Below are 57,671 nucleotides of genomic sequence, written 5' to 3' on the forward strand. Positions count from 1 at the left end.
AGAACAACAGAACAACAGAACAACAGAACAGCAACAGAGCAACTGGGCGGTGATAGCTGGCATTGGTTTCTGTTGCTGGAAGGCAATTGGGTGAGAGGGGGATATGCATGGTAGCGGATACGCCTGCAAAAGCATTAAGAGAAGTGGTCATCGTTGCGGCAGCAAGAACAGCAGTAGGCAAGGGAAAGCGTGGAGCACTGGCTGACACGAGAGCGGAGGATTTGGGACGGACCGTCATTGAGGCGGTGCTGGAGCGAACCCCAGGACAAGAGAAGCATGACATAGATGATGTCATTCTCGGTTGTGCGATGCCGGAGGGGGAGCAGGGGCTGAATGTAGCGAGGACAATCGCGCTTTATGCAGGGCTGCCCCATACGGTTCCTGGGGTCACCATCAATCGATTCTGCTCTTCCGGATTGCAGGCAATTGCCTATGCAGCGGAGCGGATTATGACGGGAGCTGCGGATGTCATCATTGCCGGAGGCGTGGAGAGCATGTCACATGTTCCAATGACAGGCTTCAAGCTGTCTCCTCATCCGGTTATCTCTGAAGAACGTCCTGAGATCTATATCAGTATGGGTCACACAGCGGAACGGGTCGCCAAGCAATTTGGCATAACCCGCGAGATGCAGGATGCATATGCGGTAAGGAGCCATCAACGTGCTGTTCAAGCCTGCACGAACGGGAAATTCAACGATGAAGTGGTGACCGTTCAGGCCAAGCGGACTTGGGAGGAAGCAGGCGGCAAACTGAAGAGTACGACCATCGATTTCCGAATGGATGAATGCATTCGCCCAGAGACAAATGAGGATACGTTGCGCAAGCTGAAGCCGTCTTTTGCCGCACAGGGCTCTGTAACAGCTGGCAATTCCTCACCGTATAGCGATGGAGCGGCCGCGGTCATGGTAATGAGCCGGGAGCGGGCAGAAGAACTAGGGTTGGAACCGCTCGCGGTATACCGTTCGTTTGCCGTTGCGGGCGTCCCGCCTGAAGTGATGGGCATCGGACCAGTTGAAGCTATCCCGAAGGCGCTTCGCCTTGCAGGAATCACGAAGGAAGAGGTAGCGCTCTATGAGGTAAATGAGGCATTTGCCGCACAGTGCCTTGCGGTCATTCAGGAGCTGGGACTTGATGACAGCATTGTGAATGTAAATGGTGGAGCAATTGCGCTTGGTCATCCGCTTGGCTGCACGGGCGCGAAGCTGACCACAAGTCTCATTTATGAGCTGCGCCGCAGAGGTGGTGGTCTTGGTGTTGTGTCCATGTGCATCGGCGGCGGGATGGGGGCTGCAGGCGTATTTGAGGTTCTGCCGCCGCGTGAAGAGAACGGTGAGGATCTTGCAATCGCATCGAAAGATTCAGATGAGGATTAACGGCACATAGACTTGTCTGCATGAATCGTACCAGACGGGAAGATGGCGGGTACAAGAATGAGGATGGATCGGAGGAATGAAGCATGGAAGCTGCGTCTACGACGCGTGTAAGAGGCGGTGGCTTCGTCATTGACGAGCCGAATCTGGAGTGGGTAGTAACACCAGAGGATTTCACTTCGGAGCAGCGATTGTTCGCGGACACGACCCAGGCATTTGTTGAGGGAGATGTGCTGCCGCATGATGAGGATATTGAACATCTTAATTATGAGCTGACTGTTCAATTGATGCGCAAGGCAGGAGAGCTTGGACTGTTAGCGACAGATATCCCAGAAGCCTATGGGGGGCTTGGTCTCGATAAGGTAAGTTCTACGATTGTCAATGAGAACTTGGCCCGTGCATCTTCCTTCGCATTGTCCATTGGCGCTCATGTTGGCATCGGCACTCTGCCGATTGTGTACTTTGGAACGGATCAGCAGAAGCGCACGTATTTGCCTGAATTGGCGACAGGCGCTAAGATCGCTGCCTATTGTCTAACAGAACCAGCATCCGGTTCTGATGCGCTCGGCGCACGAACAACGGCTAAGCTGTCTGATGATGGTACTCATTACATTCTGAGCGGATCGAAGTTGTATATTACGAATGCAGGTTTTGCAGATATTTTCATTGTGTATGCCAAGGTAGATGGTGTGAAATTTACAGCATTTATTGTGGAGCGAAGCATGGAAGGATTTACGGTTGGGCCGGAAGAGAAAAAGATGGGGATCAAGGGCTCATCCACCTGCCCGATTTACTTCGATAATGTCCGTGTTCCGATTGAAAATGTGCTTGGCGAAATCGGCAAGGGGCATCTGATCGCATTTAATATTTTGAACATAGGCAGATTCAAGCTGGGAGCAGGCTGTTTGGGTGCGGCGAAGGAGACGATCCAGTTGGCTTCCGCATATGCGAATGCTCGCACACAGTTCGGCAAGCCAATCAGCAGTTTCCCGCTTATTGGGAAGAAGCTCGCGGAGATGAATACGCTGACCTATGTGTTAGAGAGCATGGTATATCGAACATCAGGATATATTGATGCGATGCTGCAAGGCGTCAATGATGGCTCTTCTAGTACGGGAGCGCAAGATTCAGCCCATGCAGGCGTATCTCCGGCCAAAGCAATCGCGGAGTTCGCGCTTGAATGCTCCATTATTAAGGTATTTGGCAGTGAAGCACTGAACACGATTGCGGATGAGGGCGTGCAAATCCATGGCGGTTATGGCTACATCCAAGAATACAAGGTCGAGCGGATCTATCGTGATGCACGCATTAATCGGATATTCGAGGGCACGAATGAGATTAATCGACTGCTTATTCCTGGCACCTTGCTGAAAAAAGCATTAAAGGGCGAGCTTCCGTTAATGGAGCGCCTAGAGCGGCTGCAGGAAGAGGTACTAGCATTCAGCCCTTCACTTGGCGACGAAGAAGATGGCCCAATGGCTGAACTTTATAAGTTGTTGAACCAAATGAAAACTGCATTTCTCGTTGTGGGCGGTACGGCGGTTCAGAAGTATGGTACGCGCATCGAGCAAGAGCAGGAGGTTCTTTCCGCTCTCGCAGACATGATGATTTATATTTACGCAGCAGAAAGCGCGATTCTACGAACGGATAAGCTGGTTAGCCGCTTAGGTGAAGAGAAGGCTGCGCTTGCTCTGCAAATGACACAGGTGTTCGTTCGTGATGCGCTTCAGGTAATTGAACAGAGAGCCAAAGAAACGCTTCAAGAAGCAGCATCAGGAGATGCCCTTCGCACGCAGTTATCGCTGCTCAAGAAATTCAGCCGCGCCACTCCATTATCCTTGACCTCGCGGAAGCGGGCTATCGCTGCACGCATTATTGCGAACGAGCGTTACACCGTTGTCTAGATTAACAATGAGCAGCAATCAATATGCGCTGATGCATGGTGAAGCGCAACTAGAACGAGGAAGGGGAGTAGCATCATGAATGCCTATTCTGATGAAAGGCCATGGCTGCGCCATTATCCCGAAGAAGTAGCACCGTCGTTCGACTATCCGAAGCATAATGTGGCCCACCTGCTAGAGAAGGCTGCGGCAGAATTCCCCGAGCGCGCAGCTATTGAGTTTATGGGGAAGACGTTTACGTATCGTGAACTACTCGCTTCTGTCTATCAATTTGCTGGAGGCCTGCGCTCACTTGGTGTGAGCGCAGGAGAGCGGGTTGCCATCATGCTGCCGAATTGCCCGCAAATGATCATAGCCTATTACGGCACATTGATGATGGGTGGAATTGCGGTGATGACGAGTCCGCTGTACATGGAGGGAGAATTGGCCCACCAACTGGAGGATTCCGGAGCAACCGCGATCATTACATTGGATTTGCTGTTTGCTCGTGTACTTCATGTGAGGCAGAAGACGAAGCTCAACCACATGATTGTTACTTCTATTCGGGATTATTTGCCGTTCCCCAAAAATTGGTTGTATCCATTGAAGATGAAGAAGGATGGCCAATCGCTCGCAATTCCTGATGTTCCGGGTGTTGTTCGCTATAAGCGATGGCTCGCATCAAGTGCGCCCCTAACGAGCGCGCATTCTGTGGATGCCGAACAGGATGTCGCCATGATTCAATATACAGGAGGCACAACCGGAAGAGCGAAGGGAGTGATGCTGACGCATTATAATTTGATTGCCAATACGGTGCAGACGTCAAATTGGTTCTATCGCGCGCAGCGCGGCAAGGAAACGTTCCTTGCGGCACTCCCATGCTTCCATGTTTTCGGCTTGACGGTACTGCTCAATTTAGGAATTCATCTGGCAAGCAAGCTTATTCTGCTGCCTCGGTTCGATACGATGCAGGTGCTCGAGTGCATTCATAAGGAAAGAGCAACGATCTTCCCAGGAGCTCCGACGATGTACATTGCAATTAACCACCATAAGGAGGTAGCACAGTACGACCTATCGTCTGTGCAGGCGTGCGTGTCTGGCTCTGCACCACTCCCATTGGAGGTGCAAGAGCGGTTCGAAGCCATTACAGGAGGCCGGTTAATTGAAGGTTATGGCTTAACGGAAGCTTCACCGGTTACACATGCGAATCCGCTCTGGGGATATCGGAAGATCGGAACCATTGGCATTCCATTTCCCGATACAGATGCTAAGATCGTCAATCCAGACACTGGAGAGACGATGCCAGTCGGCGCCATTGGCGAACTGGCTGTACGAGGGCCGCAGATCATGAAGGGATACTGGAATCGACCTGAGGAGACGGCAGATGTGTTGAAAGAGGGGTGGCTGCATACTGGCGACATGGCCAAGATGGATGCCGACGGGTTCTTCTCAATCGTCGATCGGATGAAGGAAATGATCAATGCAAGCGGATTTAAAGTGTTCCCGCGCGATGTGGAAGAAGTGCTGTTCGAGCACCCGCAGGTAAAAGAGGCAGCTGTCATCGGTGTGCCGGATCCTTATCGGGGGGAGACAGTCAAGGCCTTCATCGTGCCAGTGGAAGGAGCTGCGATTACAGAGAAGGAACTGGAAGGATGGTGCCGGGCTAAGCTCGCTGCATTCAAGATTCCGCGGCAAATTGAATTCCGATCGGAGCTGCCTAAAACAATGGTTGGCAAGGTGCTAAGGCGCAAGCTAGTGGAGGAAGAGGCCCAGCGCCGGCTGCAGCGCGATGGCCATCGGGATGGGATCGCATCAGATGATACAGACAAGGACAAAGAGTAGATGCTGCGCATTATGCATGCATTGTGATAAGATAGAAGGGGAAGGCCGGTCGTTGATAGAGATCGGCCTTCTCTACTTTCAACATTTTGTTAGTGAAGTAAGGGCATAATGTTAGTATACTATTAGGTAAATAATGGCGGAAGAATCGAGAGGTGGCTAACATGAGCAATGAGCAGAATCTGCAGTGGGATGAATTAGAGGCACGTGCGCAGTCTTCGTTCTGGGGATACTTGGGTTGTGAGCTCGTTCATGCGGATGAGAAGGAAGTGATCCTCCGGCTGGATGCGAAGGCTCACCATTTGAATATGATAGGCATTGTACATGGCGGTGTGTTGTCCTCCCTGCTTGATAATGCGATGGGAATCGCCGCTTCCGAATACAAGCAAGATCCGAATATTGTTACCGGAAGCCTGAATGTGAACTTTCTGCGACCAATGAAGGCAGGCATATTGGAAGTAAGGGCGCATGTCGTTCATGCAACGAAGCGTGTGCTCACGCTTCAAGGCACGGTAGTGAATGAGCACGGGGAGCTTGGCACGATGGCAACGGGGACTTTCCACGTGAGAGGTCAACGCGCGGGAGGTTGACATTTAGCACCGATTTGTCATAATGACGTTAAGCTAACTATCGGATATCAGGTCTCGGAGAGGAGATGGATTCGGAATTGAAGGCATTGATTGTCATAGATTATACGTATGATTTTGTAGTGGGTCGACTTCCATGCGGGGAACCGGCCGTACATATTGAGAATCGTGTTGCGGAGTTGGTAGATTCCTTCGTGAATGCTGGAGATTTCGTGACGATGGCGGTTGATCTGCACGAAGAACAAGATCCCTACCATCCTGAAACGGCTCTGTTCCCGCCGCATAATATTAGGGGCACGGATGGGCGCAATCTATACGGTCAAGTAGCTGAAGTATACGAACGCCATCAATCCGAAGTATACTGGATGGATAAGACCAGATACAGCTCATTCTGCGGCACGGATCTTGATATGAGACTGCGAGCAAGACAGATTGAAGAAGTCCATTTAGTTGGAGTATGTACGGACATCTGCGTGCTTCATACAGCTGTAGATGCTTATAATATGGGATATAAGATTATTGTCCATGAGGATGCTGTCGCCACCTTCAATGAGCATGCGCATGAATGGGCGCTACAGCACTTCCGCAATTCACTCGGTGCTCAGATTATAAGTGGGTACCGCACAGAATAGTTAATGCCGCATACTGTATGACTGGTAAGTGGTAGAAAGAGAGATGACCTGATGAATACATCAATGGCCCTACACACAGATAAATATCAAATTAATATGATGTATGCACACTGGAAAAATGGCACTCACAATCAGCAGACTGTGTTCGAAGCTTTTTTCCGCAAGCTGCCCTTCCATAACGGGTATGCTGTGTTCGCTGGCCTTGAGCGCATCGTTGAATATATTGAACGCTTGCATTTTACAACAGAAGATATTGAGTATCTCGGCATGCAGGAGGAGCAGTACGAGGAAGCATTTCTGGAGGAACTGCGCAACTTCCGCTTTACGGGACAGATCGACGCGGTTCGGGAAGGTACGCTTGTATTTGCGAATGAACCGCTTATTCGCGTTGAAGGACGCGTGTTCGAGACTCAGCTGATTGAGACGGCACTGCTGAACTTCATGAACTTCCAGACACTGATTGCAACGAAGGCATCGCGCATTAAGCATGTTGCTTCCACTGATATTCTGATGGAATTCGGCACACGTCGTGCACAGGAAGCCGACGCAGCTCTATGGGGGGCACGCGCCGCTTACTTGGCAGGCTTTCATGCAACGTCCAACATGCTGGCAGGCCGCAGATTCGGCATTCCGACAAAAGGTACGCATGCACACGCATGGGTGCAGAGCTTCGAGAGCGAGGAGGAGGCATTCCAAGTGTTCGCTGAAGCATTGCCTGATCAGGTGACGCTGCTCGTTGATACGTATGATACGCTGCACAGTGGAATACCGAATGCTATTCAGATTGGTCTGGAGCTGGAGAAGAAAGGGAAGAAGCTGCAAGCCATCCGACTCGATAGCGGCGATATTGCCTATTTGTCGATTCAAGCCCGCAAGTTGTTGGATGATGCTGGGTTGAAGGATGTACAAATATGTGCGTCCAATGATCTGGATGAATATACCATCTCGGACTTGAAATCACAGGGTGCCCGCGTGGATATGTGGGGAGTTGGTACGCAGCTTATTACTGCAGCGGATCAGCCATCTCTTGGCGGAGTGTACAAGCTCGTATCGCGTGAAGTGAACGGCGAGATGAAGCCGACAATCAAGATTTCGGCTAATCCTGAGAAGGTAACGACACCAGGCAAGAAAGATGTATACCGCATTATTCATAAGAAGAAGAAAAAAGCAATTGCGGATTACATTTGTCTCTCTGAAGAAGATGAGGTAAAACGTCGGGCAAAGATTAAGTTGTTCGATCCAATTCATCCATATTTGCACAAGTATGTAGAGCACTATGAAGCAGAACTGCTGCTTCAACCTGTATATCGGGACGGCAAACTAGTCTATGAGCGTCCGAATCTGGAAGAAATCCGTAATTACCATAAGGAGCAGCTTCAGCTGTTCTGGCCGGAATATTTGCGCAAGTCGAATCCGGAGCAGTATCATGTTGACGTAAGCACGAAGGCTTGGGAACTGAAGCGCGACATGATTGAATCACATGTTCAAGAGAAGGAAAAATGGCGTACATTCCAAATGGATGCCGGTGATATGGAAGATCATGATTAATTAGCGGGAACAGTTGTTGGACAAGTTCATTCATCGATTCATTTATACAATCTTTACAAGCTTCTAGAAGTTCGTATTGAGAGTAATGTAGATTCAGGCTAGGAAGCGGGAATAGAATCGCTGTCATGTGCAAGGGCAACTGTGATAGCGATTTGCTTCTGTTCAGTCCTATCACTTGCAAGATCGTTAACGTTGTAAATGATGTACATGCGAATAGGGAGAGTGAGATTGCATGAATCAGACGTTTGATGGATCCGGAATTCAGATGCGAAGCAGTGAGGTATTTACGCCACAGCATGGATTTACACAAGGCATAGAGGGACCTGCTTGCGATAAGGAAGGCAACTTGTATGCTGTCAATTACGAACGGCAGGGCACGATTGGCAAGGTAACGCCAGAAGGCGAATGCTCCGTATTCTTGGAGCTGCCTGAGGGATGCATTGGCAATGGTATACGCTTTACTCGCAATGGAGACATGTGCATTGCGGATTATGCAGGGCATCACGTATTCCGCTATTCCTTCGTGACGAAGGAACTGCACGTTCTGGCACATGATCCAACGATGAATCAACCGAACGATATTGCGATCATGGCAAATGATATTGTGTTTGCCAGCGATCCGAAGTGGGCCGATGATACAGGGCAAATCTGGCGTATTCGCCCAGAAGGAGAAATGACGCTCCTGGAAACAGGGATGGGTACGACCAACGGCATCGAGGTTAGCCCAGATGAACGCTTGCTCTATATCAATGAATCGGTTCAACGACGGATCTGGGTATATGATCTTCAGGAGGATGGCAGCATCTCGAATAAGCGTCTGTTCCATCAGTTCCCTGATTTTGGATTGGATGGCATGCGATGTGATGTTGACGGCAACCTGTATGTCGCACGCTTCGGCAAAGGAACAGTCGCGGTTCTTGCTCCAGACGGAACCGTGACAGAAGAGATCCGCCTCCATGGAAGCAACTGCACGAATGTAACATTCGGCGGCGAAGACGGCTGTACAGTATACGTCACGATCATGGATCAAGGTAATGTCGAGCGATTCCGAGCGAATCGTCCTGGCCGCTGCCGACGTCTATTCGGACTCGTATAATTAATAATAAGAGGAGCCCTAGCAGCGGGCTCCTCTCTCTTCTTGATGAACGGAATGGGGCTTGGGTTATAACTTGTAGATGATAGTTGCGGCTTGGACAGAACTCGAAGAGTACAGCCTATTATTTCTCGGGAAAGCGCAGAATTAGGCATGAATCGGCATGAATGTACAAAGTTCGACGAGTCACCAGCGAGGTACGGGCATCATGTATGTCGTATGATTCCCGCAGCGGCTCGCTTCATGAATCATCGAATCATGAGAATCGGAAATAGCCATCTAACAACGATGACAGAAAAGGGTGCGAATATGCAATCTTCCCATTGGAATATCAAACTCGGTGGCAAGCCTGCTCGCTATCCTGGCGCAATCACGGATGTACCGGGTATTGTTGTCGGGCATGCGCATGATAATGAGGCACATACAGGCTGTACAGTCATTGTAGCTGAACAAGGGGCTGTATGCGGCGTTGATGTCAGGGGTTCAGCGCCTGGCACCCGTGAAACGGAGTTACTGCAGCCAACCGCTCTCGTTCAGCATATTCATGCATTGTGTCTCAGCGGCGGAAGTGCATTTGGACTCGCTGCTGCACAAGGGGTTATGCAGCGATTGCAGGAGCAGGAGATTGGACTTGATGTCGGCGTTGCCAAGGTGCCAATTGTTCCATCAGCTATTTTATTTGACTTGGCGATAGGTAATCCGTCGGTCGTACCAACTGCAGAGATGGGATATGCGGCTGTTGAGAATGCGACATCTGAAGCGGTTGCCGAAGGCAATGTAGGTGCTGGCGCAGGTGCAACGCTTGGCAAGTTCGCGGGAGTGGAACGAGCAATGAAGGGTGGGTTTGGTACGGCTTCTGTACAATTGCCAAATGGTCTTGTCATTGGTGCGGCTGTTGCTGTCAATGCGGTTGGCGAAGTGAGACATCCGAAGCATGGTACGACATTAGCTGGGGCAAGAGCGGATGAGAAAGGACAGTTCATTGATCCGTTGTCTTTCCTAACGCAATTGGCTAATCCCTTCCAAGCGACGATGAAGCCGGGGACAAATACGACAATTGCCGCAGTCGCTTGCAATGGAACATTCACAAAGACCGAAATGACGAAAATTGCACAAATGGCGCATAATGGCTTGGCTCGTACCATTTATCCTGTCCATACGATGTATGACGGAGATACAGTGTTCGCGATGACAACAGGCGGAATAGACGCCTCTGTTGATTTGGCGGGCATGTGGGCAGCTGAGGTGCTTGCTTATGCCGTCCATAATGCCATCATTGCGGCGAATTCCGTTGAGGGCGTGCCTTGCTCACAAGAGTGGCTTGATTGACTGGTTTGATAGAATAGCTTGATGGTCAAGCTTGAAGTGCATAACAGGAATGATTTAATAATGGCATCATGCAATCGAAACGTTGTAGAAGGGAATTACATCACATCATGAAATTCATACGTACATTGATTTGGTTTATTTATTTTTGGCTCTATTTACTTTTCATTATCCCTGGGATGTGGAAGGCCAATCGACTATACAAGCAAGGACGGTATGAAGAGCTGGATGCGTACACGGCCCAGCAGGTCGGAAGATGGGCGCGTTCATTGCTGCGTGTAGCCGGTGCGAAGGTAACAGTTCGAGGATTGGAGCATATCCCAGAAGGCGGAGCCGTCTTTATCTCGAATCATCAAGGGAATTTCGATGTGCCGATCATGCTTGGGCATGTTGGCAAGCCGAAGGCGCTAATGGCCAAGGCAGAGCTGGCGAAGCTGCCGTTCATTCGCGTGTGGATGAAGTACTTGCGCTGTATCTTCGTTGACCGCAGCAACGTACGCCAAGCCATGAACAGTCTGAATGAGGCGGGCAAGCTCGTAGAAAGTGGACATCCGATCGTCATCTTCCCTGAAGGAACACGAAGCAAGAGTGAACACATCGGTGAGTTCAAAAATGGCGGCTTCCGCGTCGCTACGAAGACAGGGATCCCTATTGTGCCTGTTCGGATATCGGGTTCTTACAAGCTGATGGAGGCGAATGGGAATTGGATCAGTCCTGCTCATGTGGAGGTAACCGTTCTTCCTCCAGTATTGACAGCTGGCCTGTCGAAGGAGGAGGCTGCGGAGCTTCCAGAGCAAGTACGTACAATGATTGTGAATGCGTAATTAGGAAGGCGCACCGTCTACGGACAGTGCGCCTTTCGTTTATTCACAATCAACAACCAACCCTATTTCGGGAATACCGATGATATTGCTTGCTTAAGCACGCCTGCGGAATGATGAAGCTTCTGCATCTCGTCTTCAGACAGGTGAAGCTCGTATATATCGCGGATGCCTTGGCGATTTACGACGGCAGGAACGCCGATGTACACATCATCCAGACCATATTGTCCAGTCAGTAAGGCAGAAACGGACAGCACAGAGTTCTCATTCTTCAAAATAGCCTTTGTCAAGCGAGCCAAGCCCATTGCGATTCCGTAGTAGGTAGCCCCTTTACGCTCGATGATGTGATAAGCAGCATCGCGTACATTCAGGAAGATATCATCCAATTCTTCCTGTGTCGGCTCTCCATGTGTCTTGCGATAGTGCTCGAGCGGCTGGCCGCCAATGCTGACATTGCTCCACGCAGGGAGCTCAGTGTCTCCATGTTCGCCCATAATGTAGGCATGGACGTTGCGCGGATCGACGCCGATTTTTTCGCCGAGCAAATAACGCAGACGTGCGGTATCCAAAATTGTACCAGAGCCGATGACGCGATGAGCAGGCAGACCTGAGTATTTCCAGGTTGCATATGTAAGAACATCGACTGGATTTGTTGCGACCAGGAACAATCCATCAAAGCCGCTCTCCATGACGGAAGTAACGATTGATTTGAAGATGTTCGCATTTTTGCCGATTAGATCAAGACGTGTTTCTCCTGGTGCTTGGTTCGCACCTGCTGTAATGACAACGAGGTCAGCGTCCTTGCAATCGCTATAGTCTCCAGCCCATATGCGCATATTGGATGCGAACGGAAGACCGTGATTCAAGTCCATCGCATCTCCTTCTGCTTTTTTGCGGTTAGCGTCGATAATGACTAGCTCAGCGGCCAACCCTTGATTGAACAACGCAAACGCGTAGCTGGAGCCAACAAAGCCCGATCCGATCAACGCGACGCGGGACACTTTTGTCATTTGGGTCATAATAAGTGTGCCTCCTCGAAAGTAGTAACAATAAGTTCGTCTGTTAGACAATGGGCCTGAAGCCAGACTAACACTTAAATTTTAACCATTTTCCGAAGAAATAACCAACCCTAATTTACCACAGCGAGAAATTTGCGTTAGCTGCAAAAGCAAGCTTTCAAAAAAAGGGCTTGCATAGGGTAGGGGGGTATAGTATAGTTAATGCATGAGGTGGTGATACACAAATGTCAAACGAACGTATCGATGAACAAGTAGATGACGTGATGACCGCTGCTTTTGGTACAGAAGATGCTTGCCATGCAAGTGAAGAAGGGTGCGAGCACCACACTCCAGACGGGAAGCGGAAGAGTCATCACTCGGATGAGATGAAGAAGAAGCTGGTTCACCGCTTGAATCGCATTGAAGGTCAGGTGCGAGGCGTGAAATCCATGATTGAAAAAGATACCTACTGTGACGATGTGCTGAATCAGATCGCATCCATCCAGTCTGCACTTCATTCAGTTGGCAAATTGCTGCTCGAGGGGCATATGAAGAGTTGTGTCGTTGAGCGATTGCAAGACGGGGAGCCAGAAGTCATCGACGAGCTGCTAACAACGATTCATAAATTACTAAAATGAGAACATGGCCTGTTCCATTAAGGAATGGACGACAGAGGAGGAAGTAAGATGGTTAATGAAACATGGACAGTAGAAGGTATGACATGCGGGCACTGCAAGCAAGCAGTAGAACGTGCAGTAGAAGGTACGGGTGCAACCGCTCAGGTTGATTTGGCTGCGAAGCAAGTAACCGTATCTTATGATGAGTCCAAAGTAAAGCCGGAACAAATCCGTGAGGCAATTGAGGATCAGGGCTACGACGTCGTTTAATGATTAGGCGCCGATTCTCATATTATGCTGAATACGATGATTGATTACTGCAAAGAACACTCCTTCAGAGGAGTTTTCTTTTGGAATCAGATATAGGGTATAGGGGTATGTTCGAGAAGGATAAGGAGGACATGACAATGGCAGAAAAGCAAGCAACGTTGCCGATTGAAGGAATGACCTGTGCCGCATGTGCAACACGAATTGAAAAAGGCTTGAATCGTATGGACGGCATCGCAGAAGCATCTGTCAATCTTGCTTCAGAACGAGCGGCCGTGCAATATGACGGTGATGCAGTAACCTTGCAGCAAGTCGTTGATAAGATCGAGCATCTCGGATACAAGGTTCCGGTAGAAACGTTGGATTTGCAAATTGAAGGAATGACTTGTGCCGCTTGCTCCACTCGCATTGAGAAGGGGCTGAGCCGTATGCAGGGAGTGCAGACGGCAGCAGTCAATTTAGCAACGGAGACGGCGAAGGTCACCTTTATTGGATTGAAGCAAGAAGATATATTGAATAAGATCTCTCAGCTAGGTTATACGGGGCGGCTGAAGAAGGAAGAAGGCGAGAGTGAACAGGAATCGCCAACACAGCGGAATATACGTCGATTGCGTAATACGTTCCTCGTCTCTGCCCTATTGTCCATTCCACTACTGTGGTCCATGGTGGGTCATTTTTCGTTCACCTTATGGATTTGGGTGCCGGAATGGTTCATGCACCCTTGGGTGCAAATGGTACTGGCAGCGCCGGTTCAATTTATTATAGGGGCACGCTTCTACGTTGGGGCATTTAAGGCACTCCGCAGTGGGAGCGCCAATATGGATGTGCTTGTCGCGCTCGGTACGACCTCAGCCTATGTGTACAGTGTGTACTTGGCGTGGCAATGGCAGATTGGCGAGCTTCATCATCCTGAGATGTATTTTGAGACGAGTGCTGTTCTCATTACGCTCATTCTTCTGGGTAAATGGCTGGAGGCTTCAGCTAAAGGGCGGTCTTCTCAAGCGATCCAAGCTTTGATGGGGCTGCGTGCCAAAACGGCAACCGTTGTGCGCGACGGTGAACAAGTGGAAGTGCCTGTGGAAGATGTGGCAAGTGGGGATCTCGTACTTGTTCGCCCAGGTGAGAAAGTACCGGTAGACGGCATTGTAGTTAGCGGGACATCGACCGTGGATGAATCCATGCTTACCGGTGAAAGCGTCCCTGTTGAGAAGCAAGCTGGCGATAATGTATATGGGGCTACCGTGAATGCGCAGGGGGCATTTACGATGAGAGCGACTCAGGTCGGCTCCGAGACGGCCCTCTCGCAAATTATTAAAATCGTTGAGGAGGCGCAGGGCTCCAAGGCTCCGATTCAGCGGATCGCTGATAAAATATCAGGCATCTTCGTGCCGATAGTCGTTGGGATTGCGGTGCTTGTATTCTTAATTTGGTATTTCGCTGTTGAACCAGGCAACTTCGGTGTAGCCTTGTCTCGAACCATTGCCGTACTCGTAATTGCTTGCCCGTGTGCGCTCGGCTTGGCAACGCCAACGTCGATTATGGCGGGAACCGGACGTGCTGCAGAATATGGTGTACTATTCCGTGGCGGCGAGCATCTGGAAGGCGCCTATCGGGTGCAGACGGTTGTGCTCGACAAGACAGGAACCGTAACAGAAGGGGCTCCTTCGCTTACAGATGTTGTATTGCATGATGGGAATGAAGTCGAGAAGACAGAACTCTTGACCTTACTGGCATCTGCTGAGAAGCAATCCGAGCATCCATTGGCACAGGCGATTGTGAAGGGATTGTCGGAGCAAGGGATCAGTACGGTCGAACCGGATTCATTTCGAGCTGAACCTGGATATGGAATAGCGGCTGAGGTGAATGGGCATCAGATCATTGTCGGCACACGCAGATGGATGGAGAAGAACGGGGTAGCAAGCGCAGGTGCGGAGGAAGCATTGCAAGACATGGAGCAGGCAGGCAAGACGGCAATGCTTATCGCGGTTGATGGCAGCTGGAAAGGCATAGTTGCCGTTGCCGATCAAGTGAAGGCTTCTTCGAAGAAGGCCATCGAGCGGCTGCATCAAATGGGGATACGCGTTGTTATGATGACAGGAGACAACACCCGTACGGCCAGAGCAATCGCGTCACAAGTAGGGATTGATGATGTATTTGCAGAGGTGCTGCCTGAACAGAAGGCACAGCATGTGCGCGAGCTGCAGCAGAGAGGCAGTGTCGTCGCCATGGTAGGCGATGGAATTAATGATGCGCCAGCTCTGGCAGCAGCGGACATTGGGTTCGCGATCGGTACAGGTACGGATGTAGCAATGGAGACGGCAGGCGTAACCTTAATGCGTGGCGACTTGAACGGCATTGCGGATGCGATGGAGATGAGCCGCCGTACCATGCGCAACATTAAGCAGAACTTGTTCTGGGCACTTGTATACAATACGATTGGTATCCCGATTGCAGCAATCGGATTGCTTGCCCCATGGCTTGCAGGAGCGGCTATGGCCTTCAGCTCGGTATCCGTTGTACTGAATGCACTGCGGCTTCAACGCATCAAGCTGTAGCCTGACAGAATTTCACGGTAGAGATCGTGATGTTCCTAAACAGAAGGAAGCATATAATCATATCGCTGAACGTATTATGCGGTAATGATGATGCGGATCATTGACGAACTGTCAACTTTGGTGTTAACAAAAGTGGCGGCCACATGGTATGATCAAATCGGATGAAAGGTATGATTAAGGAGGTCTGAACATGCAATTACGCGTTACAGCGAAGGCAGTCGAGCGTTTTTTGGCTGATTGGGGATTCACAGCAGGAGACTCAGTACGCATATTCGTCCGCTACAGCGGATTCAGTGCTTCAGGACCTTATTCATTCGGCATCATGAAAGACAGTCCGCAATATCCAGCAGTGACGGAAGTTGTGAACGGCATTACGTTCTTTATGGAGCAAAATGATGTATGGTTCTTGGATAATCGTGAATTGACGCTAGATGAGAAAGGCGAAGATATTGTCTTTCTGCATGAAGGAATGGTCATCTAGCGCATCAACCCGTAATCATCAATAGGCGAGCCGAGAGGCTCGCCTATTGTGCATGGATAGACGCCTAGTGAATCGGAGTTTAATGAAGATAAGGTCACAGCTCCGGTATTTGTTTATTTTGGTTAGAGATGAGAAAAAATCCTTGTCATTCGTTCTGGTTAGATATATAATCGTTCTCAATTGGGGGAAGCGTGACTGCGACTTTCAATGCAATTGAATATGAGGAAACAGGTGCTTTGGGTAACGTCGAAGCTTAATAGGGAAGCCGGTTGGAAATCCGGCGCGGTCCCGCCACTGTGACAGTTGAGGTATTGCGAGAGAGCCACTGGTCGTAATCGATCGGGAAGGCTGCAAAGGCCAATGAAGCTGAAGCCAGGAGACCTGCCTGTTTTGACAACACTGTTCGTACCTACGGGAGATAGGGAAGTGTTCGTAAGCATGGATATCGGTTTTCGATTCCTCTTAGCATGAGGGTAGTATGCTAATGAGACGGAAGGATCGATTTATTCCACTATGACTTCATGGACGTTTACGAGACATTTCTGTTGTTGGACAGGAATGTCTTTTTTGCATATTGGGATGCAATGAAAATTTCTGAAGTCTGAGTGATAAAGTCACATATGGTGGGGTAGAGCGTTCAACTGCAATCTTAATTCCGTGTTAAGCGATAGAAATTGTACAACTATATCCCGTACGGCAAATTGACTCATGGAGAGGGGCAGTATGATGACCGTTCATTCAATCAAGACAAGCACAGCAGGTTACCCTCGGATCGGATACGACCGGGAATGGAAGAAGGTATTGGAGCAATATTGGGCTGGGAACAGTTCTGTTCAGCAGCTGGAAGAAGAATTGGCGCGCATCAATGATGTTCGGCTGAAGACGATGCAGGACGCTGGCATTGACCTGATTCCAGTAAATGATTACTCCTGGTATGATCATGTGCTTGATATGACAGCCACATTCGGATTGATACCGTCACGGTTTGCATATGACGGTGGAGAAGTGAACGCAGATTTGCTGTTCGCCTTGGCTCGCGGTACACAGGATGCGGTAGCTTGCGAGATGACGAAGTGGTTTAATACGAACTATCACTACATTGTGCCGGAATGGGAAGGCAAGGCGCCGCAATTGACGGTCAATCGCCCGTTGCAAGCCTATCGCCAAGCGAAGCAGATTCATGGCATTGAAGGTAAGCCAGTCATCATCGGGCCATATACTTATGTCCGCTTTATTAAAGGGATTAAACCGGAAGAGCGCCTGAACGTTCTTCGCCAATTCGTAGGGGTATACGGACAGTTGCTTAGCGAGTTGGAGGGTGAAGGTGTGCAGGCTGTGCAATTGGATGAACCTGCATTCGTGCTGGAAATGCCAAGCGAGCATTGGGCTGCTGTGAAGGAAGTCTATGCCGAATTGCGCAAGGCAGCACCAAGCTTATCATTATGGGTTCAGACCTACTTCGATGCGGTGTCCGACTACGAAGCGTTCGTGTCGCTTCCGGTGGATACGCTCGGATTAGACTTTGTTCATGATAGAGGGAGAAATGAAGCAGCGCTTCGTCAATTCGGATTCCCTGCGCAGAAGCAGCTTGCTGTCGGCATTATTGATGGCCGCAATATTTGGCGTACGGACTTAGCGGCTGCTGCAGTATGGCTGGAGTCTGTGGAAGGGATTGTACCGAAGGAACGCTGGATTATTCAGCCATCATGCAGCCTGCTTCATGTACCACTCACGGCGGCGCGGGAAACTGAGCTGTCAGCACCAGTGCGCGAGGCATTGGCGTTCGCGGATGAGAAGCTGGAGGAGACTGCCCTACTTGCTCGTCACTTCGCAAGCCCGAGTGAAGAGACGCGTGCAGCATTAGCAGAGAGCGGTGCTCGTGTTCAAGCATGGCGGACAGAACCATTAAGACAGCGTCCACAAGTCGTTCAGGCGTTGGAAGAACTGCTTCGTGCAGAAAAGGAAAAAGGAATTGAACGTCTTCCATTCGAGGAACGCAAGGAGCTTCAACGCAAGCGCTGGCCATCGCTGCCGCTCCTGCCGACCACAACGATTGGCAGTATGCCGCAAACTGCGGATATCCGGCGCGCACGCCTTCGCTTCCGCAAGGGAGAATGGGATGCGAAGACGTATGAAACCTATTTGGAAGAAGAAATGACACGCTGGATTTGCATTCAGGAAGAGATCGGCATTGACGTGCTGGTACATGGTGAATTCGAACGCACGGACATGGTCGAATACTTTGGCGAGAAGCTGGACGGGTTCGCGTTCACGAAGTTCGGCTGGGTACAATCCTATGGCTCGCGCTGTGTAAAACCACCGGTTCTGTACGGAGATGTGGCGTTCACAGAGCCGATGACGGTGAAGGAAACGGCATTTGCGCAGTCCTTGACGTCTCAGCCGGTTAAGGGGATGCTTACGGGCCCGGTTACGATCTTGAACTGGTCGTTCGTACGTGACGACATTCCTCGTGAGCAGGCGGCATTCCAGCTGGCGTACGCGCTTCGTCAAGAGATTGCAGCACTGGAGACTGCAGGTATTGGCATGATCCAGGTCGATGAGCCTGCGGTGAAGGAAGGTATGCCGCTTAAGGCGGAGGACGCTGTCTATTATACGGATTGGGCAGTGCTTGCTTTCCGGCTTGCAACATGCGGAGCAGCGCCTGAGACGCAAGTACACACGCATATGTGCTATTGCGACTTCTCCGACATGGTCGATACGATCCGCAAGATGGATGCGGACGTGATCTCGCTCGAAACGGCACGCAGCGGCGGCGATATGATTGCTACGCTGGAGGAGCAGAGCTATGAGCTTGGCATTGGTCTGGGTGTATATGATATTCACAGTCCACGTGTGCCTGCTGTAGAAGAGATTGATCGGATCATCGAGCAGGCGCTTCGTGTGCTGCCGGTTGAGACGTTCTGGATTAACCCAGATTGTGGTCTGAAGACGCGCCGCGAGCCGGAGACGGTAGCTGCACTGCGCAACATGGTAGAAGCAACGAAGCTTGCTCGCGCCCGTCGTCAAGCTTCTGTGCTGCCTACGGAGGCATAATCTATGTTATAACAGTTTATAGTGAATCGATTTTGTACAAGTGAACTGCTAGGAGAGTCCAATCAATCATAGTTTGGTAGTAGCTGTGATAAATGAAAATCTACTTGGCATTTTGCTTGTGGTACATGTTGTTAAGGACACTGCCCCTCGTCGATTAATTATGGTGCTTGACCTTTGACAAGGCCCATGCAGTGTCCTATTTTCTAAATTAGCAACTTTATGAGTTGAAAAAGTTTTCGATCCTTAATAGGATGCTCTGAGGTCATCGAAATTGGACAGAGGCTTCGCCTCACCAGTGAGCTTCTGTTCCACGATCAATTAGTAAAGAGCTTATGCCGATTGTTATACAGGAAGGAGGGCTTTTGTGTAAACTCATGTTAAGCAATCCCCCAAAGGGGATTCGCGTTTCTAACGTAAGTAGTTACTGACTCGATCCGGATAGAAACTGAAAGCTGAAGCAGCATTTGACCCCAATTCTGAACACGGCCCGTCCATTTACGGGTAACATCCATCGTGGCTAGATAGAGCATTTTGAGTAGGGCTTCATCGGTAGGGAAAACACTTTCCTTTGGTCACTTTGAGAAGCTGCCGGTAGTAGCTTTCAATGTTGGTGGTGTAGATGAGTTTGCGGATCTCGGGTAAAGTAATGTTGAGAGTTCCTCCCAGTTATTCCGCCAGGAGCGGACAATGAGCGGATATTTGGCGCCCCAGACCTCTTCGAAGCGGTCCAGTTCAAGCAGCGCTCCTCCCTCGGTGGCTGCTTTGTGAATCGGCTTCAGGTCAGCGGTGACTTTCTTGAGATCCTTGAATGACACGTAGGGAGTGGAATTGCGGATGTGGTGAATCATACATTTCTGAATCTCGGTCTTCGGATAGCAGGCGGCAATCGCTTCAGAGAAGCCGCTTAGAGCATCTCCAGAATGGTTTCTGCGAACAACTCTTTTAAGCATTTTGCGCGTCTTGTGCCGTTACCAGCTTTTCTCCTTAATGAAGGCTCGCAGTTGCTCTTTTGTCCAAAGTCCCATGTGTCCCTCCTCTTTTTCTATTACTTACCATTTTAATAGATTTGGGAGGTTACACAATCTATTTTGCAGACTCTTATACAGGCCAAGCGACTGATATAGTTTTGAATCCATCAACGCATACAGATTTTTCTTTCTCGATTTTTGTGGATGTCCCCTTGCCTTTCCTCTAGACCTAATGCTGCCGCCCCTCCTTATTGGTCATTGCCCCTCAATGGTTTTTCAATATAATAACTTTTTTCAATCCTGCTCTCATCAATGTCTTTTATTCTATTGTGACATTTATCATATACCTATAACATATAGGAAAGGTGATTTGACATCTAAAGTTTTATGTATTACACTCATTGATAATTACTCAAGAATTAATTTGAGTTTTTTCAATATATTGGATGGGTAACCATTTGTCAAATAACGTTATAATTCCTTCCTTCCTTCCTTCTTGTAGAAGAATCTCATAAAAAAAGCATTAATGAAAGATCACTCTACCATTTTTTATATGAGATGGGGTATCAGTTTTAATAGCTGTCATATACATCTCGATAAGTCCTCCTTTATCTAAAGCGTCCCTTTTTTTCGAATCAACATATCTTGAAAAACTTCAAATTAAAGATAACGGTTAAAAGTCATCCACTTAATTTTTGAACCGCTTTTGCTGACTGAAGTTTTCCGTCATTCGTGTCATACGAATTACAGTTAAGATCGGACAACTAAATTTTATACGTTCAAGTAATATTATGCAAAAGACATGTTTTCTTCAGATCATCTAACCAAAATACCCCATTCTCCTTAGATTCAATGTCGAGGCCTGTATAAGCTTTCTAAAAACTAAACTACTTCTACTTAATATAACTATACTATTTCGTTCAATTCTCTGCTTACTTGGCTGTAATGACAGTTACATAAAGAATCGAAACAAAGTGTCTTTCATCCGATAAAAAACAAATAAAATTATCTTAATCATCAAAGAAAACTCATTAGCAATATACGGAGCTTTAATAATCATTTAAATGGTGTATTTTACAAATAAATAAAGAAGGGTGGCTAAAAGATTTAAGGGAGAAAGGTAAGCCTCTAAACGGTTTCAGAAGGTAGTGTTTTTAAATTCTGTATTCAAAAATGCTAGCTATTTGCCGCCGTGGCTTGAACTTCAAACAGACACTAGAAATGCTATGGCTGCAACAATTGAAAAGATAGATAAGGAGGTTGAATCAGAACAGATTTCTAAAGAGATCGACAGAATTAATTACTGTTACACAAAGGTCTAATTTTGGTTGAAAAAAAACGAAGTATTCGATTAATAAAATTCTTTTTGGGGGATCGGGAAATGTCGAAGGATTTGACTGCTATTTTTGAAGTTGTAATAAATCATGAAGAGCAATATTCGATTTGGCCAATTCACAAAGATGTGCCGCAAGGATGGACAAAAGTAGGATACTCAGGGGAAAGAGAAAAATGCTTAAACTATATCAAAGAAGTATGGGTCGACATGCGTCCAAAAAGTTTAAGAGACATGCTGTAAACTAAAGTGCATTTTAGGGGGAAATTTAGCATGTTGCGAACCCAAAATAATAGTTTCCTTACGAAATATATGAAGCATGAAATGGTTAGTTTAATTGTATTATGTATGATTATGCTAATTAGTACAATTGTTATGCTTTTAAATCCTCAGGTGTTAGCTTACTTCATAGACGCCGCAGTTAATCAACAACCTCTTCAAATGTTGTTTATACTAGCCCTAGGTTATATTGGGATTGCTATTCTGACACAGATCTTCAATATTATTTCAACATATATTAGTACAAATATCGCTTGGAAAGTTACAAACCAGGTTAGATTAGATGTTACAGAACATTGTCTTCGTTTGAATTTGGACTTTCATAACAAGAAGACAACAGGAGAATTTATTGAACGTATTGACGGTGATGTCTTAACGTTAGGTAATTTCTTTTCGAATTTTTGGGCAAAAATGATAAGTAATTTATTGTTGTTGATAGGAATTTTGATTTTGCTTTTCCGGGTTAATATTGAGGCAGGGATCATATTCGCGATTTTTAGTGCGATTTCTTTTTTTATTCTAAATAAAATTAGAGGGTTAGCTATAAAGTACTGGGGAGAAGCTAGACAAACGAGTGCGGAATTGTACGGTTTTTTGGAAGAACGGTTGAATGGAATTGAAGATGTTAAAGCTGTTGGAGCTGAAACTCATGTATTTAAGAGGATGTATCAGATTTTGATAAAACGCTTACAAACTGAAAGAACTGCATTTTTGTATGGCGGTGTAATTTGGGCATGTTCCATTGCTTTTTTTACATTGGGAAATGTCTTGGCGCTAGCTATTATCGCTTTCTTATTTATGAATGGGAAAATAACGATCGGTACTGCTTATTTGGTATTCGCTTATGTGAATATGCTCAGGGTTCCTATTGAACAAATCACCTCGCAAGTGCAAGACTTTCAGCGTGCGGGTGCGAGTATTCGTCGAACTCAAGAGTTGTTAGATGTACAAAGTCCGATTCATGATAATCAAGTTACAAAGGATTTAGGGGATTTAGTTAGTGTTCAGTTTGATAATGTAACATTTGGTTACCAAGAGGGCACTACTGTACTTGATAATGTGTCGTTCACTTTAGATGCGGGTAAAGCTATGACTATTTTAGGGAAAACAGGTAGCGGTAAATCAACTCTAACTAAATTACTAGTTAGATTGTATGACCCAGTAAAGGGCTCAATACGTCTAAACGGAGTGGACATTAGAGACATTGGTGTCGCATTTCTAAGATCAAAAGTGGCTATGATTTCGCAACATGTGCAATTAATGACTGGAACTTTGAGAGATAATATTACGATGTTTAATGATGAAATGAAAGATGAAGCTATCTTGAAAGCTTTCAAGGAGTTGGATTTGTGGAGTTGGTACGAGCAGCTTGAATTAGGTTTAGATACCGAGATCAAATCGGACGGATCAAACTTTTCCGCGGGAGAAGCGCAAATAATAGCTTTTTTACGCATTTACATGATGAGTCCGCAAGTCATTATTTTAGACGAGATTTCTTCTCATTTGGATACAATTACTGAGCAGTTATTACTTCGAGCTACAAAGAAACTATTTTTAGGTAGAACAGGAATTATTATTGCGCATCGTTTGAAAACAATAGAGTATACCGATGAAATCATGGTGCTAGAGCAAGGTGTAATTGTTGAGCGAGGTGAAAGAGATCAGTTAATTCAATCTTCTGACTCTTATTTAAAGAGGCTTGTAGCAGCTGAAAGTGGAGGAGGCTCAGTATGAACACGAAAGGCCTCATATGGAGTTTGATTAAATATACTCCAGGTTTGTATAGTTTGAACTTGATTTTGGCGGTATTTGGTTGGACATTATTTTTGGTTCCTGCCTATGTTAGCGGTGCATTCTTTGATGTATTAAACAGTGGGAGTCCAGAATATACAACGATTATTCAAATTATTATTATTTTGTTTACAGGTCAATTCGTACGTATTCTATTAATAACAGTCAATATTCCAGTAGATGTAACATTTAAAAATAAGGTTGGTGCGTTGCTGAGAACGAACATGTTAAAGCAAATTTTTGCGATGCCCGCAGCGCAGGCACTAAACAAATCTGCCGGAGAGGCCATTACTTCCTTTAGGGAAGATGTGGATGACACTGTTACTTTTCCGGGTTACAGTTCGTTGCTGGACGTGATTGGTGCAGCTGTTTTTTCTCTTGCGGCATTCGTTATTATGCTTAGAATAGATGTCATGATTACACTGATAGTGGTTATACCCTTAATTATTATTATGACAATATTGCATATTACTGGAAAACGAATCGTAAAATACCGCGTCAATTCAAGACATTCTACAGATGCTATCACTGGATTTATCGGGGATATGTTCAGCTCTGTACAAACAATTCAGTTAACCGGTTCTGAGAAACATGTTCTCGCTCGCTTTGCGAAGTTAAGCAAGGTTAGGCATAAATTCATGGTCAAGGAAGCCGTATATACGTCGTTTTTAAACTCTATATTTACTAACATTGTTGATATTGGTGCTGGTGTTATTCTCCTTTTGGCAGCTAATTCAATTCGAAATGGAAATTTCACTATTGGAGATTTTGCTGTATTTACTTACTACTTGACTTGGATATCACAGCTTATAAAACGCTTTGGATCCCTATCGGCCCAATATCGTCAAGTGAATGTATCTGTAGAACGGTTGCAAAGTCTAATCCAAGAAAAAATGGCTGATAAATTGGTTAGTCATAATGAAAGTATTATGGATGACCAATTACCAGAATATAAGTCGTCAGCTACGAACCGTGATAGATTGAAGAAGTTTACAGTGAACGATGTTACATTTACTTATCCTCAGTCGAATAAAGGCCTGAAAAATATCAGCTTTGAACTTGAAAGAGGATCCGTAACCGTGTTAACAGGCAAAGTAGGGTCAGGGAAATCTACATTATTAAAAACAGTAGTAGGTCATCTCCCTCTAACCTCTGGATCAATAAAGTGGAATGAATGTGAAATCACTAATAATGACAACAAGTTTGAATCAAGCTATTTCTCTTATGCTCCACAATTACCTGTTCTGTTTAGTGAAAGTCTAAAGGAAAATATATTACTTGGATGTCAGGCTACTAACGAACAATTGCATCGTGTAATAGATATCACTGAACTAAATGGAGATATTCAAAATTTCAAAGATGGAATAGATACAGTTGTAGGTCCAAGAGGAGCTAGTATTTCAGGTGGCCAGAAGAAAAGAACATCATTAGCCAGAATGTTATTGAGAGATATGGAGCTGCTAGTCATGGACGATCCGACAGCCGGTTTAGATTTAAATACAGAATTACGCGTCTGGAATAATATTGTGGAGATGCGCGGTACAAAGACTATACTTGTTTCCTCACATCGACCGTATGTCCTACAGCATGCCGATCATATTATCGTTCTTGAAAATGGAGAGATTATTGAACAGGGGAAATCCGAACAAGTATTAGAATGGATGAAAAATAATCAATATCTTTAATAACTCTATTTCGAAAAAACTGAGTTCACCTTGGGAGGAACAAATAGTGAACAAAAGCTTAGGTTGCTCTAGCGTAATTCAGAAATTTGAACTATGTTCAGAGGTTTATTCGGAAAAAGTTGCTGTTAAATGTAATGATGAAACACTAACATATACACAATTGAATGAAAGCTCCAATCAATTGGCTCATTACTTAATTGAATCAGATGTTGGACCTGGTTCAATGGTTGCAATATGCATGGATAGGTCGATTAATATGGTTGTAGCCATATTGGGGGTTCTAAAAGCAGGAGCTGCATATGTGCCACTTGATCCGCAATACCCTATGGAACGTGTGAAGTTCATTCTCGAAGAAACACAAGCCGAGTATGTGATATGTACAGCTTCTTTGCAGTATCACATACCAGAAGCATGGCAAACAAAAACAATTCTTTTAGATTCATTGGATACTAAAAAATCTAGAACAAATCCTAACATTACTAGGCTGGCTGAACATACTGCCTACATCATTTTCACCTCTGGAACGACAGGCCAGCCGAAGGGTGTTTGTATAACGAACGGAAATATGGTTCGACTGTTTACTCAAACAGAACAATTGTTCAATTTTGATCATATGGATGTTTGGACGTTATTTCATTCTTTTTCGTTTGATTTTTCAGTGTGGGAAATATTTGGCTGTCTTTTATATGGGGGAACGCTTATTATTGTACCATTTGAAGTCAGTCGTTCACCTGAAGAGTTTTGGTACCTTATTATTAGGGAACAAGTTACAATTTTGAATCAAACACCGTCTGCTTTTTGGCAAATGACGAATATCGTGAAAATCCAAGAAAGCTCCGCGCAGCTTAAATTAAGAAAAATCATCTTTGGTGGAGAAAAATTAAGTCTTCAACATTTGAAAGTATGGTTGCATCATTTCCAAGATAGTCAGCCCTCATTAATCAATATGTACGGTATTACAGAAACGACAGTACATGTAACTTATCACGAAATTGTACGATCTGTTGTATTAGAAAGTGGAGTAATTGGGATTGGAAAGCCTTTAGCTGATTTAAACATATATTTACTTGATGAGACACTTCAACTAGTTGGTGATGGACAAGTTGGAGAAATGTACATCTCAGGAAATGGGCTTGCCAAAGAGTATTTGAATAGACCAGAGTTAACTGCTGAACGGTTTATTCCTAATCCATTTGGTGCCGGCAGGCTATACAAGACTGGAGATTTGGCCTGTCTTATGCCAAACGGAGAGTATAAATATTTAGGTCGAAATGATGGTCAAGTTAAAATCAGAGGATTTAGAATTGAACTGGACGAAATAAATCAGGTGTTACTGAACCACCCAATGGTAAAAGATGTTGTTACAGTGTCTGAAAAAGATGCTCTGGATATCGATAAATTGGTTAGCTATATCGTTGCAAACCGGACTAATAAAGCACGCATATCATATTCAGAGCAGATCGACGAATGGAAGGATATATTTGAAGATGTGTATTCCCAAAAAACGGACAACAATGATGGTGAAGAACTTAATCTAGCCGGTTGGAGAAGCAGTATTGATAATAAATCGATTCCACAAAATGAAATGTTAGAATGGGTAAACAACACAGTTGAGCGAATTCAATCGTTAAAACCTATTAATGTTTTGGAAATAGGTTGTGGCACAGGATTGTTGTTAACAAAAATTTTACCGAAGGTAAGATCTTACATCGCTACAGATCTTTCAGAACTTGTTACCAAGCAACATAGCAGTGATCTAGTTAGCTATGTGGCATCAGGTCGGTTGCGCATTCTAAACCAGCAAGCTTCTGATTTCAGCAATATTGAATTTAATAGCGTTGATACCATTATTATCAATTCTGTCATTCAGTATTTCCCTGATGGTGAATACTTCATCGATGTAATTAAAAAATCAGTAGCAAGAGTTCAACCAGGTGGGGTTGTATTCATCGGAGATGTTAGAAGCAAACATTTAATGGAATTGTTCTATTTTGATTGTGAATGGAGTAATCAGGACTCCAATGTACAGCTTTCTAAATTGAATAGTAATATTCTAAAAAGAAGAATGAATGAAAAAGAATTGCTGGTTCATCCCAACTTCTTCTATGCACTTTCTAAAGAAATAGAAGGTATTACACACGTGGAGATTTTGCCAAAGCGAGGCAAACATCATAATGAGTTAACAAAGTATAGATATGATGTCATTTTGCATGTGGGTAAACCTATCACGAATGTTCTTCCGGAAATCAGTTATATAGACAAGGAAAAGGAGAGCCTGTCTACTTTTGATATTATACAGAAGTTGCAACTAGAGAATCCTGATGCTATTGCAATTACTAACATTAAAAATAATAGGTTAGCCGGAGTCATAAAGTACAAAGAAACGATCGATAACAATACGTTGATACCGAATATCAAAGATCATAGGTGGCCATCATTAGACCCATTATTAGATGCCGAGGGGGCATATGATCTAGATGAATGGGAACAAGTATTTGAAAGAATCGGTTATCGTTCGTATATTAGTTGGGGTAATGTTTATGCTAACGGCAACTACGATCTCATTCTCACCAAGATAGGTAATACACTTGATCCAAAGGATGTATTCCAGCATAAACTTTTAGAGTACCGAAATACGGAATCGTTGCATTCGTTTTATAACGAACCCTCTGTCCTAAAATATTCACAAGAAATGTCTAAACAATTAAGGCAGTTTCTTAACACCAAATTACCATCTCATATGATACCGTCATCTTTTGTTTCCATCACCCAAATCCCGATTACTGTAAATGGTAAGACGGATTTCTCTGCGCTATCAAAACTACAACGCGTACATCAATCTGAAAAAGTATTCGTTCCACCTACAAATCAATATGAAGAACTTATATGCGATCAATATGCTACATATTTGAATTATGCAAGAGTTGGAATTGAAGACGACTTTTTTTATCTGGGAGGAGACTCTCTGATAGCAGCAAGACTTCTTACGAATATAAGAAAAGTGCTGAATGTAGGGGTTCAACCAAGTGCTATTTTCAAATACTCAAAAATAGCAGATTTAGCTGCCTATATTAAACAGTTAAAAGAAAACTTAGTTCAAGATTCATATGAACATCCTAGGAATAGGGCCGTTCAAAAAGTTCAAAAGAATGCATCTTCAGGACAGAAACGTATGTTGTTTATTAATCAGCTTCTTCCTGATAGTCCGATTTACAATGTGCCAATTACCTTTTATATAAAAGGAGAACTCAATCTACATGCTCTGCAATCCAGTACCGATATCGTTATTCAGCGTCATAAAGCGTTAAGAACAGCATTTAGACGTGCTGATCAAGAATTGGTACCGTATGTAATGGAAGTAGATAGAAGTGTAATGGACGTTGTTGATTTGACAAGAATTAATTCCGACGTGTTGCAAACGGTCTTAAGCCGAAAAATAGAGTCTAAGTCCGCGATTCCGTTTGACTTAGAGAAAGATCTATTGCTTCGGAGTTACGTATTTAAGCTGGATCAAGAAGAACATATTATTTTACTGGTGACTCATCATATAGCTGTAGATACTTGGTCATTAAATATCATGCTAGAGGAAATATCCGCTCAATATTATGCTTTTATTCATGATCAAAAAATAGTATTGCCTGAATTGAAAAAGGAATATGCAGATTTTGCTCATTGGCAAAATAGCATGCTAACTGAACCTTTATTTCAGCATCAGTTGGCTTATTGGAAAAATAAATTAAATGGAATTGATAGACCGTCATCTGTACCTTTTAAATATAGAATCATGGATACGAGTAATAAAAAGGCTGGGCATTATTCTTTTGATATTCCACATGAAATATGGAATAAAATAATTGATTTCTGTCAAATAGAGAAAATTACAGTTTACATGTGCTTACTGGCAGTACTAAAAATTTTAATGTTTAAATATTCAGGCAGTCAAAATGTCGTTGTGGGTACACCTGTCGCAAACCGTAATTTAAAAGAATACGATAATGTAATCGGTTTCTTTGTCAATATGCTAGCTTTAAATACAGAAATAAGAGATGACATATCCATAAAGCAATTGATTGAACGGGTGAGAATGACGGTAATAGAAGGTTTTGATAATCAAGATATCCCATTTGAAATGGTCGTAAAAGAATTACAGCCTGAACGGATGAATGGAGAATCTCCATTTTTTAATGTCGTATTTCAAGTTGAGCAGAAGCTCAATTTCACTCTTTCAGACTTGGATATTCAGTTTGTTGAACATCATTTTGGTTTTGCTAAATATGACTTGTATATCGGTTTTGAAGAAATGGATGGAAGATTGCGCGGCAAAATGGAATATGATGCTGGGAAATTTGAGGATACGGTAATTGCCAGGATGTCTTCTCATTTTTTGCAAGTGCTTAACAAGGTTCTCGAAAATGTATTAGTACCGATACAACAAGTAACTTATATTAGCGATGTAGAAAAAGAAATGTTGCTTTATACATGGAATCGATCGCATGTGCAGCAGAAAGAGCCCATTGAGATGGCTTATTCCTCTAATAGATATAAATGTTTTGAAGATGAAGAACTTGTACATCGTCTGTTTGAAAGACAAGTTGACCTTAACTATGATGCGATTGCGATAAGATCAACGGACAAGTCTTTAACATATGGTGAAGTAAATGAACAAGCTAACCAACTGGCTCGGTATTTAATAAGCCAAGGTGTTGGACCAGAGTCTTTAGTGGGTCTACATCTTGCAAAATCAATGCGCTCGATCGTTTTGATGTTGGCTATTTTGAAAGCAGGCGGAGCATTCTTGCCAATTGATCCTGATTATCCTTCTGAGCGAATTAAGTTCATGATAGAAGACTCAGGAGCTTTCCTTGTCATATCCGAGAGTGAGGCCGAAATAAAAAGTCAACATCCGAATGTGAAAATTGTAAATTTATCAAAAATACCGGAAAGCGTAATTCCATGTGACAGAAATAATTTGGATGTAGGCATTAGCAAGCGCAACTTGGCATATGTCATATATACTTCAGGATCCACGGGCCAGCCTAAAGGTGTTTATATTGAACATGGTTCTGTAATTAATTTGATCAGCAGCCATATAAAAATATTCAATATTACGCCTGAAGACAAGATATTGCAATTCTCTTCCTTAAGCTTCGATGCTTCTGTGACGGATATATTCCCTTGTTTGGCTGCTGGAGCAACATTGTGTGTTGGAACAAGTGAAGAGTTATTGCCTGGAGAAAATTTGGTCACTTTTATACAAAACAATCAGATCACAAGGGTTACTTTACCTCCATCCGTTCTCTCGGTTTTGCCTGAGGAGGCGATGAATATCAAAAGTGTGACCTCTGCAGGGGAACCTTGCAGTCTCAAATTAGCAAACAAATGGAGCCAATGCACTCGTTTTTATAATGCATATGGTCCAACTGAAGGCACCGTGTGTACGACAGTTTTGGAATTTAATCATTTAAGCAATCGGGTAACTTTGGGAAAAACGATAGACAATGTTCAAGCGTACATTTTGGATCGTAATTTAGATCCTGTACCAATCGGAATCGTTGGCGAATTGTTTATTGGTGGCAAGGGTCTTGCCAGAGGATATGCAAATCGTCCTGGCCTGACCGCTGAAAAGTTCATACCACATCCATATTCAAACACGCTTGGGGCAAGACTATACCGAACGGGTGATCTTGCAACTTACGATGAAAATGGAGATATTGTGTATGTGGGGCGGGTAGATAACCAACTTAAAATAAGAGGGTATCGAATTGAAACAGAAGAAATTGAACTAACGATTAAACAGCTCGCTTACATTCAAGAAGCTGCAATTATACCGAACATCAAAAACAATCTGCAAGATTATATAACAGCGTACATTGTTTCAGATTCAGAAACAGTAACGGTTGATTTAATAAAAACACATCTAATGGAGAAGCTTCCATTTTATATGATTCCGAGTAAGTTTGTATTTATAGATCAAATTCCTTTAAATATTAGCGGCAAAATTGATAAAAAGAAATTACTAGAGATGGAATCATCACAAGAAGAAACAAATATTGAACCCAAGCTAAATAAGAGTACGGATAAGGAAATAATACGCAATATCTGGCAAGAAGTGTTGGGGACGCAAGTAACCAACTATGATGTGAGCTTTTTCGAAATAGGTGGTCACTCTTTGCTTTTAACTGATCTGCACAATAGGTTGACTTCACATTTTGGTGATTGTATGTCGATGATGGACTTGTTCAGGTACCCTACAATTCATACGTTAATAGCCTTTATTAATAGCCGTAACAAAGGGGAAAGTAATAATAAAATACCGACAACTCCGGATTCAGAAAAACATAGTAGAAACGAGAGATTGCTAAATTTAAGAAATAGAAGAAACAACTTTAGGGCAGATAAATAAGCTTAAAATATCAGAGAGGAGTAGATTCTGATTTCTAATCAATATGTGTCTGATCTGGATATTGCAATAATTGGGATGGCAGGAAGATTCCCAGGTGCTGCGAATATAGATGACTTTTGGGAAAATATCTCTCATGGAGTCGAGAGTATTAATCATCAATTAGATAAAAATTTTGATACTGATGTTCCATATATCGGTTCAAGAGGAATATTACCTGATATCGAATACTTTGATGCAGCATTTTTTGGATTTAATCCTCGTGAAGCGGAAATGCTCGACCCACAGCAAAGGCTACTGCTGGAATGTGCTTGGAGTGCGTTAGAAGATTCAGCATATGATCCCCTGCATGTGTCAGGCAAAGTAGGCGTCTTTACTGGAGCAGGGCAGAATTCTTATTATTTACATCATTTATTGCCTAGGATTGGGCGGCGCAAACTAGAAAGTCAAACTTCTACATTTGTAACTAGTGCAAACGATTTTATCTCTACGCTTATTTCTTATAAATTGAATTTAAAAGGTCCGAGCTTGGTAGTGCAAACAGCATGCTCCAGCTCCTTGGTCGCGATTCATTTAGCTTGTCAAAGTTTATTAACGGGCGAATGTGATCTCGCACTCGCTGGCGGGGTATCTGTACAGCTTCCACAACAAGAAGGTTACCCGGCTGTACCGGGTGGAATATATTCACCTGATGGAAAATGTCGGGCTTTTGATGAAGCAGCAAATGGTACTGTACCAGGAAATGGTGGAGGTATTGTAATTGTTAAACGATTAAGTGATGCGATTACTGATAAGGACAGGATTAGAGCGATCATTAAAGGTTCGGCAATTAACAACGATGGCTCTCTTAAAATGGGATACACAGCACCTAGTATTGAAGGGCAAGCAAAAGTATTAGCGGAAGCCATTCACAATGCAGGAGTCGCATCAGAAAGTATTACGTTAATTGAAACCCATGGTACAGGAACTCCGCTTGGAGATCCGATCGAATTGTTAGCCTTAAGTCAAGTCTATAATGTAAACAAGAATGGTCACTGTGCTATTAGCTCTGTTAAGCCAAATATTGGACATCTGGATGCAGCAGCTGGGGTGGCGAGTCTGATAAAGGCAGTATGCGCACTAGAAAATAAGCAAATTCCTCCTAGCATTAATTATCACGAACCGAATAAGCAAATGAAGCTTGAAGAGTCACCGTTTTATGTAAATACCGAATTAAAAGCTTGGGAAAGCCTAACTCTGACTGGAACGCCAAGAAGAGCGGCAGTAAGTTCGTTTGGTATCGGAGGTACTAATGCTCATATCATATTGCAAGAAGCTTTTACACTAGACAGAAATGAGCCTGAAGAAAACAGCCACATCCTTACATTGTCGGCTAATACCTCTACATCATTAAAAGATGCTTTGATACAGATGAGCGATTTCCTTGGGGAAGAGGAGGCACCTCGATTTGGAGATGTTGCTTACACATCTCGAGTTGGGCGGCATGCGTTTCCTTATAGACAATCAATCGTTGCTAAAAGCAACAAAGAAGCGCGCGAACTATTATTGAAATTCCTAAATGAGCAACAACCATTTAAGAAGAAAGAAAGTAAAGGAGTCTGTTTTAAGCTCGCAGGATCAGCCTCGCACTATATGACATTAGGGCGTGAGATATACAAACAAGATTCCATTTACCGCAAAGAAGTGGAGAAATGTTCCCAGTTATTGCTTCAGATTGCACAAGTGGACATTAAGAAAGTGTTTACTAACCAATCAAATCATGATGATAGTCAATTCGCAATAACATTGTCTGAGAACAATCACTCTATCCTATTTACAATTGAGTATGCGTTATCGAAGTTATGGATGGAGATTGGCGTCATTCCTGAAAAAATTGCAGGGGCTGATCTTGGCGAGTATGTAGCGGCTTGTTTGGCGGATGTTTTCAGCTTAGAAGATTCGCTGCGATTAGCTGTGTTCCGTGATCGGCTTTCACAAAATAAGCAAGTCGAAGTATCAACCAACGAATTGGATCAATTACTAGAACATTATAAACCGAAGCGAACACTGTTTACACCTAAAATTCCTTTTATATCAAACATAACGGGGGATTGGATTACTGAGGAGCAAGCGACTGACTTCGCATATTGGACAACCTTATTGAAGAAAAAGCAAACCAATTCGCATGCTCGATTGAGAGACGATTCTGAAATACTTAGTTTGGATGTTGGATTAGGTCTCGAATTAGATAGTAGCTGTGCCTACAGCTCATTTTTGCGTGCTGTAAGTTATTTGTGGAACAGTGGCCTTGATATTGAATGGCGTAATATGAGCGTTGGTGATGTTGCCAAAGTAAAAATTCCGACCTATTCGTTTGATAAGCAAAAGTATTGGATTGATGCGATTGATTCAAACACAAATCAAACTAAATTATCCGAAACGAACCAACAAATTTCTAATTATGAACCGACGATATATATGAGAACTGAGTTTCAGGAAGATATCATTCATCCACGTAGTGAAATCGAAAAGAAAGTGGTTGAAACGTGGGAGGTCGAATTAGGCGTTTATCCGATAGGCCTAGATGATAACTTTTTTGAGCTTGGAGGACATTCATTAGCAAGTTTGGACATAGTTGATGAACTAAATAAGACATTCAAGATTAATTTATCATCCAACATATTCATGGATTTCCCAACTCCAAAAGAAACAGCGAAAATAATTGAAGAACAATTACACATATCTGATTTAACGGAAGATAACGATATTATTACAATTATTTCAACTCCAGAACTTATTTATGAACCGTTTCCATTAACCGAGTTAGCAGAAGGCTACTTTATTGGTCGAAACGAGGGTTATGAATATGGTCAAATTGGGAGCTATATCTATAGGGAAGTACATTGCGAAGATATAGATCTCGTTAGATTGAATAAAGCTTTCTCTCGTCTAATCGTGAGACATGATATGTTAAGGGCGGTTGTGTTTGATGATGGCCAGCAACAAATCCTAAATGAAGTGCCACCTTATACCATCAAATTGGAGACGCTGAATGGGCTGAACGAAGTAGAGAAGCAGAAGAAACTTCTCGAGATTCGACGTGAAATGGAACAGAACAATTCTCAAAGCGGTCAGTGGCCTTTATTTGAAATTCGGGCCAGCACGTTTGAAAATAAGACGATTATCCATACTAAATTTGACTATCTGATCTTGGATGGAATGACAGATAAGATTTTAAACAGTGAGTGGATGTCCTTATATGAAAATTTAGATATGCAGCTTGATAAGCTAGAAATATCGTATCGCGATTATGTAACTACCCTAGTAGAATTTAAGCAAAGCAACCTTTATCAAAATGCGCGTAAATACTGGATGGATAAAATCCCGACCCTACCAGCAGCACCGCAATTACCAATACTGAAGATGAAGTCAAACGAGTCTAACAATCTGTTGGGTAAAGCAGGAGTGATTCGATCAGACTTGTGGAAGTTGCTTAAGAAACAAGCATCTCGTATTGGTGTGACGCCTTCTGGATTGCTTTTATCTGTATATGCCGAAATTATAGGAAGATGGAGTTCGAGCCAAAGATTTACATTAAATATGCCAATCTTTAGTCGTATTCCATTTCACAAGGATGTGAATAAACTAGTAGGCTCATTCACTTCAACCTTGTTATTAGAAGTTGATCTTACTTTAGGCAGAACTTTTAAGGAGCGGGCTATTTGCATTCAGGAACAGTTATTACGTGACTTAGATCATCGGTACTTTAACGGAACGTTAGTCATGAGGGAGATTAATAAATCGACGAATGCACTTACAGCTTCCATGCCCGTGGTTTTTACAGGGCTGTTTGTAGAAGGTGAGGATACAGATAGTCAGTGGCTGGGAACAGAAGTGTATCGCAGCAATCAATCCCCTCAAGTGTGGATGGACTTTCAAATTGATGAATTGTCTGATGGCTCGTTGCAATTTAACTGGGATTTCATGAGTGATGTTTTCCCTGAAAACATGCCAGAGCATATGTATCAAGCATTTTTGAAGGTGATCGATAGCTTGTGTGCGGATGAGCAAATGTGGGAAGCTACAAGTTTGATTCCGCTTCATGATTTGCAGGAAGAGCGAAGATTTCAAGATTACATTGTAAATAAGGGACTTAGCAGACTTCTCTACGATGGATTTGAGGAACAAGTTATTACGAGACCCGAACATGTGGCCATTGTGAGTGAGAATGATCACGTGTCGATCACGTATCGCGAATTAGACATACTTTCAAGTCATGTTGCTAAGTTATTGCAGGAACAAGTGTCGGATATGGATCGCCCCATTGCCGTATTGTTGGAAAAAGGTTGGATGCAAGTTGTCGCCGTCTTGGGTGTCCTTAGAGCTGGACTTGTTTACTTGCCTTTAGATGCTAGTTTGCCTGAAGCCCGAATCAGAACGATACTAGCCAATTCTAGTACGCAAACGATTCTTACACAGACTTCAATAGTAGAGCTTGTACATGCTTGCAGTGCTGAAGTGAGAGTCGTTGAACTCGATGCACTTGATATGCCTGCAAATAAGCGCTCTGATTATGAACGCCGTGTTCATCCACAAGGCTGGGCTTATATTATATATACCTCAGGTTCGACTGGAGAGCCTAAGGGAGTTTTGATCGACCATATAGGTGCAATGAATACGGTAACAGATATTAATAGCCGTTTTAATGTCACAAGTGATGATAGAATCGCCGCATTTTCATCGCTAGGATTTGATTTATCTGTTTATGATGTGTTCGGAGCTTTGGATGTTGGAGCAACCATTATCATTCCGAAAGTAATAACCGTTAAAGATTCTATCTTAATTGCAGCGTTTGTAGAAAGAGAGAAAATCTCAATATGGAATTCAGTTCCTTCGATGATGAGTATTTATATGGATTATATGGAAGAGCAGCATCCTCCAATAACAAACGAGCATATTCGCGTAATATTGCTTAGCGGAGATTGGATACCGCTTCAATTGCCTAACCGAATCAAGCAGTATGTACCGAATGCGAAGGTTATTAGCTTAGGCGGGGCCACTGAAGCTTCCATCTGGTCTATCTGTTACCCAATCCATAATGTCGAGAGTTATTGGAATAATATCCCTTACGGCAAGCCGTTAAATAATCAAATGTTGTATATATTAAATGACCGTTTGGAACTATGTCCGAATGGAGTTGTCGGACAAATATATATTGGTGGTGTCGGATTGGCAGTCGAATATTGGAAAGACTTCGATCGGACCCGTCAAAGTTTTATCATTCATCCTGAGACAAATGAAAGATTATACCGGACTGGAGATTTAGGAAGGTATTTACCAGATAACCATATTGATATTTTAGGCAGAATAGACAACCAAGTTAAAATCAGGGGATACAGAATTGAACTAGAGGAAATTACACAAACCTTAAATAAATGCCCTTGGATAAATCAAGCTGTCGTACTGAAAAAAGACCTGTCTACTAATGAAAGCCAATTAGTAGCGTTTGTAATATTAGAGGGTATCGTGAATTCTCATTTAGAGTCAGATTTAGTGGCACCTATCGTTAGAAACATTAGGGAATACACCAAAAAGTTACTTCCTGACTATATGGTTCCCGCACACTTCCTCCTAGTAAACGAGTTCCCTTACACTTCAAATGGGAAACTGGACAGAGCTGCTTTGTTAAGTAGGAGTTCGGCCAAACTGTACGTGGAGGTTGCGGCTACTGACGAACAAATAGAAAGTAGACAAGAGTCATTGTTTATCAAGGAAATATGGAAAAATACTTTAAAAATAGAGAACTTTAGTTTCAATGATAATTTTTTTGAACTCGGTGGGGATTCAGTATTAGCGATGCGTATTACTGCTGCAGTTCGTCAACGGTATAGTGTAACTATTTCTGTTCGTGCTTTTTTTGAGTTGCCAACGTTTAAACAGTTTGTTATCAAAGTCATCAATGAGATAGATGAGTGTAATAAAGACAATGTGTAGCTTGAACAAAAGAGAGGTTGGGTCAAATACTATCCATGAAGAGGTTTGATACTGATGCCGAATGATTCAGATCTTATAGACACGATACAAGGTTTAAAACAAGATGAGAAAGTCAACAAGCAATCAGGTGAATCTGCATCTACACAGTCAGCAGAAAAGCTTCCGCTATCATTTGCACAGGAAAGAATTTGGTTTATGGAGCAGCTACACCCAGAAACGCCGATATATAATGAGGGTTTCATCCTGCATTTAAACACTTTGTTGAACTTTAGCTATTTACAACAAAGTATTGTGTTGCTTGCGGAAAGGCACGAAAGTTTAAGAACCGTATTATACACGGAATCGGACAAAGTCTATCAACGTGTATTGGATTCACTGCCAATAGATATTCAACAGTTCGAACCATCATGGGACAATAAAGACGATCTTCAAAAAAAATTGAATGATATGGCTCGTGCGATGGCGCTTAAGCCCTTTAATTTATCCGAAGGCCCATTGTTTCGGGTCGGTTTTGTAAAAATCGCTGAACATGAGTCTGCTGTAATCGTTGCTATTCATCATATCATTAGTGATGCTCAGTCCATGTCTATGTTTTTCCAGGAATTGAGTGAGTTATATCTTTTATTAGTAGCTCAGAAGCGCTGTACGTTATCTACTGGTGGACCTACGTATTCGCAATATTCCATCTGGCAAAGAGAGTACATGCAAGATGACGGTTTTCAGTCGCAATTGAACTACTGGGTAGATGCACTACAAGATGCACCACCATTGTTGAATCTATCTGCAATCGGAACGAGGCCTAAAAATAGAACAAGTAAAGGTGCGAAGCAAGAGATCAAGATTCCGTCGCACATAGTTGCCAAAATTCAAAGCGTTTGCAAAGCGGCGATGGCGACACCATATATGGTGACGAAAAGTGCCTTAATTGCGCTATTGTACAGATATACAGGTCAAAAGGATATCGTTATAGGCTCTACTATGCTCAATCGCAATCATCCAGATACAGAACAAATTATTGGCTTATTTATGAATAATATTGCATTGCGCACAAGCATGTCTGATTATCAAACTTTCAGGTCTTTGCTGCATGATGTGAAAGAAACGATGTTATCCGCATATGAGCATAGCGAGTGCCCTTTTGAAAAAGTTGTTGAGGCAATTAACCCGACCAGAGATTTGAGTTATAGTCCAATTTTTCAAGTGCTATATACGTATTTAAATAATGAACCACAACATGATTTATTTCATGCAACGAACTGCACTGTAAGTAAAGTAGATACGGGAATCGTAAAATACGATTTATCGTTTACCATTGATCGTCGAGGCAATGAGCTAATTTTGGAATGTGAATACAGCTTTGATTTATTTACGAACGAGATTGTATCTCAAATGTTAAAGCATTATTGTATCTTGCTAAATTCGGGAATTTCTCATCTTGATATCCCTATTACTGAACTTGACATGCTTACACAGGACGAAAAAGTTCTGATGCTAGATGAGTGGAATGCAACCGATATGTCATTGCCGGAAAAATGTATCCATCAACTTATCGAAGCACAAGTTAATTTAACTCCTGACGCAATTGCAGTCGTATTTGAGGATCGTCAAGTTACTTACAAAGACTTAAACCATCGAGCGAATCAAATTGCTGTTGTATTGAGAAATTCAGGCGTGACATTAGATACGATAGTTGGTATTTATTTAGAACGTTCGGATGAGATGATCGCAGGGATGCTTGGGGTGCTAAAGGCGGGAGGAAAGTATCTCCCGCTTGATCCAACAATTCCAGTTCACCGTTTGAATGGTATGATTGAAGATTCGGGTCTTTCAGTAGTAGTTTCACAAACTGGGCTTAAGAAATTAGCGGTATCTCGTGAGCTGACCATTTTAAGCCTCGAAAATATTAACGAAGATGACGATTTCTGTGACCCCTCCAATAAAGTGTCGTTGAAAGACCAGGCTTATGTAATCTATACGTCTGGCTCAACTGGGCAGCCCAAAGGGGTGCAAATCAGTCACGGAAACATATTAAACTTTTTTGTCGCAATGCAACAAAAAATAAAGTGTGGTCCAAATGATACGGTGCTAGCGGTCACAAGTATTGGTTTCGATATCTCCATATTGGAGTTGCTATGGCCGTTGTCTCAAGGGGCAAAAGTCATAATTGCTTCAGATGAAGCGATGTTCAGGAAGGCAAATCGAATAGACGACACAGACAAAAAGAGTCCAATAGATTTTAGTCTATCCTTTTTTTCCTCTTTATCGAATTTGGGACAAGAACAATACAATTTGATTTTTGAAGCAACAAAATATGCGGATCAGAATAAGTTCACGGCAGTGTGGATGCCAGAACGTCATTTTGATGAGTTCGGGGGATTGTTTCCAAACCCATCGGTAGTAGGGGCAGCATTGGCAATGATTACGAATCGTATCAGCATTAGAGCAGGCAGTGTTGTATTACCCTTGCATCATCCGTTCAGGGTTGTTGAAGAATGGTCAGTTGTAGACAATATTTCAAATGGAAGAGTAGGGATTTCTTTTGCATCCGGTTGGCATCCTGATGATTTTGTCTTTAATCCAGACCATTTTCAGGATCGTGCGGATGTGTTGATTGATTATATCCCTCGTATTAAAAGTATATGGAGGGGAGAAGAATGGGATTGTATAAATGGTGAAGGCCGCAATGTCAGTTTGAAGGTGCAGCCTGTACCGATTCAGAAGGAATTGCCTGTATGGGTAACGACTAGCGGATCAGCGGATACGTATATACAAGCTGGGCGTATCGGAGCCAACGTATTGACGCATCTTATTGGACAATCGATCCAACAGCTCGAACATCATATTCAGTTGTATCATAAAGCTTTAATCGAACACGGGCATAATCCAAAAGATCATAAGATTTCATTAATGATGCACACATTTGTTGGTGAATCCAATGAGCAAGTTCGTGCTATAGCTTATGAACCTGTAAAGCGCTATTTGCAATCATCAGCAAATTTGATTAAAAAAATGGAACATGTAGCGTACTCCAATCCGTCAGGTGAAGAGATGGAGCAAATGAGATGGAACCGAGCTGCTGATGTTTATTTTGAACAGAATGGATTGCTTGGGGATGTTGCGCATTGCACTAACATTGTTCGCGAGCTTAAAGCAATTGGAGTTAATGAGATTTGTTGTTTGATTGACTTTGGAATTGAAAAAGAACAAATTATTGAACACTTGGAACATCTAAATCTGCTGCGGCAGAAATGCATCGTTCAAAAAGAACCTTATTCACTAGAGGAGCTCATTCACAAGCATGACGTAACAATCATGCAATGTACACCTTCTCTTATGGAAATCGTATTGTCCGGAATGAATCGATCCGTTAGTAGGTCTTCCTTAAAGACAGTTCTTTTGGGAGGAGAACGATTGAGTGTGCATCTCAAGGATCGTATATACGAAAGGTTTTCTACAATTAACGTCTACAATATGTATGGACCGACTGAAACGACTGTATGGTCCTCTGTACAAGCAATCGACAGCAAGGATAGTACAATCCTAGTTGGAAAGCCTGTTGCTAATACTCAATTCTACATTGTCGACAGTAACTTGAACCTACTTCCAATTGGTGTAGTTGGAGAGCTTTGTATTGGAGGAATGGGAGTCGCAACAGGGTATTTAAATAATATTGAATTAACGAACAGTAAATTTATCAATCTTAAGATGAATAATGAAGGATATACCAAGGTGTATAGAACGGGGGATCTCGCACGTTTTCATGCTTGTGGAAGTATTGAATTACTTGGCAGAAGTGATAATCAAGTGAAAATACGGGGTCACCGTATTGAATCTGGAGAGATTGAGAATGTGCTGCTTCGTTATGAGGCTATAGAAAAAGCTGTAGTTACGATTATATATGACGAACAGGAACAACCGATTTTATCTGCATTTATCGTCTTACAACAAGGTGATGCACGCAAGGACAAAAAAGAAATCATTGAGTTTCTGTCTGAAAGGCTGCCAGGAGCATTTGTTCCAACTCATCTGGTCTATGTGGATAAATTACCACTATTAAGTAGTGGAAAGATTGATATGGCTGCATTGAAAAAATGGGATTTTGCAGAAGAAATGGACTGCCTAAACAATAGGCCGAGAACGGCGACAGAGTCAAAACTGGAACAAATATGGTGTGAAATTTTAAATAGAAAGCAGTTGGATATATACGACAACTTCTTTATCATTGGCGGCCATTCCTTGTTGGCTATCCGATTAGTAAACCGCATCAATGAAGTTTTCAAAGTTGGTGTATCTATGAGAACTATTTTTGAAGCACCAACTATCGAGAAACAGGCAGCGTATATCTACAAATATCAATTGTCCGGTATCGATGTTGAAGTATTAAACAAACTGTTGAATAAATTAGAAGGCTAACAAAAGTTCTGAATACTGTCTTGACGAGGTGAGGATATGAGAGAGTCAGACAATCGGATTGATGAGCTTTCCGTAGAGCAGAGGGAGAAGTTAATTGAATTGCTGCGCTTGGAAATTGAGCAGGTGCAGCAAGATGAAATTAAATTAGATACTTTTATATCTGATGACGGGAAATATCCGCTGTCTTATGCACAACAAGGGATGTGGTTTGTTGAAAAATTAAATTTAGGCACTCCTATTTTTAATGATGCCTTGATTAGCGTACGGTTAAATGGCGAGCTGCAAATTGAAGCTTTAACAAAGGCTATACAATTGTTGATTGATCGTCAGCAAGTTTTAAGATTGAGATTCCATGAAGTGGATCATATCCCTTATCAGCAATATTTGGATGAAGTTAAATTTGAACTTCCAATCGTTGATCTTTCCCATCTGCACGGGGATCAACAGGAAACTATTAACCAATACGCCCTTGAGGAAGCTAACCAACCTTTTGATCTCGTTAACGATCCACCATTTCGGATTAAATTAATTAAAATTAGTGACCAGGAACATGTACTCTTTTATATCGTACATCATATTATTTCAGATGGTACTTCGACCGGAATCTTTATGCGAGAGTTAGCATCTGCATACAATGATTTTTGTTCAAACCAGACACCGGAATTGCCTGAACTGAAATTACGCTACACAGATTACTCCGTATGGGAGAGCAAGCGCATATCATCACCAAAACTCCAAAATCAGCTTCAATTTTGGAAAAATAAGCTGGCGAATATTCCTGACGCTATTTCATTTGCTGGCCATTCTGAGAATCGAATAACTGAAAATAGGAACGGCAAAAAAATATCCAAGGATATACCGTCAGATGTATACAATGCAATCTTGGAAATAAGCCAAAAGGAAAAAGTTACATTAAATGTTGCCGTATTAACTTTGGTTAACCTGTTAATTTACAAATATACAGGCACGACAGACATCGTATTGGGATCTCCAATAACTGCAAGAACAAATCAAAGTTTAGACCATATGATGGGTTGTTTTGTGAATACGACCCTATACCGAAGCGATTTATCTAGAAATCCTCCATTTTGCGAACTCATCCATCAAGTCCGGGATGGCTTCCTTGAAACATTGTCAAACCAGGATGTTCCTATAGAAGTGATAGCAAAAGAGTTTGGGCAATCCAGAGATTCAGCCTTGTTTAATGTAATGTATGGGATGCAACATGAACCATCGGATGTGCTTTTTAATGGCTTGAGTACGGAAGCAACGCTTATTTACAATGAAACGACCAAGTATGATTTAATATTCTCATTTGTCATAACAGATCAGTCCATGCGGTTATTAGTTCAATTTGCAACACCTCTATTCGCAGAGGATGAGATTGAGCGGTTAGTTGAATATTTTAATGCCTTAGTGATGAATGTATTACATCGTTATCATGATCCAATTGACGAATTGTCAATATTAAGCACGCAGGAAAAAAACAAACTGCTATTAGATTGGGGACAATCATCTCAACGTTTTAATGAAGAGCGATTACTGCATGAATGGTTTGAGCAACAGGTTGTACAAAGTCCGGATGCAACCGCTATCGTCTTAGGTGAGGCCTCTTTAACCTTTAAGCAATTGAATGAAAAAGCGAATCAGATTGCTCACTATTTAATAGAAAATGGCGTCAGTGTGGATACGAAAATCGGTTTATATATGCGAAAATCGTTAGATTATATTGTATGTATATTGGCTGTGCTAAAAGCAGGCGGAGCATATGTGCCTTTAGACACGAAGAATCCATGGAATCGCATTCAATCGATGATTGATATCGCTACAATTCGTATTGTAATCGTGAATGAGCAAGCAGTCATTGAAAACGCTAATCATGATCTGAAAGTCATGCAAATGAACGAGATTCATGCTCAGACTATGCATTTATCTAAACAAAATCCTGAATCTGTGGGTAATATCGATCATACGGCATACGTCGTGTTTACGTCCGGATCAACGGGAGCCCCAAAAGGGGTGGAAATTACACACGGTAATATCACTAACTATGTAAGATCTGCCGTTCAATTTTTTGGTATGCATACCGGTCATCATCACATTTTACTGCAAGCATTAACAACGGACTTTTGCAAAACGGCGCTATATGGCTCTTTACTATCTGGTGGTTGCCTGCATCTTATCCTGGAAGATGATGCTTTGGATGCGAAGAAGCTGGCTAGCTATATTTCTAGTTATCATATTGACTGGATGAAAATAACTCCTTCTCATTTGCGCGCATTAGAACATAATATGGACATAGTTGAGCTGCTTCCAAAGCATGGATTAATATTCGGGGGAGAAGCTTCTTCTTGGGAGTACGTGCGCAATATTCATAAGAAGGCTCAAACATGCAGCATATATAATCACTATGGTCCATCTGAAACAACAGTTGGAGTGCTTATGTATAAAGTTACGTTGGAAGATGCAGGACGCAACTATGGCAATACTCCTTTAGGGACACCAGTGGGCAATTCGAAGTTGTATGTGTTAGATGACAACATGCAACCAGTACCGATTGGAATTGCAGGCACACTGTATGTAGAAGGTAAAGGAGTTGCCAGAGGCTATATCAATGCAAAGGATCTTACAGAACAAAGATTTAAACATGTTCACTTTGATGCTTTGAATACATCAAAACGTCTATATAACACCGGCGATATCGTTAAATACTTGCCTGATGGAAATCTAGAGTTTATAGGAAGATCCGACGATCAGCTTAAGATACGCGGTTATCGTGTAGAGCCAGATGAAATCAAACACGAATTAATGAAGCAGTCTTTTGTTCATGAAGCTGTTATTTTTGCTAAATCAAAGGATAACTATGAGCATGAGCTAACAGCTTTTATTGTTCCACAGCAAGATTGCGATCTGCCAGAGAAGTTGATAAGAGAACAAGTTCGTAGTTGTTTAACGAGAGCATTTTCAGATTATATGATTCCCAAACATATTATTGTACTAGCTTCGATTCCCCTTACGGCATCCGGAAAAATCGATCGAAATGTATTGAACCTCACTTTAGAAAACATACAGCACAGTTATCAGAAAACAGACAGTGTGGACCAATTACCGGAATTCAATTATTCCGAGAGAACAAATATAATCGAAATATTATGCGGTTTATATGAAGAGATTATTGGACTCAAGAATATAAAGGGTAAAGATCACTTTTTTAAGTTGGGAGGCCATTCTCTACTCGTTACTAAATTGGTTTCACGAATTCGTAAGACGCTCAAAACAAAGGTCGGGTTACGAACCATATTTAAATATCCAGTCGTAGACGAGTTAGCTGATGAAATTATTCGCATCAATCGGGCTGCTAAACCAGTCTCTTTGCAAGCGATCCAGAAGGTTCAACATCATAATATGATGGAAATGTCTTTTGCTCAAGAACGAGTATGGTTTCTGCATCAGTTAAGTCCGAAAAGTTGCTTCTATAACCTCCCGATAGTTGTTCAAATAGAGGGGGAACTCCAAATCGATGCATTGCAATGGAGTATCAATCAGGTTGTAGAAAGACATGAGGCTTTGCGTACAGTATTTCCTATTAGTAATGAAAAAGCAGTGCAAAGCGTAAAAGATATCACTATTGATATCAAGCACGTTCAATTAGAAGGCTCAGCGGATTCTGTTCGAACAGGCGATGTTCAAAATCTAGTAGAACAAGAAATTCAACTTCCATTCTCCTTGGAAGATGGTCCTCTAATAAGAATTACTTTGATAAAAACAGACGAAAACAAGTTTGTGTTGTGTGTAGTCATGCATCATATCATTGCAGATGGTTGGTCAATCTCTTTGTTATTAGAAGAGTTAGAGCGTTACTATACGGCTTATATAGAACAAGAAGATATCGAGTTAGATAGTCCACTTCAGTATGCTGATTATAGCCTGTGGCAGAGACAGTGGATGGATAGTGGTGAAATGAAATCGCAACTAGATTATTGGAAGGCACAACTGAGGGATGCGCCTTCCGTTCTCGAGTTACCCACAGATCGTCAAAGACAACCATTTCCAAGCTTCCGAGGAGGAACAAAGCGACTAGATTTTCCTGTCGAGCTTGCACAAAGTGTAAAAGAAATGAGTCGAGCTCATGGTGTCTCCAATTTCATCACTTTGTTATCCGCATTCCATGTGTTGCTGTACAGCTACTCTAAGCAATCCGATATTTTAGTCGGTGTTCCTGTTTCGGGACGAGATAATCAAGAACTGAATTCGATATTTGGTTTCTTTGTTAACACAATTGTTATTCGTTCAACATGCGCATCTCATACCCCGTTCACATCTTTGTTAAATGACATTAGAGCGACTACACTTGATGCATTTCAAAATCAGGATTATCCGTTTGAAAAAATTGTCGCAGCAATTTGTCCAGAGCGGAGCTCAAGTCATAATGCGTTATACCAAGTTGCGTTTACGTATCAGAATGATCAAGTGGCGAACTTTAAGCTTGGAGAGCTTGCGGTTCAACCATTTATGTATGAATGGTCGACATCCAAGGTTGATTTAACCTTGCTTATTATTGAATCTTCCGATAGCAAATTGTCTGCCGTCATTGAATATAGTACAGATTTGTATGAAGCAGATAGTATCGTAAGAATGTTACATAATTACATTTCTTTACTCGGGGACATTGTGAAATACCCAGAAAATCCACTATCACAAATATCAATACTGTCAGAACATGAACAGCAAACATTGGATAAATGGCGTTCAGGAGTCACTAAGCAGCCAGACAAGGAACATACTATTCATGGGTTGTTCGAGCAGCAAGCTGAAAATTATCCGGACAGCATTGCACTTACATTTAAAGAGCAACAAATGACTTATAAAGAGTTAAACGATACGGCAAATCGAATTGCTCGTCAATTACAACAAAATCATATTAAGCGAGGCAGTTATGTTGGTCTTTGTGTGAATCGCTCGATTGAGATGATAGTAGGCATGTTAGCTGTTCTGAAATGCGGTGCAGCTTACGTACCGTTAGATCCATTGCAACCATCGGATCGTCTGACGACAATCATTGAAAATGCAAACTTAGACTGTCTAGTGACCGATCATGCTTCATTTGGATTGTTGCATATTCCGAGTCAGGTTCCATTGATGTATTTAGACGACATTGATCGGATCGGTATTCAATTGGAAGGGAATCTGGACGCTCTGGTTACAGGTATCGATTCTGCTTATATCATCTATACTTCGGGTTCAACTGGGGTTCCAAATGGAGTATTAGTGAATCATAGTAACGTGATTAATGTTACCTTAGCAGCTATCGAAGAATTTGGAATTCAGCATAACAGTCGCGTTTGTCAATTTGCAACGATAAGCTTTGATGCCTCCGTATATCAAATTTTCTCTGCTTTGTTATCTGGTGCTACGTTATGTATCGTATCTAGAGAAGAGCAGATTATGATTTCTGATCTCAAAGAGATGATTTGTAAAAATGAAGTGGAATTTGGTGATTTGCCTCCAATTATTTTGGAAATGTTGGAGCCAGAGGATGTTCCGTCACTTCGAACGATAGCAACAGGTGGGGAAAGATGCCAACATAAACTTGCTGTTAAGTGGAGCAACAACCGTACATTTTACAATGTGTATGGACCAACTGAGACAACAGTTGCAAGCATTTGGTTTGGTATGAAAAATGTGCAACAGGACAACCATAACAGCGTTCCGATAGGCCGTCCGATAGCGAACACAGATGTATATATTTTAGATGATGAGTTCAACCCTGTTCCAATAGGAGCTCAAGGAGAAATTTATATTGCGGGACATGGTGTAGCCATGGGGTACCACTTAAATCCAAGTTTAACTGCTGCTCGATTTGTTCCTAATCCATTCAGCTTACATGGAGAACGTATGTACAAGACAGGGGATAAAGGGAGATATCTTGTGGATGGCAACATCGAGCATCTTGGCCGCAATGATCTTCAAGTAAAGATTCGCGGGTTCCGCATTGAATTAGAAGAGATTGAAATAGCTTTACACTCTCACGACAGTATAAAAGAGTGTGTGGCATCTATAGTAGATAATCAGCAGAATCAGAAGCATATTCTGGCTCATGTTGTGCTCCAGGAGGGAGCTTCATATGAGGAAGCGGAGATAGTATCGTTCTTGCGTTTAAAGTTGCCTGATTATATGGTGCCTACATCTATTATCGAAATCGCTTCGATTCCACGGCTTCCGAACTTGAAAGTTGATAGAAAAAAATTAAGCAGCTATCCAAAGCTTAATCAACGTGAAAAAAAGAAAACAGTTGCTTTATCTCCAGAAGAAATTCAGGTTTCGCAAATATGGGGATCCATTTTAAATATTGCGCCTGAAAGCATCGGTATTTACGATAATTTCTTCAAGCTGGGAGGTCATTCTTTATTAGCGACAATGATGTTGTCCAGATTAAATGAGAAATTTAACGTGAATATACCGTTGCATGAAGTATTCCAATCTTTAACGATTCACTTTTTAATTCAAACGATTGTAAATCATAAGTTTTCAGATATTTCAGATGAAGAATTACTCCTGTTAATGAATGAAATCGAAGGAATTGAAACGTAAGTTCGGAGTGGTGGAGGGATTGAATTGGAAAGAGATCAACTGGACTACATATTAATTGGATATAATGAGCCCTCATTTTCATCATATGAGCAAATGTTATCGAATTATGGGAAAGATTCCGAGGCATACCGTGATCTGAAATTTAGCTTTGTAGAGGTAGATGGACAAAAGTTGAATTACATTGATCTGATGAATTATGTCTATAAACAAGCATTTCCGAATTCTGCTCAGAAACGTGACATGTTTGTATCGGGGGAGATTCCGAACTTAGCCGCCGTTTATTTGTCGAATCATTTATATAACAAAGGGGTAAAAGGACGCCATGTTAATTTGTTCCAATATGAGAAAGATAAATTGATTCAATATTTGTCAATGAATCCCTTAGTTATTGGAATTACGACTACATTTTATGTACTCAATTTTCCTGTCATTGAGATGGTTAACTTCATTCGTGAGCATAATCAGAATGTCAAAATTGTTGTGGGTGGGCCCCTCATTCTTAATCATTTTCGAAATTATGATAAGGAAGGTTTTGAGATAGCGCTTGAAGATATCGGTGCAGATATTTACGTGGTGGAATCGCAAGGTGAATTAACACTGACAAAAGTTATAGGATGCTTAAAAGAAAAGGGCAATCTTAGTAGTGTGCCGAATCTTGCTTTTTTTGAAAATGGGGACTTGATAACGACCCATGTCGAACCCGAGAGCAACAACTTAGATGAAAACTATATTAATTGGATGAACTTTCAAGAGGAAAGTCTCGGACATACGATTCAAACGAGGACTGCTAGAAGTTGTGCCTTTAACTGTGCTTTTTGTAATTACCCGACTAGAGCGGGAAAGTTGACACTAACAGATATAACAACAGTCGAGTTAGAACTGGATTCTATTAAAAAGTTAGGCAACGTATCGAATGTGGTATTTATTGACGACACTTTCAATGTGCCGATTGAAAGATTCAAAGAAATATGCCGGCTGATGATAAGAAAGCAATATAACTTTAATTGGTTCTCCTATTTCCGATGCGCAAATGCGGATGAAGAAGCTATTGAGTTAATGGCTGAAAGTGGTTGTAAAGGTGTGTTTCTAGGTATCGAATCAGGGGCACCGTCGATTCTGAAAAATATGAATAAAGCAGCCACGATAGAGAAGTACAGCCAAGGAATTAAAACTTTGAAAAAACACGGGATTCTTACATTTGGCTCATTTATCGCTGGATTTCCCGGAGAATCAGAAGAAACGCTGCTTGAAACAACAAATTTTATTAAAGAAACCAAAATGGACTATTTTAGGGCGCAATTGTGGTATTGCGAAAAAGGTACAAAAATTGATGCCCAACGCGAGAAATATGATATTTCAGGAGAAGGATTTGTTTGGCGGCATGCGACACTTAATAGTGGGCAGGCGATGGATTACCTTGAAAGATTGCAGCAAGAAATCGAGGATTCACAATGGCTGCCGCAATGGTCGTTTGATTTTTGGATAATCCCTTATTTGTTAGGCAAAGGGGTAACTTTAGAACAATTCAAAGCATTTATGATTGGTGCGAACAGCCTCATGTCCTTGAATTTCGTAGATTTGAACAAGGAGGTGCGAATCGAAATCGAACGTAAACAGATGTCTACTCTGATCAAAGAAATGGCGGCTTGGAAAGTTATTTGAAAATAAATATACAGAAGGGTGATTTTACATGATTATTACAAAAGTTTTGATGTGCAAGCCAACGTATTTTGATATTGAATACTCAATCAATCCGTATATGGATGTAAACAATAAGGTAAACAAAGAGAAGGCAGAGGAACAGTGGAATTATGCTTATCGTGTATTAGAGAGCCTTGGAATAGAGATCGTGCTGCTAGATCCTGCTGAGGGTTGTCCTGATATGACCTTTATTGGTGATGCTGGTATCGTATGCGACAACAAATTTTTAGCAAGTAATTTCCGTCATGCAGAAAGAGCAGTTGAAGTGCCGCACTATATGGAATGGATGTATAAGAATGGATTGGAATGTCACACAATCCCAGATAATATTGCATTTGAAGGATTGGGAGATGTTGTTTGGTTTAATAAAGAAGTGCTATACGGTTACGGTCAACGTTCTTCTAAGGAAGCGCTAGACTATGTGCTTAAAGTATATCCTGATCTTAACTTACGAGGGGTGTTGCATTTAAAGGACGATGGTTTTTACCATTTGGGCCTTGCAATTGCCTTAATTGATGAAAATACAGTGCTCTATTACCCTTCTGCATTTACTGATGAGAGTTTAGAGTATTTGCGCCAAACGTACGAGAGAAGAATTGAATGCACCGAACAGGATGCAAAAGAATTCTTTGTATGTAACAACATTCCGATAGGCAACAAATTGATTATGGATAACTGTACGACGGAGCTGGAAGAAAAGCTGAATCATTATGGTTACGAGGTTATTAAAACCGACATGAGTGAGTTCAAAAAGAGTGGCGGAAGTGTACGTTGTTTAATCTTATCTCTCTAAAAAGGTGGTATGACAAAAATGTATATTTTAGGTATAAATTGTGTATATCATGAATCATCAGCTGCTATTTTGAAAGATGGACGTTTGATTGCAGCTGTTGAAGAAGAACGATTCAACCGAGTTAAGCACGGAAAGCCTGCCGAGATCGATAATCCAGATGTATTACCGATTCAAGCTATTGAATATTGCTTGGAGCAAGCAGGCATTAAAATCGATGAAGTAGAGTGGGTAGCTTGCTCATTTTTGCCGGAAAATAGATTGGACAATGCCAAGCATGCGGATTTTGTTGAAGCTGGCGGGTGGGGTAGCGAAGATGGTGAAAAATTTTTTTACGATAAAATAAATCAAATACCTGATAAGCTCATGCAAATGGGCTTTCATGGTGAATTTAAATGGATCTCACATCATTTAAGTCATGCTGCATCGAGTTACTATGGTTCACCATTTGAAGAGGCCGCAATTCTAGTAGTAGATGGAATCGGAGAAAGTGCCTCTACGATGTTTGCAATAGGAAAAGGCGAACGTTTGCTAGTTAAAGAAGAAATCAATTATCCGAATTCAATTGGTTTTCTATGGGAAAAAATGTGCAAATATTTAGGGTTTTCAGAGTATGATGCATGCAAACTCATGGGGTTGGCAACGTATGGACGTGCTGATGATAAAATTATTGCTGCCTTAAACAAGATTGTTCATATATTGCCGGATGGGAAATTTTCTATTGATAATAACATCATGAAATTCCGCATAGAAGATTACTCTGAGCTAGAGAATTCATTTAACACAAAACGTCGTGGGGCGAACGAGCAAGTAACGGCTGTACATCAAAATATTGCATATGCATTGCAAAAAGTGACCGAAAAAATATTACTGCATATGATTCGATATTTTAAAATTAGCACTGGTATGGACAACTTATGTTTAGCTGGAGGCGTTGCCCTTAATTGCGTGGCGAATGGATCGATTGTTGAAGAAGGTTTATACGCTGATTTATATATTCATATGGCTGCACATGATGCTGGAACTGCTGTTGGTGCTGCCCAATTAGTTTGGCACGAACATTTAAATCACACGCCTAGATTTGAAATTACACATCCTTACTATGGACCAAGTTTTAGTGATACTCAATATGAGCTGGCTCTGCAGCAAGCTGGCTTGACTTATGAGCGAAAGGATTCGATCGAGAAATATGTTGCTCAGTTATTATGTGAGCAGAAGATTATAGGCTGGTTCCAAGGAGCTATGGAGTTTGGGCCGAGAGCGCTTGGGAACCGTAGTTTGATAGCAGATCCAAGAAGCCCGGAAATGAGAGATAAGATAAATCTTATTGTTAAACATAGGGAAGACTTCAGACCTTTTGCCCCAAGTATACTAGCTGATCAATTGCATGAGTGGTACGAAGTTTCTCATGCATGCAGTGCATCTGACTTTATGTTGGTCAATTATAGCTCTAAATATCCAGAAAAAACTCCGGCTATCGTTCATATTGACGGAACTAGCAGAGTGCAAACCGTTAAACCTGAAATAAACAAACGATACTATCAATTAATTCATGAGTTTGCTCTATTAACAGGAGTTCCAATGATACTTAACACATCGTTCAATGATAATGAACCGATTGTTTGTACACCTCAAAATGCAGTTAATACGTTCTTAAAATCCAACATAGATTGTTTAGTAATGGGTGACTTTGTTGCATTTAAGTAGCAATGATTGGAGGTGACGAATTCGGATGTCTTCAAAATTGGGTGATTTGTCCTATGAAAAGCGCTCGTTATTGTTACAGCGATTACTTAAGAAAGAGAGCAATAAAGAGCACATTCATAATGAACAAAAGTCGTCACTAATTAAAAACATGAATGATGATTCTCAACAGCTGCCTCTTTCATTTGCACAAAAGAGATTGTGGTTTGTCAATCAATTAAATCCTGATCATTCATTTTATAATATTCCTTTTGTTTTAAGGTTAATAGGGAGTTTTCACTATCCTTGTTTTGTTATGGCTTTAAATGAAATTGTGAAGCGCCATGATAGTTTACGAACTCGAATTGTAGCTAAAGATGGAATTCCTATGCAAGTCCGAGATCGTTATTGCCCTTTTGAGGTTGAATTAATCGATTTATCTGCTAGCGAATCCGAAACCATTCTCCAACAAGCTGATTCCATTTTAGAGCAGAAAGCGAGAACTCCTTTCGACCTAAGTGAAGATGTGCCTGTTCGATTTTGCATCCTAAAGTTAAAGGAACAAGAGCACATTTTCCTTGCTAGTTTCCATCACATTGCCGTTGATGGTTGGTCGATCGGTGTTTTTATGAAGGAATTAACTGATTTTTATAATAGCTCTGTCTCAGGTTCTTCATTGGAACGAGAACTTCCATTTCAGTATGCTGATTTTTCAACATGGCAGACAGAGTGGCTAACGGGTGAGCAGATTACAAGTGGGCTGAACTATTGGAAGCAGCAACTACTGGGAGTAGAATCGCTCTCACTACCGACAGACTACACAAGACCTGTGGTTCCCTCTTATAGAGGAGATACGGTTAGGTATACCTTGCCGAATGCCATTTCGAAAATGGTCAATTTGTATGCAGAAGAACACAATTACACGTTGTTTATGTCTTATTTAAGTGTGCTTAAAGTGTTGCTTAGCCGGTATTCGGGACAGGATGATATAACAATCGGCACTCCAATTGCTAATCGCAATAAGACAGAGACAAAAGGAATCATCGGTTTTTTTGCTAATACAATCGTCATTCGAAGTCATTTGGCAGGGGAGCTGTCATTCCGCAGTCTTCTTGATCAAATAAGGGAGACTTCATTAAAAGCTTATGAAAATCAAGACGTCCCTTTTGAAAAAATTGTAGAAGAAATACATCCAGACCGTAACAGCAACTTAAATCCATTATTCCAAGTCATGTTTATTTTTCAATCGTCGGATAATGAACACATTCATATGCAGGACCTTCAAATCGCTCCGATGCAATTAGATACGCAAACTTCTAAATTTGACATCACTTTTACCGTGCAAAAAGCGATGGACGAGCACCAGATTCATATTCAATACAACACAGATATATTCAAAGCAAGTACGATTGAGAGAATGATTCAACATTATGAGTTGCTCCTTACGCAATTGTTCCAAGCTCCAGAGGCACCTATGGCCCAATTTTCGATGCTTACAGAAGCAGAGCTGCTCCAATTAAAGCAGTGGGGAATGAATCAGCCTGTTGTAGCGATGACTAAATGTGTACATGATTTAATATCATGTATACATTATAGTGAATCGATTGCCATTGTTCACGGCGAGGTAGCACTAACTTATAAAGAAATTTATAATTATTCGAATCAGTTTGCCCATTATATTAGTTCGTTTATTTGTGAAAGAAACCAGCTAATTGGCATATTAATGGATAGATCTGTAGAAATGATTGTGGCTTTGTTGGGAATTTTAAAAGCAGGCTGTGCTTATGTACCAATTGATCCGGGATACCCTACAGAGCGCTTAGAATATATGATATCGGAATCTAATATTCAACTGATTGTTACGAATCTAGATGTTCCAAACATCATTCCTTCATATAAAAATCAAGTTGTCCCATTTAATCATCTAGATGTTCTACAGCATTTGAGAGTGGACAAGTATGAAACGGATGTATTGCCGGAAGATTTAGCCTATGTAATTTATACGTCTGGCTCAACAGGCAAACCTAAAGGAATTGCAATGCCTCACCAAGTACTTGTGAACTTGCTAGAATGGCACAAGGAGCATCCTACTTTAGGTGAGCCGTGTCGAACACTCCAGTTTACGACGATTAGTTTTGATGTTGCCTTCCAAGAAATATTTAGCACCCTATATTTAGGGGGGACATTAATATTAATTCGCAACGAAGACAGAGATGATTTCTCTGTGCTTGCTGATATAATCATATCGAAGCGTGTTGAGCGAATATTTATGCCGTTCGTCGCTTTGAATCAGCTGGCGGAAACTTGTGTATTAGAACGTAAAGAGCGATTTAGCTTGAAAAATGTAGTTACTGCAGGAGAGCAATTACTCATTAATCAAAAAATTCGTCAATTTTTTCACAATATTCCTAATTGCACATTGCATAATCACTACGGCCCATCAGAGACACACGTCGTTACCGAATATATGATGCCCCAACTGACTCAGGAGTGGGAGGATATTCCACCTATCGGGGCATCCATAAATAATGTTGGTCTATACGTGCTGGATAAATATCAGCATATGGTACCAATTGGTGTGAAAGGCGAGCTTTACGTAGCTGGTCAAGCAGTTTCTAACGGATACATGAATCGGGAAGATTTAACGCGAGATAGTTTTGTTCAGTTGCCAATTGCGCCAGAGCAATCGATATTGTATAAAACGGGTGATATGGTTTCGTTTAGAGAAGATGGTAATTTAAATTACTATGGTAGATTGGACAAGCAAGTGAAAATCCGAGGTTATCGAATCGAACTTTCTGAGATCGAATCGGTCATTATGTCCCATCGTGCGATTCAAGATGTATTTGTCTTAGTTCAGGAGAGAAAGTATATAAAGTTTTTGGTAGCTTATTATACGATTAGACCAGCGAACAGTTTGACCATTGAAGAACTAAAGGGATACGTAGCAACCCTACTTCCACGTTATATGATCCCTAGCTTTTGGTCTGAATTGCAAGAGATCCCTTTACTTCCTAATGGAAAAGTCAATCGTGCAGCACTTCCTGATCCAGAACGCTCATTTGAGTGTGTAGAAGCGGATGACGAACCGCAAACAGAGCTAGAAAAAACTATGGCACAAATTTGGTGTGAAGTATTGGGATTAGTACGTTTAGGAGTAAACCAATCCTTTTTTGATGTGGGCGGACATTCTCTTCTTGCTACGCAAGTTATTTCTCGTATACGTTCACAATTAAATATGGAGCTTCCCTTAAGGATATTATTTGAGCACCATACCATTAAAGAACTGTCTCATTATATTTCAAATCATGTAAACGACTTTTCTCATAGACCAATAGTACAAATTGGTATGGGAGATGAGAGAGTGGTAACGGGGCCGTTATCTTTTTCTCAAAAAAGATTATGGTACATTGAACACATGGAACTCACAGCATCACCGAACAATATTCCTCTTGTTCTACATATGAAAGGAACGCTCCTTACTAACGAGTTAGAAAAATCGATACAATGTTTGGTGAAACGTCATGATTTGTTGAGAACAACATTTCATATCCAAGGTGATGGGCAACCAGAGCAGGTCATTCATCCAGTGATGAATGACAAGCTTAAGCTCATTCTCATTAATGGTGAAGGCAAGCGTAATATCAAGAACATTATTCAGGAGCTCTTACAGCATAAGTTTGACCTATCGATAGGTCCACTGATTCGGTTTCATCTTATCTACTTAGGCCTAGAAGAATGGATTTTCCTTATTAATATGCATCATATTATTTCGGATGGATGGTCTATTTCCATCTTGTTAAAAGAATTAACTGAGCTGTACAACGCATATGTACACAGTAGGGAAGCACAGCTAGAGCAATTGCCTTTCCGTTATTTAGATTATTGCTATTGGCAAAACGAGCATTTGATAAAGGAACAGAAATATGAGCAGCAACTCAATTATTGGACAAACAAGTTATCTGGGGAACTGCATGTACTCAATCTAGAGACAGATAAGCAGCGCCCGACGACACTTACATCGCGTGGAAAGGTTCAACAGTTTTCAGTTGATCCAAAAGTATACGACTTAATTCAAACTACAGTGAAGCAGACTGGATTAACTCCATTTATGATTGTACTCTCCTCATTTAAAGTTTTACTGCATCGCTATACAGGACAGAGCGATATTATTGTGGGCACACCAATCGCTGGGCGATCAACCGAAGACCTAGAGAAAGTACTCGGCTTTTTCGTAAACACACTCGTATTAAGAACAACCATCACACACGATATGACCTTCTTAGATGTTTTAGAGCAGGTAAAGCAAACGTCGCTGGAGGCATACTCGAATCAAGATGTGCCATTTGACAAAATTGTTGAGAAAGTTAGACCAATACATGATGTAAGCAGATTTCCGTTATTTCAGGTTATGTTTAGCTTTAACAACACTCCAGCAGCTGATATTAAACTTGAAAATGTGCAAGTGGAGCCTTATGAATTTGATGTGCTCGGATCCAAGTTCGATCTGACTGTTACGATACAGTTAGATAAAGATGGTCTCATTGGGGTTATGCGTTACAACAGCGATATTTTCGATGACCATTATATTGAACAATTTATTGCTCATTTTCAACATCTATTGAGCAGTTCTTTACAGCACAATACGAGCAGGATTTCAGAACTTTCGTTAATGTCTAGGGAGGAAGAGAACTGCCTTATTGAGTTAAGTCGTAACGAAGCTACAACGGAAATTTGCACATTTATTAAATCTTTCGAAGAGCGAGTGAAGGTTTCACCGAAATCCATCGCTGTTATATATGGCGACAACTGCATTACTTATGATGAGCTGAATAAAAGCGCCAACCAAATTGCGAATTGCTTAATTATGAAGGGCGTTAAAGCGGAAGGTATAATAGGAGTACATCTAGATTTATCTATAGAGCTGGTATCTACTCTTATTGGAATTATCAAAGCAGGCGCTGCCTATGTAGTCGTTAATCCATCGTGGCCAGCA

26 protein-coding genes, 1 pseudogene and 1 riboswitch (1 of these 28 running past the window's edge) are annotated in these 57,671 nt (G+C 42.2%); of the genes and pseudogenes, 25 read left to right on the forward strand and 2 right to left on the reverse strand.

From position 1 onward, the window contains the following. Positions 1 to 107 precede the first annotated feature (107 nt). The 9 genes from BBG47_RS14340 to BBG47_RS14380 all read left to right on the forward strand — a co-directional run bounded on the left by BBG47_RS14340 (position 108) and on the right by BBG47_RS14380 (position 11,099). Positions 108 to 1,373 (forward strand): acetyl-CoA C-acyltransferase, encoded by a 1,266-nt coding sequence (locus BBG47_RS14340; RefSeq protein WP_065292253.1) that lies wholly within the window; start codon positions 108 to 110, stop codon positions 1,371 to 1,373. Between the two features lie 83 nt (positions 1,374 to 1,456). Continuing rightward, the gene (locus BBG47_RS14345; RefSeq protein WP_065292254.1) at positions 1,457 to 3,274 is read left to right on the forward strand and encodes an acyl-CoA dehydrogenase family protein; all 1,818 of its coding nucleotides are present in this window, start codon (positions 1,457 to 1,459) and stop codon (positions 3,272 to 3,274) included. Positions 3,275 to 3,349: 75 nt separating this feature from the next. After that, positions 3,350 to 5,092 (forward strand): long-chain-fatty-acid--CoA ligase, encoded by a 1,743-nt coding sequence (locus BBG47_RS14350; protein WP_065292255.1) that lies wholly within the window; start codon positions 3,350 to 3,352, stop codon positions 5,090 to 5,092. A gap of 161 nt (positions 5,093 to 5,253) precedes the next feature. Further along, positions 5,254 to 5,679: a PaaI family thioesterase gene (locus tag BBG47_RS14355; protein ID WP_065292256.1), complete on the forward strand. Its 426-nt coding sequence runs from the start codon at positions 5,254 to 5,256 to the stop codon at positions 5,677 to 5,679. 77 nt (positions 5,680 to 5,756) lie between these two features. After that, positions 5,757 to 6,308: a cysteine hydrolase family protein gene (locus BBG47_RS14360; protein ID WP_065292273.1), complete on the forward strand. Its 552-nt coding sequence runs from the start codon at positions 5,757 to 5,759 to the stop codon at positions 6,306 to 6,308. A gap of 51 nt (positions 6,309 to 6,359) precedes the next feature. Beyond that, the gene (locus BBG47_RS14365; protein WP_175400541.1) at positions 6,360 to 7,856 is read left to right on the forward strand and encodes a nicotinate phosphoribosyltransferase; all 1,497 of its coding nucleotides are present in this window, start codon (positions 6,360 to 6,362) and stop codon (positions 7,854 to 7,856) included. A gap of 232 nt (positions 7,857 to 8,088) precedes the next feature. Further along, entirely contained in the window at positions 8,089 to 8,952 is an 864-nt protein-coding gene (locus tag BBG47_RS14370; RefSeq protein ID WP_065292258.1) for an SMP-30/gluconolactonase/LRE family protein, read from the forward strand. A 306-nt stretch (positions 8,953 to 9,258) separates the two neighbouring features. Further along, positions 9,259 to 10,278 carry a P1 family peptidase gene (locus BBG47_RS14375; protein WP_065292274.1) on the forward strand — a complete coding sequence of 340 codons (1,020 nt, stop codon included), beginning with the start codon at positions 9,259 to 9,261 and terminating at the stop codon, positions 10,276 to 10,278. 107 nt (positions 10,279 to 10,385) lie between these two features. Beyond that, the gene (locus BBG47_RS14380) at positions 10,386 to 11,099 is read left to right on the forward strand and encodes a lysophospholipid acyltransferase family protein (RefSeq protein WP_065292259.1); all 714 of its coding nucleotides are present in this window, start codon (positions 10,386 to 10,388) and stop codon (positions 11,097 to 11,099) included. A 62-nt stretch (positions 11,100 to 11,161) separates the two neighbouring features. On the opposite strand, the gene BBG47_RS14385 is transcribed toward BBG47_RS14380, so the two are convergent. Beyond that, positions 11,162 to 12,115 (reverse strand): L-lactate dehydrogenase, encoded by a 954-nt coding sequence (locus BBG47_RS14385; protein ID WP_065292260.1) that lies wholly within the window; start codon positions 12,113 to 12,115, stop codon positions 11,162 to 11,164. 224 nt (positions 12,116 to 12,339) lie between these two features. Here BBG47_RS14385 and BBG47_RS14390 point away from each other — a divergent pair, with 224 nt between their 5' ends. The 5 genes from BBG47_RS14390 to metE all read left to right on the forward strand — a co-directional run bounded on the left by BBG47_RS14390 (position 12,340) and on the right by metE (position 19,068). Next, positions 12,340 to 12,732, forward strand: a complete 393-nt coding sequence (locus BBG47_RS14390) for a metal-sensitive transcriptional regulator (protein ID WP_083189303.1) — start codon at positions 12,340 to 12,342, stop codon at positions 12,730 to 12,732. A 48-nt stretch (positions 12,733 to 12,780) separates the two neighbouring features. Beyond that, the gene (locus BBG47_RS14395; RefSeq protein WP_021262381.1) at positions 12,781 to 12,981 is read left to right on the forward strand and encodes a cation transporter; all 201 of its coding nucleotides are present in this window, start codon (positions 12,781 to 12,783) and stop codon (positions 12,979 to 12,981) included. A gap of 137 nt (positions 12,982 to 13,118) precedes the next feature. Beyond that, positions 13,119 to 15,533, forward strand: coding sequence for a heavy metal translocating P-type ATPase (locus BBG47_RS14400; RefSeq protein ID WP_065292261.1), 2,415 nt, complete (start codon positions 13,119 to 13,121; stop codon positions 15,531 to 15,533). Positions 15,534 to 15,723: 190 nt separating this feature from the next. After that, positions 15,724 to 16,014, forward strand: coding sequence for a HesB/YadR/YfhF family protein (locus BBG47_RS14405; RefSeq protein WP_021256452.1), 291 nt, complete (start codon positions 15,724 to 15,726; stop codon positions 16,012 to 16,014). Positions 16,015 to 16,226: 212 nt separating this feature from the next. Continuing rightward, positions 16,227 to 16,417: riboswitch (cobalamin riboswitch) on the forward strand. A gap of 323 nt (positions 16,418 to 16,740) precedes the next feature. Then, the gene (gene metE / locus BBG47_RS14410; RefSeq protein ID WP_065292276.1) at positions 16,741 to 19,068 is read left to right on the forward strand and encodes a 5-methyltetrahydropteroyltriglutamate--homocysteine S-methyltransferase; all 2,328 of its coding nucleotides are present in this window, start codon (positions 16,741 to 16,743) and stop codon (positions 19,066 to 19,068) included. A gap of 408 nt (positions 19,069 to 19,476) precedes the next feature. On the opposite strand, the pseudogene BBG47_RS14415 reads toward metE, so the two are convergent. Then, positions 19,477 to 19,982: pseudogene (locus BBG47_RS14415) on the reverse strand (transposase); the annotation flags it as partial. Between the two features lie 1,435 nt (positions 19,983 to 21,417). Here BBG47_RS14415 and BBG47_RS14420 point away from each other — a divergent pair. The 11 genes in view from BBG47_RS14420 to BBG47_RS14470 are tightly spaced (at most 54 nt apart) and all read left to right on the forward strand, a layout consistent with a single transcriptional unit that may run on beyond the window. Beyond that, a complete protein-coding gene (locus tag BBG47_RS14420; protein WP_065292262.1) occupies positions 21,418 to 21,612 on the forward strand; it encodes an MbtH family protein in 195 nt (64 codons plus the stop codon). A 30-nt stretch (positions 21,613 to 21,642) separates the two neighbouring features. Then, positions 21,643 to 23,382: an ABC transporter ATP-binding protein gene (locus BBG47_RS14425; RefSeq protein WP_065292263.1), complete on the forward strand. Its 1,740-nt coding sequence runs from the start codon at positions 21,643 to 21,645 to the stop codon at positions 23,380 to 23,382. Further along, complete coding sequence (locus BBG47_RS14430; RefSeq protein ID WP_065292264.1) at positions 23,379 to 25,124, forward strand: ABC transporter ATP-binding protein; 1,746 nt, start codon at positions 23,379 to 23,381, stop codon at positions 25,122 to 25,124. The genes BBG47_RS14425 and BBG47_RS14430 overlap by 4 nt, the downstream gene beginning before the upstream one ends. A 46-nt stretch (positions 25,125 to 25,170) precedes the next feature. After that, a complete protein-coding gene (locus tag BBG47_RS14435; RefSeq protein ID WP_065292265.1) occupies positions 25,171 to 31,527 on the forward strand; it encodes a non-ribosomal peptide synthetase in 6,357 nt (2,118 codons plus the stop codon). Positions 31,528 to 31,572: 45 nt separating this feature from the next. Further along, the gene (locus BBG47_RS14440) at positions 31,573 to 37,497 is read left to right on the forward strand and encodes a hybrid non-ribosomal peptide synthetase/type I polyketide synthase (RefSeq protein WP_065292266.1); all 5,925 of its coding nucleotides are present in this window, start codon (positions 31,573 to 31,575) and stop codon (positions 37,495 to 37,497) included. Positions 37,498 to 37,551: 54 nt separating this feature from the next. Further along, positions 37,552 to 41,910: a MupA/Atu3671 family FMN-dependent luciferase-like monooxygenase gene (locus BBG47_RS14445; protein ID WP_065292267.1), complete on the forward strand. Its 4,359-nt coding sequence runs from the start codon at positions 37,552 to 37,554 to the stop codon at positions 41,908 to 41,910. A gap of 36 nt (positions 41,911 to 41,946) precedes the next feature. Beyond that, positions 41,947 to 48,501, forward strand: coding sequence for a non-ribosomal peptide synthetase (locus tag BBG47_RS14450; protein WP_065292268.1), 6,555 nt, complete (start codon positions 41,947 to 41,949; stop codon positions 48,499 to 48,501). A gap of 24 nt (positions 48,502 to 48,525) precedes the next feature. Continuing rightward, on the forward strand, positions 48,526 to 50,163 hold the full coding sequence (locus tag BBG47_RS14455) for a PhpK family radical SAM P-methyltransferase (RefSeq protein WP_065292269.1): 1,638 nt from the start codon (positions 48,526 to 48,528) through the stop codon (positions 50,161 to 50,163). Between the two features lie 28 nt (positions 50,164 to 50,191). Further along, the gene (locus BBG47_RS14460; RefSeq protein ID WP_083189305.1) at positions 50,192 to 50,995 is read left to right on the forward strand and encodes a dimethylarginine dimethylaminohydrolase family protein; all 804 of its coding nucleotides are present in this window, start codon (positions 50,192 to 50,194) and stop codon (positions 50,993 to 50,995) included. Between the two features lie 18 nt (positions 50,996 to 51,013). Then, on the forward strand, positions 51,014 to 52,699 hold the full coding sequence (locus tag BBG47_RS14465; protein ID WP_065292270.1) for a carbamoyltransferase family protein: 1,686 nt from the start codon (positions 51,014 to 51,016) through the stop codon (positions 52,697 to 52,699). Positions 52,700 to 52,724: 25 nt separating this feature from the next. Further along, positions 52,725 to 57,671: the 5' portion of an amino acid adenylation domain-containing protein gene (locus tag BBG47_RS14470; protein ID WP_065292271.1), read on the forward strand. 2,289 nt of this gene lie beyond the right edge of the window; 4,947 of the gene's 7,236 nt are visible here — the first part of the coding sequence; the start codon lies at positions 52,725 to 52,727; the stop codon falls past the right edge of the window.

Source organism: Paenibacillus sp. KS1, assembly GCF_001680695.1.
Lineage (GTDB): Bacteria > Bacillota > Bacilli > Paenibacillales > Paenibacillaceae > Paenibacillus_B > Paenibacillus_B suaedae.

Bases quoted from the DNA above. Each gene is read 5' to 3' on its own strand.
- BBG47_RS14365 (WP_175400541.1), top strand. From the start codon at position 6,360: ATGAATACATCAATGGCCCTACACACAGATAAATATCAAATTAATATG.
- BBG47_RS14350 (WP_065292255.1), top strand. From the start codon at position 3,350: ATGAATGCCTATTCTGATGAAAGGCCATGGCTGCGCCATTATCCCGAA.
- BBG47_RS14450 (WP_065292268.1), top strand. From the start codon at position 41,947: ATGAGAGAGTCAGACAATCGGATTGATGAGCTTTCCGTAGAGCAGAGG.
- BBG47_RS14430 (WP_065292264.1), top strand. From the start codon at position 23,379: ATGAACACGAAAGGCCTCATATGGAGTTTGATTAAATATACTCCAGGT.
- BBG47_RS14385 (WP_065292260.1), bottom strand. From the start codon at position 12,115: ATGACCCAAATGACAAAAGTGTCCCGCGTCGCGTTGATCGGATCGGGC.
- BBG47_RS14445 (WP_065292267.1), top strand. From the start codon at position 37,552: ATGCCGAATGATTCAGATCTTATAGACACGATACAAGGTTTAAAACAA.
- BBG47_RS14460 (WP_083189305.1), top strand. From the start codon at position 50,192: ATGATTATTACAAAAGTTTTGATGTGCAAGCCAACGTATTTTGATATT.
- BBG47_RS14465 (WP_065292270.1), top strand. From the start codon at position 51,014: ATGTATATTTTAGGTATAAATTGTGTATATCATGAATCATCAGCTGCT.
- BBG47_RS14380 (WP_065292259.1), top strand. From the start codon at position 10,386: ATGAAATTCATACGTACATTGATTTGGTTTATTTATTTTTGGCTCTAT.
- BBG47_RS14400 (WP_065292261.1), top strand. From the start codon at position 13,119: ATGGCAGAAAAGCAAGCAACGTTGCCGATTGAAGGAATGACCTGTGCC.
- BBG47_RS14425 (WP_065292263.1), top strand. From the start codon at position 21,643: ATGTTGCGAACCCAAAATAATAGTTTCCTTACGAAATATATGAAGCAT.
- BBG47_RS14355 (WP_065292256.1), top strand. From the start codon at position 5,254: ATGAGCAATGAGCAGAATCTGCAGTGGGATGAATTAGAGGCACGTGCG.
- BBG47_RS14390 (WP_083189303.1), top strand. From the start codon at position 12,340: ATGTCAAACGAACGTATCGATGAACAAGTAGATGACGTGATGACCGCT.
- BBG47_RS14375 (WP_065292274.1), top strand. From the start codon at position 9,259: ATGCAATCTTCCCATTGGAATATCAAACTCGGTGGCAAGCCTGCTCGC.
- BBG47_RS14420 (WP_065292262.1), top strand. From the start codon at position 21,418: ATGTCGAAGGATTTGACTGCTATTTTTGAAGTTGTAATAAATCATGAA.
- BBG47_RS14395 (WP_021262381.1), top strand. From the start codon at position 12,781: ATGGTTAATGAAACATGGACAGTAGAAGGTATGACATGCGGGCACTGC.
- BBG47_RS14345 (WP_065292254.1), top strand. From the start codon at position 1,457: ATGGAAGCTGCGTCTACGACGCGTGTAAGAGGCGGTGGCTTCGTCATT.
- BBG47_RS14405 (WP_021256452.1), top strand. From the start codon at position 15,724: ATGCAATTACGCGTTACAGCGAAGGCAGTCGAGCGTTTTTTGGCTGAT.
- metE (WP_065292276.1), top strand. From the start codon at position 16,741: ATGACCGTTCATTCAATCAAGACAAGCACAGCAGGTTACCCTCGGATC.
- BBG47_RS14340 (WP_065292253.1), top strand. From the start codon at position 108: ATGGTAGCGGATACGCCTGCAAAAGCATTAAGAGAAGTGGTCATCGTT.
- BBG47_RS14370 (WP_065292258.1), top strand. From the start codon at position 8,089: ATGAATCAGACGTTTGATGGATCCGGAATTCAGATGCGAAGCAGTGAG.